The organism is Spiroplasma endosymbiont of Cantharis lateralis (genome assembly GCF_964030855.1).
In the GTDB taxonomy this organism is placed as follows: domain Bacteria; phylum Bacillota_I; class Bacilli_A; order Mycoplasmatales; family Mycoplasmataceae; genus Spiroplasma_A.
Genome location: NZ_CAXIQF010000008.1, coordinates 288,356 through 346,026, shown reverse-complemented (window position 1 = coordinate 346,026; position 57,671 = coordinate 288,356). Strand labels below are relative to the sequence as shown.

Here is a 57,671-nt window from a genome sequence, read left to right as displayed (position 1 = left end):
CCACCTTCAACTAAAATAACTTTCTTATCTTTAATTAAATTAAAGACATCCTTATTTGATACTAAAATAATCTCTTCAATTTCTTTAATATTATAAAAACTACTTATTGTTTTATTTATCAATAACTCATTTCCAATTTTGACTAAAATTTTATTTTGTCCAAATCTTTCACTTGAACCATTTGCAACAATAATTAAAGATATCATTTTTTATCACCAATCTAATTATAAATAAAATCACAACAATGTTGTGATTAAAAAATATTAATATTATTTATTTTACAATATTCCATAAATTCCTTACCTCATATTGAAGAATGAACTTCTCCAATATGTTGCTTCTCAAGAATTGTCATAACAACTCTATTTATTAAAATACCTGCAGATAAAGTTAATGGTAACTCATTTGATTTAATTAAGTGATTATAATCATTATTAATTTTACTATTTTCTTTCAGTATTAAATTTTGCTCTTTTAAGGTTTTTCTATCAACTTGAAATCCTGCATAAGAAACTGAGATAGATTTTTCACATTCCCCATTATAAATATAAAGTTTAGAATAGGTTTTTAAATTAAAAACATCTTCAGAAAACTGACCAATATTTTTTTGATTAAAAATTTTATCTGCATAATTTTGAATTACAAAGCTACCATTATCTTTACCAAACTTATTTAATCTCTCAGTAAAAGTTAATAAAGGATATAATTCTCTAAGTTTTTCATAAGTTATAAATGTTAAAGTTTTTGAGTAGTGAAAACTATTTAAATTTTGAAACTTCTCACTTATCTTTAAATCAATAAAACATAAAATTTTATAAATATCTATCAATTTATTATTTAATAATTCCATGTCAACTTCATCAACAAGAATTTCTAAACCAACTTCTTCATATATTAAAGAGCTTGTATTATCTAAATTAACATCTCTGTTAACTGTAGTAAAATTAGTTATTATTCCTCTTATAGTTTTATCATCATTTTCTAGATTTCTTAAAAAATATCTTCTTCATTTATTATTTGCTTGTATTACTTCCCCATATTCATTTTGACTTACAATATCAAAATCAATTGGTCTCTTTGTTTGTTGAAAATCATCATTTAGTCATACAGATTTATTTGTAATTAGAGCACTAGACATATTTAATAAATTAAATTTATTTTTTAAAGAAGAGAATATATTTTCTTTAATAAATTCTATTCCCTCTATAGTATCTTTAAAATTTAATTTAGATACATAACCTAAAGCAATACCATATTTCATTAGATACCCCTTGGTTTCATTTGAGGGAAAAGTAGAACATCTTTTATTGAATCAGAATTTGTTAATAACATAACTAACCTATCTATTCCAATTCCAATTCCAGCTGTTGGAGGCATTCCATATTCTAAAGCTTCTATGAAATCAATATCCATATCATTTGCTTCATCATTTCCTGCATCAGCTTCTTTTATTTGATCAATAAATCTCTCATATTGATCAATTGGATTATTTAACTCAGCAAATGCATTTGCATATTCTCTATTAATAATAAATAATTCAAATCTATCAGTAAACCTAGGGTCTTTTGCATTTAATTTTGAAAGAGGAGATATTTCTTTTGGATGTCCTCAAATGAAAGTAGGCTCAATTATTTTTTCTTCTACAAATTCTTCAAAAAATAAATTAATAATATGACCTACTGAAAAATGATGTTTATCTACTTTGATATTATGTTTTTTTGCAATTGTACATGCTTCTTTAAAAGTCATTTTTTTTCAAAAATCTACACCACATACATCTTTAATTGCATCAACCATATGTCATCTTTTAAAAGGTTTTTCTAAGTTTAAATCATGTCCAGAATAATTAATTTTTGCAGTTCCTCTAACTGCAATTGAACATTCTTTAAATAGTTCCTCACATAATGTCATTAGAAAATCCATATTTTTGTAAGCAACATAAAGTTCAACAGAAGTAAATTCAGGATTATGTCTTGTACTTATACCTTCATTTCTAAAAATTCTTCCTATTTCATATACTCCATCAAATCCACCAACAATGCATCTCTTTAAGTGCAATTCAGTTGCAATTCTTAAAAAGAATTCATTATCTAATGCATTATAATGAGTCACAAAAGGTTTTGCACTTGCTCCACCTTTTACAGATTGTAAAATTGGAGTTTCAACTTCCATATAACCTTTAGAATCTAAAATTGATTGAATGGTTCTTATAATTTTTGTTCTATCGATAAAAACTTGTTTTGATTCAGGGTTAACAATTAAATCAACATATCTTCTTCTATATTTTTCTTCAATATCTGCAATACCTAAATGCTTATCTGGCAAAGGTTTTAAAGCTTTGGATAGTAATTTAGCATTTTTAACTCTTATTGTTAATTCACCATGATCTGTTTTCATCATAATGCCTTCAATTCCAATTATATCACCAAGGTCTAAATCCCTAAAATACTCAAATTCTTTTTCCCCAATTTCATCTTGCCTTACATAAATTTGTATTGCATTATCTTGATCTTGAATATTTCCAAAAATTGCTTTTTTACCAGCTTCTCTAAATAGTCTTATTCTTCCTGCTGTAGATATTTTAATATTTGTTTTTTCTTGTAATTCCTCTTTTGAAAATGAAGAAAATTTTTCTTTTAGTTCATTTATAGAATGACTTTTATTAAACTCATTCTCAATAAATGGATCTCTCTTATCATTAATAAGTTTTTTTAATTTTTCCCTTCTAATATTTTCTTGTTCTGAAAAATTTCTTTCAAAATTATTACTCATTTTCATATTCTCCTAAGTTTCCATCTTCATAAAATTTAAATATTTTTTGTATATCTTCTAATGATTCTATAGTTGTTGCCATTTTTTTCATTTCTTTTATTTTATTATCTGAACCTAACGTTCCCAAATATCAAAGAAGTTGCTTTCTCATTTCTCTAATAGCAAATTCTTCTCCACGCATTTCAATTAAAATATTTGCATGTCTTGTCACTGTTGCTTTTCATTCTTGATAACTTGGTCCCTCTAAAAATTCCCCAGTATCAAGATAATGTTGTATTTCTCCAAAAACTCATGGGTTCCCTTGTGCTGCTCTTGCAATCATAATTCCATCACAACCTGTTTCTTCAATCATTGCTTTTGCTGAAGGACCATCAAAAACATCACCATTCCCAATTACAGGAATTTTAACTGCCTCTTTTACTTTTCTAATCCAACTTCAATCTGCTTTACCATTATAAAATTGATTTCTTGTTCTTCCATGAACAGCTATAGCACTTGCTCCATTTTTTTCAGCTATTTTTGCAAGTTCAACCACATTTCTGTTTTCATCATCTCAACCAATTCTCATTTTTACAGTAACTGGTTTAGAAGTATTTTCAACAACTGCTTTGATAACTTCTCCAACTCTTTCTGGATATTTTAATAAATTTGCTCCTGCTTGACTTCTTAATGCAACTTTTGGTGCAGGACAACCCATATTTATATCTATAACATCACACTCAGAGAATTCTTCAACAATTTTTGCACCTTCAACAAATGACTCAATATCAAATCCAAAAATTTGTAAAGTGATTGGATGTTCCAATTCAGAAACCTCAATCATAGTTTTAGTTTTTTGATTATTATGAACTAAACCTTCTGTACTAACCATCTCAGCATATACTAAAGAAGCTCCTTTTTCTTTACAAATAATTCTGAAAGCTGCATTTGTAGTTCCTGCCATTGGACCCAAAAATACTTTACCTTTTATGTCTATATTCCTAATTTTCATTAATTTTTATTTTCTCCATTTATATATAATAAATTATTTATTTCTTTAAATATAACGTATATATTTTTTGATATTTTTGAAAAGAATTTTTGAATATGATTAACAACCTCAGCTTGTTTTAAAGGTCTTGCAATTCAATCAATATTTATTTGAATTGTATCTTTTTCATAACCATTTCCAATTAAAGTACTTGGGTCATTTCAAAAAACTATTTTTTTAGAATCAGTATTTATAATTAAAGCTAACTCATCAATTTTTTTAAAATATTCTTTAAGGTGAGTTTCATCCACACCTTTAAAACTAAAAATTGGCATAATTTCCCCACCTTTAACAATTATAATTATATACTTTTTTTAAACCCATTTTAAGATTAAAAAACTACAAATTATTCATTTGTAGTTTAGAGTTTTTGAACTATGATCAGTCAATTTGAGCTGGTCTTTTTGGAGATTTATTGTGCTTAATTTCATCAATTAAACCATTTCTTACGTGTATTACAGTATCTCCAATTTCACTAATATTTGGATTATGTGTAACAATGATTACAGTTGTATTATATTTTTCTTTTACATCAACAAGAATATCTAATACTTTTCTACCCATCTCTTCATCTAGTGCACCTGTTGGTTCATCACCAAATAGAATTTCGGGGTTTTTTGCTAATGCTCTAGCAATGGAAACCCTTTGTTGCTGTCCACCAGACATTTGATGTGGGTATTTATTCATTTGTTCTTCCATACCAATAGTTTTAAAGATTTCTTCAATTGACATTTTATTTTCTTTTGATTTACTTAAGTTTTCTCCAACTTCTGCATTTTCTTTTGCAGTTAAGTTTGAAAGCAGATTGTATTGTTGGAATATAAAACCAACATTTTCTCTACGAAATTTTGTTAAATGAGAGTCTTTTAATAAAGACAAATTATTACCTAGAACAAAGACATCACCCTCTGATGCCTTATCCAATCCTGAGATTGTATTTAATAAAGTTGTTTTTCCTGAACCAGATGGTCCAAGTATTACAATAAATTTACCCTTTTCAAGTTTCAAGTCCACACCGCGTAACACAGGAGTTAACATATCTCCAGTCACATATCATCTTTTTACGTTGTATAGCTCAATAACGTTTTTATCTAAATCAGGATTATTCCCTGTTGTAGATACTATTTTACCTTCTAATATTTTTTTTGAATATTTTGAGGTATTTTGTTTTTGGATCTTATTTTTCAATTTCAATCCTTTAACACCTTCTTCAGTTACTAATGGTAACTGAACATGTTCAAACTCTCTTATAAGAGTTTGATCCATGCCAACCGAAGTTTTTTTAGTTAGTTTTTTATTGTCAATCTTTTCAGATTGTTTTAAATCTGCTTCAACCCTTTTTTGTTGTTTTAAATCTTTGTCTTCCATATTAAACTCCTTAATATAGAACTTAAATACACCTATAATAGTATAACATAAAACTTATTTAATCTCATTTGGTTTTACATTATATTGTTTTTTACAAAAATCACAAATAACTTCTACAATTTCTCCATGTTCAATAATTTTTTTAATTTCTTTTTCTCCTAATAATTTAACTGAAGATACTACCCTATCCATATTACAAGTACATTCAAATTTTAACTCACTAATACCTAATATTTTTGCATCACTACAAATATCTTTTATTAAAGATTCATAGTTAGTTGTATTAATTAGAGTTTTAACTAAATGATCTAATGTTCCTATCTTCTCTTCTACAAAATCAATATCTTCATCTTTAAATCCAGGAAGTAATTGAATAATTATTCCACAAGCCTTTTTAATGCTGGCATCTTCATTCAACTCAATTGTTGAAGTAATTAAAGAATTAATTTGATCACTTTGTTGTAAATAATACATAAAATCAAAATTAATCTCACCTGAAATTATTTCGACTCTTGAAGTATAAGGAGTAGTTTCACCATTATCTCTAGATATTTGTAAAAATCCTTGTTTTCCAACTACTTGTGATAATGCACTTCCCTCTTCAAGATTAATTTTATCAATTTCAAAGTTTGGGTTTTGAATATATCCTCTTACTTTTTTATCCTGAAATTCAGCAATTATTGATCCGCCTAGACCCATTCCATTTAAATTAGTAGTCATCTTGCTTCCATCTTTTATAGATAAACTCAAAAGAGCACTATCAATAATTGTTCTACCTAATGCAACTGTGGCAAGAGGATTTGTATTTTGCAATACTGCAATTTCATTAAAACTTTCTGTAATATCAACTATTGATATTTTCACATTATTTTTTTTACTTATAGCTCTAATTTCCATATCCATAATTTTATTCTCCTTGAAATTCACTTTTATTATTATACTTGTTTAAAAAATAAAAAAACACTTTAAGATAAAGTGAATATAATCCTCTATGTATAGAGTTAGAATAAAAAAATTCTAATATAATCTATATAGAAGAGGATTTTTTATATGGCAAATTTTAAAGGAAATAAATCAAATATGGTATCTTTGGAAACTAAAATAGAAGTTGCAAAGGATTGAGCAATTAATCAACAAAGTTGAAAGAAATTAGCAAAAAAACATAATGTTTCATATTCTGCTGCAAGAAAATGAGCTTTAGGATATGAAGAATATGGAATTGAATATCTCAAGAAGATTTCTTCAAGAAAGGGACAAACCGCAGGAATTAAAAAAATTGATATAGAGCTAAAAAATAACCCATTTAGAAAAGAGATTCTGGAACTTAAAAAGAAAAATAAACTTTTAGAAATGGAGAATGAGATACTAAAAAAGTTCAATCAGTTCCTGGAGGATTGAGAAAAAAACAACAATTAAAGTATAACTATATTGAGAAAAATAAATCTGATTGATCAATTATTTTTTTATGTAAAGCACTTAAAACAACACAATCAAGTTATTACAGGTGAGTAAAAAAAGAAAGGCCCTCATTTAATTATAAGTTTGATGAGGTTTTAGCCGATTATATTTTAGAGATATTTAATTATTATAATCATATTTATGGTTATCCTAGAATCAATATAGTTTTAAAGCGCTTTTATAATATCAATGTTTCAAATAAATTAGTTTATAAATATATGAAACTTTTGGGAATAAGATCAAAAATTAGAATAAAGAGAAATATAAAACCAAAAGAGATCAAAGTTAGAAATTCTAAATACCCTAATATTGTTAATAGGCAATGAAATAGTTTTGATAAAGGTGAATTATTTGTAATGGACGTTACATATTTGCCTTATGGTTATAATAAGTTTGCATATTTGAGTATTATGAAAGATGTTAATACTGGCTTTATAGTTGGATATGATATATCTATGAGAAATGATAATAAAATTTATTTTAGAACATTGAAAATGGCTGAAGGCTATATGCTAAAAAATAAGAACTTAATAATTCACTCAGATAATGGCTTTCAATATACATCAATTTTTAGTCAGATGTATTGTAAGATGAATAAAATCTCTATATCTTTAAGTAGACCTGGAAACTCACTAGATAATGCTGCTTGTGAAACTTTTTTTTCTTCTTTAAAAACAGAGTGATATCAAAAGAACTTGAACTCTTTTCAAGAAGTATACAATAATGTTTTGGAGTATATTCAATTTTATAATTTCAAAAGAATAATGGTAAAGCATGAAAAAACACCATGAGAAACATGGTGTTCTAAATAGAATAAAAAAGCTATTCTATACTTGACATAATATGCTTACTTTAAGATAAAGTGTTTTACTTATCATCTTCATCTGGTTCAAATTCTAATATTGCTCCAGTTTCTTTTTTCTTATCTTCAGCATCTTTTCTGTTTTTTTCTTCTACAACTTCTTTTGGTAATTTATTATGTTTATCAATGTAATCAATTTGCTCAGCAGTAATTGTTTCTAATACTCTTAAAGATTCTGCAATTAATTCTAAAACATCTTTATGTTTATTTATAACTTCTAATGCAGTTTTATAACATTTCTCTAAAATAGTGTTTATCTCTGTATCGATTTTAAATGCCACCTCATCTGAATAAACCCCTTTTGTTTGTCCATATGATTCCTCTTGCATTGTTAAATATTTAGTAAGCCCTAAAGTTGACATACCAAATTGTGTAACCATTCTTCTTGCAATATTTGTAGCTTTATCTAAATCATCATGTGCTCCTGTTGTAATTTTATTTTTACCAAACATAATTTCTTCAGCAGCTCTACCCCCAAGATAACCAGCAATTGATGCAAATAAATCTTCTTTTGATGAAAAATTTGATTCATCCTTTGGAGTCATAATTGTATAACCACCTGCATTACCTCTAGGAATTATAGTAACTTTTTGAACCTTTGATGCAGACTCTAATCTTAATCCCATCAATGCATGTCCTGCTTCGTGATATGAAACAATTTGTTTATCTTGAATTGTCATAGCTCTTGATTTTTTAGCAGGTCCACCAACTACTCTATCAATAGCTTCATCTATATCTAAAATATTAATCATTTTTCTTTTATCTCTAACAACAAGAATTGCTGCTTCATTAAGAACGTTTTCTAATTGTGCTCCTGAAAAACCTGGAGTTCTTTCAGCAATACGCTTTCAATCAATTTCAGGTGATACAGATTTATTTCTTGAGTGAAGTTTTAATATTGCTTCTCTCTCACGAATATCTGGTAATGATATCTGAATAGTTCTATCAAATCTTCCTGGTCTTAATAAGGCACTATCTAAAACATCAACTCTGTTAGTTGCTGCCATAACAATAACCCCAGTATTTGATGCAAAACCATCCATTTCAACAAGTAATTGATTTAATGTTTGCTCATTTGTTGAAGCTCCCATTCCACCACTACGTTTTCTACCAACAGCATCAATTTCATCAATAAAAATTATACATGGTGCTGCTTTTTTAGCGTCACTAAAAAGATCTCTTACTCTACTTGCTCCTAAACCAACAAACATTTCTTCAAACTCAGAACCAGCCATTGAGAAAAATGCAACACCAGCTTCTCCAGCAACTGCTTTTGCTAATAAAGTCTTACCTGTACCAGGAGGTCCCTCCATAAGAACACCTTTTGGTACTCTAGCTCCCATTAATGCATATTTATTAGGATTTTTTAGATAATCAACAAGTTCAACAAGTTCAATTTTTTCTTCATTAATACCTGCAACGTCTGAAAATTTAACATCTGATTTAATTTCTCTTGGTCTTGTGTTTTTACCTGGGCCAAACATTCCTCCACCCATTCCACCTTTTGACATAGATGAAAATATTCAAATATAAAAACCAATTAAAATTACCATTGGTAATAAATTAATTATTAAAGTCATAAACGGTGAGTTTCCTTGTGATAATGTTATTATGTTTTGAGTAAAATCCTTAAAAGCATTATTATCATCACGAAGTGAAGTATAAGATGAATTAGTTAAAGTTAAAACAAACTTCCTTACTACTCCAGAGCTATTAGTATATGATCCAGATATAATGTGTAAACCACTGTATACCTGTTCTGTTGAATTTTTACTTATTTTATTATTCATTAATAGTTCAAGGAATTCTGATTCTGTTAGTTTATCTGATGTACCTGCAATAAACTGTCAAATAACAATTCCTATTACTATTAACATAACTATAAATAAAACCCATAATCATATAGATTTTTTCTTTTTCATTTTTCTTCACCGTTTTCTAATTTCTTTATAATTTTATCATTATATGTTTATTTTATTTAAAAGTATTTTGTTTGTTTTATCAAAAATTAAAATATTTTCATATCTTTTAAGATAATTTACCTTTTTATCTTTATATATTTTTGATAACAACTTAGCATTGAAAAAAATCTTAGATTGATATTTTTTTCAGTTATTTGTAATTATAATATTTTCATTATTCACTATATTATTTTTAATTAATTGCTCTTTAAAGTATTTATTTTGACTATCTTCAATTTCAAAAATATTTAAATCCTTAGATTTTAATACTCTAATGGTTTCATAATCTTTCATTAAAACTTGATTACCTTTTTTAATTTCAATTAACTTTTTTTTAGACAATAGTTGCTTTAGGAATTCTTTAACAATTGCCTTTTTTGTTTTATATAAAAACTGTGCAAAGTCATTTTTCTCTAAAAAATTAAATAAAAGATATTCATTTCAATCATTGTTATTAGAAAAGTAATTTAATTCTAACTGATTAGAGAAAGACAAGTTTTTTATTTTTAATTGATAGTCTGACAATTGATTATTTTTATTATTAATTTCTTTAATTAATTCACTAAAATCACTTTCTCTAAGAGTCGATCTTATTTTATTTCTTTCATATATTAAATTAGAATTTGTATAGTCAGTGATATAAGAAATTTTCATATCATCTAAATATTCTAAAATTTCAGATTTTTTAATAGATAATATTGGTCTTAATATTTTCTTATTTTTATAAAAAGATTGATTATTTATGCCAAAATAAGAGACCTTTTTATTACTTTGTTTTTGCATCAAATATGTTTCAATATGATCATTTAAATTGTGAGCAATCAATATTGCATCAGCTCCTTGATTCTCCAATTTTTTACAAAAAAAATCATATCTTATATCTCTTGCTCATGATTCAAAATTTTCTTTTAATTCATTATAATTTTGTTTAATAGTTTTAATAAAAAAATTAATATTATTCTCTTTACAAAGTTTTTTAATAAGCTCTACATCTTTGTTTGAATCTTTTCTAAAATTATAATTTACATGACAAACTACAAAATTTTTAAATTCATTTTCCAAAAGGTAATTAAAAAGAAAAACACTATCAGGTCCGCCTGATAATCCTAAAATATATTTCTCTTCTTTTTTTAGCAATTTAATCACCGAACATTTCTAATATTTCTTTTTTATAAGTTCCATCATCATTGTGAATATATAAAGGTTCCAAAATTTTCATTCCATCATTACCATCATTAATTGCTTCAATAAGAACTCTTTTTGATTCTTGTTTTTCTTTAGAATAAACTATTTGTATTTTCTTTACTGAGAAATTATTTTGCTTCAATAAAATAATAATTTCATCCAACCTATTGCTTAAGTGAACCATAAGAAATTTACCACCATTTTTTAATGCTATTTTTGCACTTTTTATTATTTCTTCTAAAGTTATTAATACCTCATGTCTTGCTGGAATTAAAAATTTACTTTTCTTATTAAGATTTGACTCTTTATCTACTTTAAAAAATGGAGGGTTACAAAATATTAAATCATATTGATTATTTTTATCCAAAACAAATTTTTTAATATCCATATTAACTATTTCAATTTGTTTTTCTAAATTATTTAATAATATATTTTTTTTTGCAATTTTACATGACTCTTCTTGAATCTCAACAGCTGTAATTTTTGATTTAGTATATCTCGAAATTATTAATGGAATAATTGCATTATTTGTTCCAAAATCCAAAATGCTTTTATACTTATTTGAAGGTTTCCAAAATCTAGCCAATAAAATTGAGTCAATACAAAAGTTAAACATTTTATTATCTTGAATTATTTTAAGTTTCTTATAATTTAAAATGTCATTTTTCACTTCCATTAAATCACCTCATACATTTTTATAAATAGATTTTCTAAAATCAAATTAATATAATTTGTTTCCTTTATTTCATTTATCGTATCTAATAAAAGTTCTTGTAAAAATTTTATATTTAAATTTATTGAATTCTCAAAAGCTATACTTAGGATTGCTATAATTTCCGATCTTTCCATCTTTTTGAAATTTATTAAATATTTTAATAACTTCTTCTTGTCCTTATTTAAAAATAAATTAATAATTTCTGAGTCTATTTGTTCTTTTTCATTTTCATTTTCGATTGAGAAAAGTTTACATCTAGATTTAATAGTACTCAAAATTTTATTTCTATCTTTTGTTAATATAACTGCATATGTATTTTGAGGTGGTTCTTCTAGAAATTTTAGTAGAGCATTTGATGCATTATCACTTAAATTTTCACCATTTGATAAAATGTAAACCTTATTTTTGTTATTCTCAATTCCTGAAGATGAAAATTTTATAATTAATTGTTTAATATCTTCTTTTGATATTTTTGATGTTGAATCTCCAATATAAGAAATATTTAAATTATTTTTATTAACGGTTTTTAAACATCAATCACAATTATCATTTTCAATCGAGTTATTTAAACAATATATCTGTCTTAAAACTTCATTTGAGATATTATCAAGATCAGTTTGATTTTCATTTGAAATTATTATTGAATGATAAAGTCTTCTCTCCTTTATTAGTTCATTAATAATGTTAAATACCTCCATTTTTTTCATTATTTTTTTGTTCTTTCATTAAGAGCATTATCAATTAAAAAATCTACTTGTTGTAAAACCTCGTTAATTTGTTTTCTAGAATCAACAACTTTAATTCTATCTGAATTTTCAGAAATCAAAATTTGATATCCTTCGTAAACTGCCTCATGAAACTTTTGGTTTTCTTGTTCCATTCTATCAGCACTTCTTTTTCTATTCATTAATCTTATTTGAGATTCCTTTGGAGTTATATCAAAAAATATTGTTAAGTCCGGTTTTGTTGAACCTAAAACAATGCTTTGTAATTCGTTTACATCAGCCATACCAATATTTCTTGCATATCCTTGATAAGCAGATGTTGAGTCCATAAATCTATCACAAACAACAATTGTTCCTTCTTTTAAAGCAGGAAGTATAATTGAATCTAAATGTTGTTTTCTTGCTGCTACATATAAAAGAGTTTCAGCTCATGGATTAATTGAATTTTTTTCATCTAGAATAATTCTTCTTAATTCTTCTGCCAATGGTTCTCCACCAGGTTCTCTTGTTAATAGAACTTTGTATCCCTTTTGAATTAAATTATCTTTAATCATTTTTGAAATTGTTGTTTTCCCTGAACCATCAATACCCTCTAATGAAATAAATAACATATTACAATTCCTCTAAACTAATCATCTAGTTTCTTTCTATTTAAAATTGCATCATTTAACGTCTCTTGGTCAATATAATCTAAAACTCCACCCAACGGAATTCCTCTTGCAATTCTAGAAATTTTTTCGCTTATTCCTTTTGTCTTATTAGCTATATAGTTTGAAGTAACTTCTCCTTCAAATGTTAAATTTAAAGCTAGCAATAATTCTATACCTTTATTAATTCTAACAAATAATTCACTTATTTTTATTTTTTCGGGACCTATATTTTTATTTAAATTTATTTCACCATTTAATACATGAATTATTCCATTGTAATTACTTTTGGCAATTTTTATAGCATCAAGCTTTGTAGAAACAACACAGATAATATTTTGATTTCTATTTTTATTATCACAAAAAGTACATTCTCCATTTTCTCTAAAGTAAAAACATATATCGCATTCACTATATGAGTCCTTTATTTGAGATATTATAGATTCCAATGAACTAATTTTATTTTTGTTAATTATTAAATCAAAAATAATTTTTTCAGCCGCCTTTTTACCAATTCCATCAATAGTTTTTAACTCTTCAATTATTTTATCCATTAATTCACAACCTTAATATTTTGATCTCCTAAAATTTCTTTAGCTCTTTTTAAATATTCATTTTCTTCATTATCATCTTTTGTTTTTAACATTTCATAGAAAGACTCAGTATTAATGCTTTCAAAGTTAGTCAATTTATTATTATCTTTTCTATCCATAAATTCAATTCTGATTTCAGATCATCTTTTTTTATCTAAGGAAATTATTTTTACTTCCTTACCAAAGTATTTATATATTAACTTTCTTATCTCTGAATTTTGAAGTCTATTATTAATTCATTTTGATATAGTTCTTTCCTCAGATACTAAGATAATAGAATCTTGACTAGATGCTGTTATTTTTGAACCATAAAACATAATAAAATTTTCTATAAATTTAGAACTATTATTAATTACATCTTCATCAAAAATACACTCAAATTTTTCTTCAAAATATTTTCTTGCTTCTTTATTGGCACCTACTAAAACATTTATAATCTGATCATTTGTAAAATCTATAAAATTTTTATAAATATTTGATTCTGAAATTAATAATTTCATTTGTAACTTTAAGAATTTAGATTCTCCATTTTCTTTAAAAAAGTCTGCTATATTATTTTTAATTTCAAAGCTATTATCTTCTATATTTTCCTTTTGAATATTTTGAGATTTAACTTCCTCTATATTTTCTATTGGTGTTTCAATACTCTTATCAAATAAAATATCTTTAGAATTATTTGAATTTTCTGCCTTTGGTTCATCTCAATTTATTTTAGAGCTGTAGATAGGAGTAATATCTTCTTCTATATTTTTAACACTTATAAGTTTATTAGTAGAAACAGTTTTTAATATATTTATTAATATATATTGAAAACTTATATTTGAGTTTTTAGACTTTGTATAAGAGTTAGATATGTTATCTGCTAAATCAAAGAATATTTTTATATTAGTTTCATTAAAACTATTAAATTCATCAATTGTTAAATTTTTTAAAAAAGCATAATCCTGTGTAAGTTTAACTTCAATTATCTCTTTAATAATATCTAATAGACTCAAAGTCATTGTTTGAAAATCAATTCCTTGATTATTTGAAACTTCAAAATACGATATTATTTCTTTTGTATTACCTTGAATTACATTTCTAATAATATTAATTTTTTCCATTTTTGTAGCAATATAAAATATTTTCTTAAGAATTTCAACGCTAACCTCTTGACTAGAAATTGTTAAAGCTTGCTCTAAGTAATTAAGAGCATCTCTTAAAGATCCATCTGACATGTAATAAATCTCGCTTAAAGCTTCCTTAGTTATTTCTTTTCCTTCTAAATTACATATTTCTTCAACTTTTTGTTCCAAATTTACTTGAGCAATTTTTTTAAAATTAAACAGCTGACATCTTGAAATTATTGTTGCTGGAATTTTTGAAAATTCTGTAGTTGCCAAAATAAAGATTACATGTTTAGGAGGTTCTTCTAAGGTTTTAAGTAACGCATTAAAAGCAGAGTTTGATAACATATGTACTTCATCAATTATATAAACTTTATACTTAGAAAAACTTGGTAATAAAGATATATTAGATTTTATATGTCTAATTTCTTCAACTCCATTGTTTGAAGCTGCATCTATTTCAAATATATCAGAGTGTGAATTATTATTAAATTCTTTACAACTAGTGCAATTATCACATGGGTTATATCCATTTAAATTTTGACAATCAACTATCTTTGCAAATATTTTAGCAATTGATGTCTTTCCTGTTCCTCTTTGACCAGAAAATAATAAAGCATGACCAAATGAATTTGAATTAATCTGAGATATTAATATCTCTTTAATTCCAGAATGCCCTGCAACTTGGTCAAAATTCTTTGGTCTATATTCTCTATAAAGTGACTTCTTATTCTCCATTATTTTTACTCCCCTTGCATAAATATTTTACCTAGTTATTTCCTCAAATTTAAAAAGAATTCTTTTAATTCGCTTTCAAAAACTTTATATTCCTTATGATCTCCCATTTTTTCAAATTTTATATAAGTTGATATTCTATTATAATTGCACTTTATATTATCTAAATAATATAGAACATTCTTAATATTAGCCTCTTCAATAACTGTAATACACATCAAACAAGGCTTTAATGTAGTTACTAACTTATATTCTCCCAAATTTTTAGTTCTCATTCTTTTATACATTTTATTTAAAACTCTAATTTCAGCATGATTTGAGAAATTATACTTCTTTTGCCTACTGTTAAAGGATTTTGCAACAATTTTATTATTAGTATCAATTAATAAGGCTGATACTGGAACATCCTTATTCTTCTTACATTTCTTTAATTCTTTAACTAGTATATTAAAAATTAATTCCATAAAAAAGTTCTCCTAAAAATAAAAAAAGTCACTGTACAAGGCACTAGATTCTTATGGCTGCTACCTTCCGGTCCTGACCAACTTCGAACGTCACCCTTACAATGACATTTATATAATAACATTTTTTGGACAAAATTATAGTCTTTTTATTTTTTCTAAATTGTTTCACGTGAAACAATTTAAAAAAAATAAAAAAAATAATGTTTCACGTGAAACACTATTCTAAAAAGTTAATATTACCTAAATAAGGTTTTAATACGTCAGGAATTAATAGTTTGTTACCATCATAATAATTTTCTAAAATAGCTGCGAATAATCTATCAATTGCTAATCCTGAACCATTTAATGTGTGTACATTTTCATTCTTACCATTTTCATTCTTATATCTTGCCATTATTCTTTTTGCTTGAAAATCTAAGCAATTTGAACATGAAGATATTTCCCTATATTTATTTTGATGTGGGAATCAAACCTCTAAATCGTAAGTTTTTGCTGATGAAAACCCTATATCTCCTCCACATAATTCAACAACTCTATATGGTAGATTAAATAACTTTAGACATTCTTCTGCATCTACAAGCATTTTTTCTAATTCTAAGTAAGATGACTCACTATCAGTAATTTTAACCATTTCAACTTTATTGAATTGATGTAGTCTTATTAAACCTTTTGTATCTCTACCAGCACTACCAGCTTCTTTTCTAAAACATTGAGTAAAAGCAGTTAAATACATAGGTAATTGAGATTTTTCCAATATTTTATCTCTAACAATGTTTGTCAAAGGAACCTCAGAAGTTGGTATTAAGTATTGATCACCAATTTTATATGCATCTTCTTCAAATTTTGGAAGTTGACCAGTTCCAAACATATTTTCCTTGTTTACTATTAAAGGAAGAAACATTTCCTTGTAACCATTGTTTGTATGTCTATTAATTAGTATATCTGCAAGAGCTCTAATTATTTTTGCCCCCAAATTAGTATAGACAACAAATCTTGAACCAGACAATTTTGAACCTAGTTCAAAATCTACTAACCCTAGTTTTGATGCAATATCTCAGTGTGCTTCACCATTATTCTTTATTTTTCCTACTTTTCATGTCTTAATTTCAACATTATCATCTTCGCTTTTACCTAAAGGAATGTTTTCATTTGGTATATTTGGTATATAACTCAATTTATGATTGATTTCGTTGCTAATTGTTTTTAGATCATTATCTAACTTTTCAATCTTTTGATTTATTTTTGAAACCTCATTTTTTAATTTTTCAATTTCATCTTTTTTATTATTTTTACTTAAAATTCCAATATCTTTTGAGATTTTATTTTTTTTAGCTTTTAATTCTTCTACTTTAAAAGTTACTTCTTTTCTTTGTGAATTTAGTTTAATAATTTCTTTTAAATCTGAATTAAAATCCTTATTTCTCTTTTTTAAACTTGAACTGACCTTATCAAAGTCACTTTCAATTTTATTTATATCTAGCATTTTTATTCACCTTTATTTCATTCTAATGTAGTTGATGTAATAGTTTCATCCTCTTCTAAGTTAAATCCAATTACCCCAGCAGAGTTTCTTGATTGCAAGTTGATATCTTGAGCCCCAATTTTTATTATTTTACCTTTTGAAGAAATCATTAAAATTTCATCTGTTTCTCTAATTGCTAAAAGAGATTTAAATTTTCCTGTCTTATCACTAAGTTTCATTCCTAAAACACCCTTAGCACCTCTACCAAAAATATTATACTCACTTATAAGTGTTTTTTTAACAATTCCTTTTTCCGATATTGTTGCCACACTTTCGTTTTTGTAACTTGAGCATGAAGAAACAACAAAATCATTTTTGTCTAATCCCATACCTTTTACTCCTCTAGATGATCTAGACATTGGTCTGAAATTATCTTCATTTACTTTAATTATTTTTCCATTCAATGAGGCTATTAAAATTTCAGTACCTCCAATTGTTGGTATTACTGAAACTAGTTTATCTCCTTCGTCTAAATTAATTGCAATTTTTCCAAAGTTATTAATTCTGTTAAATTCTTCTATTTCAACTTTTTTAACAACTCCTTTTTGAGTTACAAAAAGTAAATATTTAAAGATATTTTTTTTATTTTTTAAAGGTAGAATCGATGTTACTCTTTCAGATGAGTTTATTCCAATAAAGTTAATTACTGGAACACCTCTAGCATTTCTAGAAAATTGTGTTATATTATAGGCTTTGATTCTATAAACTTTTCCTTCATCTGTAAAAAATAATACATCATCTTTTGTTTTACCAAATTTTGCAATAGAGATATTATCTTCATGATTATTATTTATAATGACACCTTTACCACCACGTTTTTGAGTTTTAAATTCCTCATTAGAAAGTCTTCTAATATATCCATCTTCTGATAAAGTTATTAACATTTGACTATCTTGAATTAACTCTTCATCATCAATTTGAGTTTCATCCTCTTCAATAATTTTTGTTCTTCTTTCATCACCAAATTTATTTACTATTTCTTCAAGTTGACTAATAAGTAAATCATTTTGTTTCTCTTTTGAAACTAAAATTTCTTCAAGTTCAGATATTCTTATTTCTATATTTTTAATATCTAATTCTACTTTTTCTCTTTCCAATCCTACTAATCTTTGTAATCTCATATCTAAAATTGCTTTGGATTGTTTTTCATCAAATCCAAAAGCTTTAAATAATTTTTGATGTGCAATTTCAGTAGTTTTTGATTCCTTTATAATTTTTATAATTTCGTCAATATGATCTAATGTGATTCTAATTGCATTTAGAATGTGTAGTTTAGAATTTAACTTATTTTTTTCAAAAATACTTCTTTTAACAATTATTTCAATTTGATGCTTTACATAAAATTTAATTATATCTTTAATGTTTAAAACAACAGGAATCCCATTATTTAGAGAAAGCATATTTATTGCAAAACTAGATTGTAGATTTGTATATTTATAAAGTTTTTTAATTATAAGTTGAGGGTTAGAGTTTTTAGATAATTCTATAACAATTCTAATTCCTTCATAGTTAGATTCATCTCTAATGTCTGAGATACCCATTATAATTTTGTTTTTATAAAGTTCTACAATTTTTTCAACAACCTTTAATTTATTAGTTTGATATGGGATTTCACTAACAACAATTCTTTGATTTTTGCTAGTTTCTTCAATATCAATTTTTGACCTTATTATTAAATTACCTTTACCGGTTCTGTAACCTTCAATCATACTTTTTCCATTTGTCATTAAAGCTCCTGTTGGAAAATCTGGACCTTTAATAAACTTTAAAATATCATCAATTGTCATTTGATCATCTTTTATATATGCAATAGTTGCCCCTACAACTTCTCTTAGATTATGAGGTGGAATATTAGTGGCCATACCAACAGCAATACCAGTTGCTCCATTAACTAAAAGATTTGGAAAATAACCAGTTAAATACTTTGGCTCTCTTTCAGAAGCGTCATAGTTATCAACAAATGGCACTGTTTCCATATCAATATCTTTTAATAATAAAGATGTAATTTTTGAAAGTCTTGCTTCAGTATAACGCATTGCAGCTGCACCATCACCATCAATTGAACCAAAATTCCCATGTCCCTCAACCAATGGATATCTGTAAGAAAAATCTTGTGACATTCTAACCATAGCTTCATAAACTGATGAATCTCCATGTGGATGATATTTACCAATAACTTCACCAACAATACGAGCAGACTTTTTATGAGGAGTATCTGATGTAATTTTTAAATCATTCATAGCATAAATAATTCGTCTATGTACAGGTTTTAATCCATCTTTTAAATCAGGAAGAGCTCTACTAACAATAACACTCATTGAGTATTCTAAAAAATCTTTTTCAACTTCACTTTTAATGTCCATTTCCAAAATACGACCGTGTTTTATTTCACTCATTTAGTTATACCTACCTATTTTTAAATATCTATATTTTCTACAAACTGTGCATTCTCAGTAATAAACTGTTTTCTTAAATCTGCATTTTCTCCCATTAAACTAGAGAAAACTTCATTTGCAAGAAATGCATCTTCAACTTTAATTTGAATCATAGTTCTTCTTTCAGGATCCATTGTTGTTTCTCATAACTGAATAGGATCCATTTCACCAAGCCCTTTATATCTTTGAATTGTATATTTTAATTCTTTATACTTTTCATCTTTTAATTGATCAAGTTCCAAATCATTATATGCATAGTCAAAAATGTTTTTTCCATTATCAATTTTATATAACGGTGGTTGAGCAATATAAACATTTCCATTTAAAATTAATTCCTTCATATATCTATAAAAGAAAGTCAACAGTAATACTCTTATATGCGCACCATCAACATCAGCATCGGTCATAATAATTATTTTTCCATATCTTAATTTTTTAAGATCAATATCATTTTTAACACCAATTCCAACTGCTGCAATAATAGATTGAATTTCATTATTATCAAAAACTTTAGACTGTTTTACTTTTTCAACATTTAAAACTTTTCCTCTTAAGGAAAGAATTGCTTGTGTTTTTCTATTTCTACCAGTTTTTGCACTACCTCCAGCAGAATCACCCTCGACAAGATATAATTCACATTCTTGAATATCTTTTGACTCACAATCTGCTAATTTTCCAGGTAATGAAAAATTATCAATTGCTGATTTTCTTCTTGTATCTTCTCTTGCTCTTTGAGCTGCTTTTCTTGCTTTTTGAGAAACTAAAATTTTCTCAATAATCTTTTTAGCATCATTTGGATTTTTCAATAAGAATTCTTTAAATGCTTCATTTGTTATTTCTAAAACTGCTTCCTTAGCATCTGTATTAGATAATTTTGCTTTTGTTTGTCCCTCATATAAAGGATCTCTATGTCTAATTGAAACAACAGCTACAATTCCTTCTTTTAAATCATCTCAAGTAAATTTATTACCTTTAAAGTTTTTTAGATCATTAGTATAAGAATTAACTGCTTTTAATAATGCGCTTCTAAATCCCTCTTCATGTGAACCACCTTCAGATGTAAAAATATTATTACAGAATGAAAATAAATTTTCATCATATGTTTCGTTATACTGAATTGAAATTTCAACTTCAATATCATTAAAACTATTTGACATATAAAAAATTTCATCATGTACTTTTTCTTTTCCACTATTTATTTCTTTTATATAATCCTTTATTCCATCTTCAAAAATATAGCTAAGATATTTATCATTTCTTTGGTCATATAAATTTAGTTTTAATTTTTTATTTAAAAAAGCCAATTGTCTAATTTTATTTTGAATTACCTTAAAATCAAAATCTATAACCTCTTTAAAAATTCCTGGATCAGGTTTAAATTTTATAATTGATCCATTTGAATCAGAATTTCCAATTTCTTTAAGAGCAGTTGCATTTCTACCACCTTCAGAAAATCTTTGATGATAAATTTTTCCATCCCTTGAAATCATTGCTTCAACATATAATGATAATGCATTTACAACCGAAGCACCAACACCATGTAAACCACCTGAGACTTTATAAGTGGCTTCATCAAATTTACCCCCAGCATGTAAAATAGTAAAAATTGTTTCTAAAGTTGTTTTTTTTGTTTTTGGGTGAATATCAACTGGTATTCCTCTCCCATTATCTTTAATTATTATTTCATTTTGATCAGTTATAAAAATAGATATTTCATTACAAAAACCTGCTAATGCCTCATCCACAGAGTTATCCAATATTTCTCAAATCATATGATGAAGACCAGTTTTATTTGTATTTCCAATATACATTCCAGGTCTTTTTCTAACAGCTTCTAATCCTTCAAGTACTTGAATTTGATTAGCTCCATACTTATTATTTTCCATAATAAAAATACCTCTCACTTACTTTAATTATATCATTTAAGTAAGTGAAAGGTATGTACATATAAGTTATTAATTTGAAAACATAGGTAAAATAATTTGACTCAAATCCATATCCTCAGAAGAAGATATAACAATTGGTTTTTTAGAATCAATTAAATTAATTTCCACATTTTTAGTTTCAAAAGTTTTTAATGAATCAATTAAATATTTTGAGTTAAAACAAATATTTTGTTCATCTAATCCTTTTAATTCAAATTCCTTAAAAATTTCTTCAAAACTACCAATTTGATGAATATTAGATTTAATAAAAATACTATCATTATTTAAAATAAGATTTACAACTGTTGACGTATTTTCTTCACTTGGAATATCTGCTCTTGATATTAGTTTAAAAAACTTTTTATTGTCCATATATAATGTTGTATTAAAATCTGTTGGAAATACTGCATTAACATCAGGAAATTGTCCCTCTAAGATTGTTGTTTGAAATAATGTATTATTAATTATAAAAGTTACATGACTATCAACAGAGACAATTTTACATTCTCCTTTTTCTGGTAATAATTTTATTAATTCTAAAACGCTTTTATGAGGTATATTAGTTTCAAACTTAGTTGGAATTTCATCAAACAACTGTATTCTTTTTCTTGATACTCTAAAACCATCAGTTCCTGTAATATAAAACATTGAATTGTCTATAGAAAAATTTAAACCAGCTAATACTATTTTTTGATTTCATTCATTTACAGAAATTATTGTTTGATTCAAACTTTTTTTAAGATCTATATTTTTTACTGTAACAATGTTTCCTTTTTCTCTAAAACCAATAGTTGGATAATCATTGTAATTTAAAATGTTTAATGAGAATTCAGATTTTTCTCCTGATAAGGAAACTAAATTTTCTTCTATACTAGAAACATTAACAATGTCATCATCCATACGTCTAAGTATTTCAAGGAAATATTTACTTCTTATTAAGATAGAACCAGTTTCTTTTATTAATAAACCATTAGTTCCCATGTCAATAATTGTTTTTATTGACATTGATGTATTTGAAGAAATTAAAGAAACTTTATCTGCTTCAATTTCTAATAAAATTCCACTAATACTTGGTGTAGGTGATTTTGAATCAATAATTCTATTACATTTATTTATCTCTTCAATAAAAGATAGCCTATTTATACTAAAGAACATTTAAAATACCTCCATATTTATTATCTATTATTTATATTATTATTATGCTCTTAAAATGTGGATAACTTTTAAAATACCAATAAAATAAGAACTTTATGAAAATATTTTACCACTTTATACTATTTTTTTATAATTAAGAAGTTATGTCCTTTTTAATCTTCTTTAATGTATTCTTAAAAATTTTATCTTCAGCAATAGCCTTTTTAATTTTATTACATGCATTTATAACAGTTGTATGATCTTTTCCACCAAACAATATACCAACTTCTGAATAATTTTTTTTCATTAGTTCATTTGTTAAATACATTGAAACGTGTCTTGCAATAACAACACTAGATACTTTATTTTTTGCATCAATTGATTTTACATTAACTCCATAATTTTGAGCAACAACACTTTTTATTTTTTGAACAGTTATTTCTCCACCAGGAGCATATGAATAGTCCTCTAATAATTTTTGTATAGTATCAAGTTCTATTATTTCTCCTATTGAATCTTGTTCTTGTATTAGTTTAAATTCAATTTTATTAATTATTCCTTCAATTTTTCTTACATCAGATCCAAAATGAGATGCAATATATTTTTTTGATTCATTTGTTAAATTTAAATTTGCAATTTGAGTTTTATAATCAATTATTTTTAAAGCTGTTTCAACATCTGGTGGTTCAATTTTTATACTTAAACCTTGATTAAATCTTGAAACTAATCTTTTATCAAAACCATTTAATAATTCAGGAAATTTATCTGAAGTTATTACAATTTGTTTACCTTCCTCAATAAAAGCATTAAAAATATTGAAAAATATTTCATTAGTCTTTCCACTATTTGCAAGAAATTGAATATCGTCTATTAATAGAACATCAATTTCATTCATTTCAGTTTTTGTTTGTTCTATTTCTTTGAAACCACCTAGTAGTGAATCTAAAATTTCTTTTCTAAAGTCATTTGATGCATAGTATTTGATATTTAAATCATCCTTTTGCAAATTTAGTTCATTATTTATAGCTTTAAGTAAATGAGTTTTACCTAAACCAGAATCTCCATAGATAAATAATGGATTTCATTTATTACCTAAATTATTTATTAAAGCTTTTGAAGCATTATATGCTTCACTATTACTTTTACCTGAAATAAAACTATCAAAATTAAAATCTTTTCCAATATTTTTTTTCTTACTTATTATTATTTCACTTATCTTTTTTTCTTTTTTAAATTCTTCTTTTGATAAAAAACTTATTGAAATATCCTTTTCCAATATTTTACTTATTTTATCCTTAAGTTCTTTTACAATGTTTTCCAAATAGTACTTAGACAAGTCTTTATTAACAACAATAACCTTCTGATTTTCTGAAAGATCTTCAATTGAAGCACTCTTTACATACTCTTCATATACGTTTGGTTCGATTAAATCAGAAGATATTAATCACTTTTTAATTTCTTTTCATAATGCTATGTTACTCATTTTTTTACCCACCTTGAATACAACATTTAAATTATAAGTTATCCACATAGTTTTGATGTGCATAACTTTAAAAATATACCAAAAATACTTAAATTGGGGATAAAAAAAGTTAAAATATGCCTTAAATAAAGGTTATTTCAATAGTTATCCACATACAAATGTTATTAATAAGTTGTTAGAAGTTACACAAAATACAATAATTAGTATGTAGATAATAAGCGATTATGTCTCAAAATACAAGATTTATCTAATAAATAGATCTTGTATTTTTTCTTTTTCTATCAAAAAAATATCAGTTAGTTGCTTTTCAAGGAGATTCAATTTTGGGTATTTTGGTAGTTTCAAATTCTTTATCAGATAGTGTTTTCATACTTCCATGTAAACGTTCATCTTCAACTTGAATAAGATTGTAAATGTCATTTCCAATTAATGCATAATACTTTTTATTTACAGTTTCCATAACCATTACTTTTAACTTTGGCTTAAAGTAAATTGGAGTAAAGCCCTTACATATAAATCACTTATTTTTTTTAAAACTAATACTATGACCATTATCAATAATTCTTTCACTTCGATAAGAGAAAACAATATCTTCATCTTGATCAAATTCTCTAGTTACTGATTCTAATTGGTCTAAAGGGATTGAAAAATCTTGATTGTATTCTTGAATAAGATGAGGTAAATAATTATTTAACTGATCAATATTTTTTAAATTTAAGAGTCTAATTATTTGAGGTCATCTTCTTTGCAATGTTCCAAAAGTTCTTTCAACTAATGCTTTTTCTTGGGGGATTGAAGTTGTTTTTGTATTTACTCCAAGAGAGTGAAAAATAAATTGTAATTGTGTATTTGAAACGCTATCACCAAAGTGATCACGATTATTTTTACTACTAAAAACATTTCTATTATCACTAACATTTAATTTTGGTAAACCGTAATGTTTAAAGGTTTTTTTATAGATATTGTAATAGCTTTCAGTAGTTTCTTGTTCACTGAAATAGCCTGCCAAAATCCTTTTACTAGCTTTATCAATTACAATATGCAAATGACATTTTAAGTTTTTAATCCATTGATGATTTGAAGCATCAGTTTCATAGATTTCTCCAAACTTTACAATTTTCTTTTGAGTAGGATGGGGTTTGCTTGTTATAATTGATTTTGAAAGATACTCGCTTGTTAAATTTTCTTGGTTTGCTGCCTTTAAATTTTTACGAATATCTTTTTTTGTTTTTCTGTTAAGAGTATCAATTAAAATATTTTCTTCTATTAATATGTGTCTAATTGCAGAATAGCTTATTTTGCTTTTTCAATTTCTTTCTCAATAATGTTTAATACTAAAGTCATAATATTTAGTTTGAAATAATTCAATTATTTCATCTTTAAATAACTGTGAAATTTTATTTATAGGTATTTTATTGGTATTTTTATGAATAAAAGATTTTGCTCCAATCTCTTGATATTCTTTAAGTTTTCTTCTTGTGTGTCTAACACTATAACCTAATTTATAGGCTGTATTTTTAATAGATTCTTTTCTTAAAGATAAGTCTTTAATTAATCTTAGTTGTTCTTGTTTCATGGTATTTAATATTAGTCCTTTCATAAAACCTCCATTTATTGATTATAAAGGAGGACAAAGTCGCTTGTTAATATGTAGGGACATAATCGCTTATTACTCATAAGAAGTTACACAAAATACAATAATTAGTATCAAAATATCTGTGTTTTAAGTTATAATATTTAATGAAGTTTTGTTTTAAAAAAAGGAGGTATTTTATGAAAAGAACTTGACAGCCAAGTAAAATCAAGCATGCTAGAACTCATGGTTTTAGAGCTAGAATGGCAACTAAAAATGGTAGAAAAGTTATTAAAGCAAGAAGAGCTAAAGGTAGAACTAAACTTACTGCATAATAATAAATATGAAAAACAAAAATATAATTAAAAAGAATCATGAATTTCAAAGTATTATAGGTTCTAAAAGATTTATTAAATCAAAGGAATTTGTGATTTATTTTAAAAAAAATACTTTAAATAGATTTAGATACGGAATATCTGTTGGAAAAAAAATGGGTAATGCAGTATTTAGAAATAAAATTAAAAGACAACTAAGGTCAATGATTTATGAATTATTAGATGATCACAAAGATAAGAACTTTGATATTATTTTAATAGCTAGAAATTTATTCTTAAATAAAGACTATAGCTTTAATTTAGAAGTTCTGAGAAAGTCTTTATTACAAATAAAATAAAAGAGAGGTGAACATCTTGTACAAACAGGATTATTCTAAATATCTAAATAATAATAATAATAAAAAAACTACAAAAGATAAGTTAAAAATCTTTTGAGTTTGAACTAAGTTGATATTATTTGTATTTATTATTGTCTCAATGCTTTGAGGTTGTGTACAAATGTATCAACCAAAGTATACAGTTAGTACTATTACTGATATGTCTGGAAATAAAATATTTTCTCCAGGTGTCTCTTTTGAAATAATTATTAATTCATTAGGTGATTGAAGTTCAAAGAATCATTGATTCCAAGTAGACAATAATGGTAATATGGTTGAATATGCCTTTAATCCAATATCCTCTTGAGGTCAAGCATTTACAGTCACTTCATCTCCTTTTTATGGGTTCTTTGTTTACCCAATCTCTTGGGTATTAGTTGGGTTTATAAGTCTATTCTCTACTCATAATGAGAAAGGATTAGATCCTAATTCAGCATCATATGGAGTTTCAGCAATATTTGCAATATTCTTCACTTCTTTAATAATTAGAGGAATTACATTAGCATTTACTTGAAAAACACAAATAAATCAAGAAAAAATGCAGGGTCTACAGTCAAAACAAGCTGAAATTCAAGAAAAGTATAAGCATTCATCGGATCCAAGTGCAAAACAAAAACAACAAATTGAATTAATGGGATTATATAAAAAGGAAGGTATAAGCCCAATGAGTTCGCTTGCAACGTCATTCTTATCTATGCCTTTCTTATTTGCGATGTTTTCTGTTGTTAGAGCAACACATGCACTAAAAGTTGCAACTGTTGGTAAAATAACTTTGGTAGAAGTACCATTTGAACAAATAAAACAAGGGAACTGAATATATTTAACTTTAATTGTTATTTATTTACCCCTACAAATTACTTCAATGTTACTTCCAATGATACTGCAGATGTTTAAAAAGAAACCAAAATTAGAATCAGAGCAACAAAAAAAAGCTAGAAAAAAACAATTAATTATGCAAATAGTATTTATGGTTGTATTCCTATTCGTTGTATTTAATATTGCTTCTGGTGTTGCTATCTATTGAATTTTCTCTTCGACATTCCAAATAATGCAAACTTTAGGTTTCCATTACTTAAAAGAAACTAGAGTTTCAAGATTAAAGAAAAAAAGAGAAAAACAAAATAATAAAAATAAGACATTAGCTGCAAAAGTCTCAAATGAATCTAAAAATAAAAAATAATAAAATAAATCACTTCCTAATAAGTAAAAAGTCAAAAACAACACTGGTTTTTTACGAAAAAATAAATGAAGTGATTTTATTTATTTCTAGTCAAAAAAGAATTGAAATAATGAAGTTTTTAAATGAGCAGCTATTAAAAATTTCTAAAATTAAAATAATATCAATTTTTAGAATTGAGTCAAAGAGTAAAAATGTAATTGCATATGATTCAATTTTAGAACTTAATAAAGAAACAAAATTGAATTTATGAAGGGTTATTAAAAGCTTAATAAAAATGAAGTTTAATATCTTTCTGGATTTTGAGATTATTAATTTTAATATTTCAAATAAAAATAAGAAGGATTTCAATAGATTAAAATTGAATAAGATTATAAATAATGTTCTACTTTCAAAGCAAGAAGAGATATTACCATCATATCCTAAGCCTTTGAGAAAAGAGATCAATATGATAATTTCCAAGTATAATAACCTTAAAACAAAGACATCAGGTCAAATTGGCGAAAGAAAAATTAGAATAATATACAAGTCAGAACATTAATATTCTGATTTTCTTTTTGTTATAATCAAGATTGGGAAGTTGGTAAAATGAAATTAAATATAAATGATACTATAGTTGCTTGTGCTACTAAAATAGCAAAGCAAGCAATATCTATTATTAGAATATCTGGAGAAAATGCTTTTAAAATTACAAATAGGCTATTAAAAAATAAATTAACAAAGAGTAGCAAAATTCAAATTAGAAAATTATTTGATAAGAAAGATCTTATTGATGAAGCTTTAATTTTGACATTTGCAAATGGTAATTCATTTACAGGTGAGGATGTTGTAGAAATACAATGTCATGGAGGAATTCTACTTACAAATCATATTGTATCTCTATTAATATCATATGGAGCAAGACCAGCCCTACCAGGTGAATTTTCTCAAAGAGCTTACTTAAATGGAAAAATAAACCTTATACAAGCTGAAAGCATTAATAATTTAATTGATTCTAAAAATGAACTGTCCTTAAAAATTAGTGCTCTAAATTTAGAAGGAAAAAATCATAAGTCACTAATAGATATGAAAAATGATTTAATAGATTTAATTTCAAAAATTCAAACATCGATTGATTACCCAGACTATGATGACGTTGAGGGTTCAAGCCCTGAAGAAATTATTGAACAACTAGATTTTTTAAAACAAGAGACCTTAAAAATATTGGATATAAGTAAAAGATTTAATTTTTTAAAAACTGGAATAAATACCCTAATACTCGGAGAAACAAATGTTGGAAAATCCTCACTTTTAAATACTTTAATTTCAGAAGAAAAAGCTATAGTAACAGAAATTGAAGGTACTACTAGAGATATTGTTGAAGGAGAATTAAATTTTACAAACTTTACACTAAATTTAATAGATAGTGCAGGTATAAGAAAAACTGATAATAAGGTTGAAAAAATTGGAATTGAAAAAAGTATTTCTTTAATCAATACATCAAATCTTATTTTATTTGTTATAAATAAAGGTAAAATTAATTATGAGATATATGAAAAAATAAGAAATAAAAAACATCTCGTTGTACTAAATAAATCTGAATTGCTTAAAAAAAGTGATATTGAAGAGATTAGAAAAGAGTTTAAAGATTTAGTTGTTGTTTCTGCTCTTAAGGGAGATATAAAGGACCTTATTAGCAAAATTGAATTAGAATTTAATAATGAAGATATTTTAGAAAGTGATATTCCAGTTTTATCAAATTTATTTCACATAGAAATGTTTAAGAATATATTAACATTATTAGAAAATAGTTTAAAAAATATTAAAGAAGGTTTTACAACTGATTTAATAAATGTAGATCTTTATGAAATTTTAAAAATTCTAAATAATCTTTTAGGAATTTATGACGCGGATGAAGAAGTTATTGACAATATTTTTAGAAAGTATTGTCTAGGAAAGTAGGTTTTAATTATGGCAGGTATATTTGATACACACACACACTTTAATGATGTTGTATATAAGGAACAAGAGATTGAAGTCTCTGAAATGATAAAAGATGCAAAAATAAATGGAGTATCTCATTTTTGTTGTGTAGGGTTTGATATTAATTCTTCTAAGGAGGCATGTAAGTATGCTTTAAAATACCCTAATGTTTATGCAGCAATTGGTATTCACCCTAATGATGTTTATAAATTTAAAAAAGAAGATCTACTAGAAATTGATGAAATGGCTCATAGTGATAATGTAGTTGCAATTGGAGAAGTAGGACTTGATTATTTTTATACAGATGAACATAAGGAAATTCAAAAAGAGTTTTTTAAAGAACAAATAAAAATTGCAAAGAAAAATGAACTAGTAGTTATGATGCATATTAGAGATAAGGATGACTCAGAACTAGCTTACTTAGATGCACTAGAAATTTTGGATAAACTTCAAGTTAAAAGAGCCATAGTCCATTGTTATACAAGAGGAATTGAGCTTGCAAAAAAATTTACTAAAAGAGGTTATCTAATATCAATACCAGGTGTTGTAACATTTAAAAATGCAACTAAACTTCATGAAACTGTGGAGAAGTTATCTTTAAATGAAATGATTGTAGAAACTGATGCACCATATTTAACTCCAGAACCCAAAAGAGGAAAATTAAATATGTCTAAAAATATAGCTTATACTATTGAAAAAATTGCAAATATTAAAAAGCTTAATAAAGCTGATATTATTGAGGCAACAACAAGTAATGCAATGAAGATATTTAAAATAGCATAAAAAAAATTGGTTTTATAAAACCAATTTTTTTTATGATAAATAAGATGTTTGACTACCTTTTTTAACATTTTTTGCGTTTTTACCGTAGTAATCGTTGTCAATTCTTTGATTAATAGTTTTTTCAAATACTTTTGAACCTTCAATAACTCCAGTTAGTGGATTTGGTGTTAAGTGACAAGGTACTGAGAAAATCCCATTAAAGTACTCTTTAATACCTCTAATTTTTGATCCACCACCACATATTGTAAATCCATTAGTAATTATATCTCCAGCTAATTCAGGTGGTGTATTTTCCATTAATTCAATTAGTAAGTCTGTAATTCTACTAAAAGCGTTAACTAAAACGTTTCTTATTTCTTCAGAACTAATAATAGCTTCTTTTGGTAATCCTGAAATAATATCTCTACCAAAAACAGACATAGTTCTTTCACCTTTATATTTTGCTAATGAACCTAATTCTTTTTTTACTTCTTCGGCAGTTTTATCACCAATTGTTACATTATATTCTGATCTGATGTATTTTTTTACTTCTTCGTTAAATGCATTTCCTGCAATTTTAATTGATCTAGAGATAATTATATCTCCAGCTGAAATAATTGCTATATCAGTAGTTCCTCCACCAATATCAATTACTATATTTCCTTTTGGAATTTCAATATTAATTCCTGCTCCTAAAGCTGCCATTTTTACTTCTTCTTCAACAATAACAATTTCAGCTCCCATATCGTAAGCAACTTGTTTTAAAGCTTCTCTTTCAAGTTCAGTTACTTCACTTGGACAAGCTAATAAAATAATTGAATTTTTTCATTCATTTAACATTTTTAACTTACTAAATACATGTTTTAACATATCTCTTGCAGCATCTAAATCTGTAATTACACCATCTCTAATTGGTATTTCCATTCTGATATTATCATTAGTTTTTCCAATTAAATTATATGCATCTTGACCTAATGCAACTAGTGTATTAGTTATATTGTCATATGCCATAATTGAAGGTTCGTCGTAAACTATACCTTGTCTTCCTACATAAGCCAATATGTTACTTGTTCCTAAATCCAATGCAATAAATGTACGTTCCTCTATTTTCATAAATACCTCCTATGTCATAAAGTTTGTAATATAATTATACCTTTTTTAATTACATAAAACAATATAGCTTTTACTTAATTGTAAATAACATATGATAATGTCTCAATGTATAACAAATAGAAATGTCCCAATATTTATATAAATATTGATATCCTCCAATTACAATTAAGTATTAGAGGTAACAAATTATGAAATTAAAAAGGAAATTAAGTTATATGGAGAATTTAAAATATAAAACAATTAAAAAAGTTATTTCTGGGGAAATAACAAAAATGAGAGCAGAGCAAATTCTTAACTGCACACGAAGAACAATTAATAGAAATATTAAAAGATTATCAAATGAAGGTATATCTGCATTTATACATAAAAACTGAGGTAAATTATCAAATAGATCTACACCCTATGAAATTGAACAAAAAATATTAAATTTGAGAAATGAAAAATATCATGACTATAATCTAGTTCATTTCAAAGAATCCTTAGAAGAATATGAAGATTTAAAAGTTAGTTACACTTACTTAAGAGATTTATTATTTAAAAATGAGGTTTACTCCCCTTATATGCACAGATCAACTAGAAAAGAATTAATTAGACAATTAAGACAAAAGTCCTTAGAAAATAAATTAACAAATAAGGAACAAGAGTTTTTTAAAGATAAGATTATTAGTTTAGAAGAATGTAGACCCATGCAAAATAGAAAGGAATATTTTGGAGAAAGAATTCAAACAGACGCATGTAGCCATAATTGAGTAACCAATGAAAAATGATCGCTACATGCTTTCATTGATGACTCAACAGGAAAAGTATTAGCAGGTTATTTTGATTATCAAGAAACATTATTTGGATATTATACAGCTACAAAACAAATGTTTCTAAATTATGGAACTCCTGAGGAAATACTTACAGATAAAAGAACAGTATTTTATTATAAGACAAAAGAAAAAGAGTCTACTGAAACAGACTCTAATATACAGTATGCCTTTACGTGTCAACAACTTGGAATTAAGCTAACAAGTACTAGTTGCGCGCAAACCAAAGGCAAGATTGAACGTCTTTGAGGTTCTTTTCAAAAACGACTTCCCCAAGAACTAAGACAATTCAATATCAAAACTATTGAGCAGGCCAATGATTACTTAATTAATGTTTTCATACCTAATTTTAATCACAAGTTCTCTACTCAAATTGATAATAACAAAAATAAAATGAAAATTTGAAATAAAAATACGGATATTAATTTTGTTTTAGCTAGAAGAGAAGAAAGACAAGTTCATAAAGGTGGAATAATTAAATATAAAACAAAAACATATTTAACATATGATGGATACGATATAACAACTTTTGCAAGTAAAACAAAATTACTAATAACTGAAACATATGATAATGAGCTCTATGCAAATTATACAGATAAGTTCTATAGATTAGTGGAAGTCAAAACTAAAAATACACCAGTTGGTCAGGTTAATGAAGTTAAAAAAACTGAGTCTAAAATTAAAAAACCTAGTGTTCCATCTAATCACTTTAGATATACAAATTATATTTACTTTTCTAAAACATGAAAGGAACAATATAAAAATCGTAGATTTACAGTTTAATAAATCTACGATTTTGAGACATTTTCATTTGTTATTGACATATAGCTTTTACTTAATTTTTAATATAATTGTAAATAACATATGATAATGTCTCAATGTATAACAAATAGAAATGTCCCAATATTTATATAAATATTGATATCCTCCAATTACAATTAAGTATTAGAGGTAACAAATTATGAAATTAAAAAGGAAATTAAGTTATATGGAGAATTTAAAATATAAAACAATTAAAAAAGTTATTTCTGGGGAAATAACAAAAATGAGAGCAGAGCAAATTCTTAACTGCACACGAAGAACAATTAATAGAAATATTAAAAGATTATCAAATGAAGGTATATCTGCATTTATACATAAAAACTGAGGTAAATTATCAAATAGATCTACACCCTATGAAATTGAACAAAAAATATTAAATTTGAGAAATGAAAAATATCATGACTATAATCTAGTTCATTTCAAAGAATCCTTAGAAGAATATGAAGATTTAAAAGTTAGTTACACTTACTTAAGAGATTTATTATTTAAAAATGAGGTTTACTCCCCTTATATGCACAGATCAACTAGAAAAGAATTAATTAGACAATTAAGACAAAAGTCCTTAGAAAATAAATTAACAAATAAGGAACAAGAGTTTTTTAAAGATAAGATTATTAGTTTAGAAGAATGTAGACCCATGCAAAATAGAAAGGAATATTTTGGAGAAAGAATTCAAACAGACGCATGTAGCCATAATTGAGTAACCAATGAAAAATGATCGCTACATGCTTTCATTGATGACTCAACAGGAAAAGTATTAGCAGGTTATTTTGATTATCAAGAAACATTATTTGGATATTATACAGCTACAAAACAAATGTTTCTAAATTATGGAACTCCTGAGGAAATACTTACAGATAAAAGAACAGTATTTTATTATAAGACAAAAGAAAAAGAGTCTACTGAAACAGACTCTAATATACAGTATGCCTTTACGTGTCAACAACTTGGAATTAAGCTAACAAGTACTAGTTGCGCGCAAACCAAAGGCAAGATTGAACGTCTTTGAGGTTCTTTTCAAAAACGACTTCCCCAAGAACTAAGACAATTCAATATCAAAACTATTGAGCAGGCCAATGATTACTTAATTAATGTTTTCATACCTAATTTTAATCACAAGTTCTCTACTCAAATTGATAATAACAAAAATAAAATGAAAATTTGAAATAAAAATACGGATATTAATTTTGTTTTAGCTAGAAGAGAAGAAAGACAAGTTCATAAAGGTGGAATAATTAAATATAAAACAAAAACATATTTAACATATGATGGATACGATATAACAACTTTTGCAAGTAAAACAAAATTACTAATAACTGAAACATATGATAATGAGCTCTATGCAAATTATACAGATAAGTTCTATAGATTAGTGGAAGTCAAAACTAAAAATACACCAGTTGGTCAGGTTAATGAAGTTAAAAAAACTGAGTCTAAAATTAAAAAACCTAGTGTTCCATCTAATCACTTTAGATATACAAATTATATTTACTTTTCTAAAACATGAAAGGAACAATATAAAAATCGTAGATTTACAGTTTAATAAATCTACGATTTTGAGACATTTTCATTTGTTATTGACATATAGCTTTTACTTAATTTTTAATATAATTGAATTTTGAGTTTTAATAAATAGTTGATAAGACTTCTCATTTTTTGGTAATTCTTTAAATTTAAATATACCTAAAAATTTATATCCTTTATAAATAAGATTGTCTTTAAATTTTGCAAATACTATTATATCGTCATTCTCTTTTTTCAATTTTTCATATCTTTTTATTTTCAATTCCTCTGATCCAGTATTATTGTACAAAGTTATTTCTTCTAGATTTTCTGAAGGAAATATTGCATATTTTTCTAATTTCATTACTTCTTCCTTCTTTTTTGTTTCAACAAAATTAATAAATCAAACACGACAATTATCATTGATTCTATTGTTGTTACCCTTAAGAATACTTTTATTGTTTATTGTAAAAAACTTAAATATAATTTCAGAAATTAATTCATAATACTCATTATTCTCTTCTATTTTTATAATGTGATTATCCATACTGTTTACCTCGTTCAAGATAAATTATGACATAATCTAAAATAAAAAAATTTTAATAATATGTATAAAAGTTATTAATCTTTTTCTATTTTAAAAATAAAAAATTTCCCTATTATATAACTTTGTGGAGAGTCATATAAGGGAAATGTTATTTTTATTATTTTAAATACTTAATAATTATCTACCAAGTATATCTTCATGTCATTTTTCGGCTTTAATAATTTCTCAGATTTCACTTTCGAATTTTTTAGTTCCGTTAATAACTGCTAATAATGGTTGTTCACCAATTTTTGTTGGTAATTGTAATGTATCTGCGAAGTATTTGTCGATTCCTTTAATTAGGGCTCCACCTCCACAAATTGTAATACCATTTCTAAAGATATCTCCTGCTAATTCAGGTGGTGTATCTTCTAAAACTTGTACTGTTAAGTCAATAATTCTTGATACTGGTACTTTTAGTACTTCACGTACTTCTTCTGGAGTAATTTCAATTTCTCTTGGTAATCCAGAAACAACATCACGTCCATAAACTTTCATACGTCTTTCATCTGGGAATTTTGCTAATGAACCAACGTTAACTTTAATTGATTCTGCTGTTTTTGATCCCACTTCTAATCCATATTGTGAACGAATAAATTTTTGACATTCATCATTTAAATAGTTTCCTGCAACTTTAACTGATTTTGAAAGAACTATATCTCCTGAAGCTAAAACAGCTATATCAGTAGTTCCTCCACCCATATCAACTATTAAGTTTCCTGTAGGAGCATAAATATTTACTCCTCCACCTAAAGCTGCCATTTTTACTTCTTCTTCAACAAATACTTGAGATGCTCCAAGGTTAACAGCAATTTTTTTAAGAGCTGTTTTTTCCAATTCAGTAATAACTGAAGGACATGCTAACAACATTATTGAATGTTTTAATTGTTTTGTAATTCTAAGTTTTGAAAATATATATCTTAACTGAGCTTCAGTAGCTCTAATATCAGTAATAACTCCGTCAACCATTGGTCTTACAACACGAATAGTTTTGTTTCCTTTACCTATCATTTTGTATGCTTCTTCACCTACAGCGATTATTTTGTTTTCTTTAATTCTGTAAGCTACTATTGATGGTTCGTTATAAACGATTCCTTGTCCAGCAATGTATACTAATGTATTAGCTGTTCCAAGGTCCATAGAAACGAATGTTGGTTTTTTATTTGCCATACCGTTTTCTCCTTTAATATTTCTAAATAAATGAATTATATATTTCTATTCAAAACTAGAATATATAATCTTTAACAATTCTACCATAAAAAAAGCAAAGTTGCAAACAAGACTTATTAGTACAATGCATATAAACTATTATTTAATTTATTATAAACTTTTTTTTCAAATTTTTAAAACTTTATATAAGGTAACCATAGATATTTTTTATATTTATACCTATTCAAATTATTTCAAATTATTTCAAACTATACCAATGGTGATACAATTAATTTGTGGAGGTTATATGCACAAATTAGAAAGAAAAGATATTTTGTTAAATAGAATTATAGAAAAAAATTTTATGTCTTCAAAGGATTTCTTTGATTATGCAGCGAGTGTAAATATTAATAAATCAACTGCTAGAAGAGATCTTAATGAATTGGAACAAGAAGAAAAAATAAGTTTAACTTTTGGGGGAATTATTTCAAGAGTTGAAAACATATACGAACCAGATAGAATGGGGAAGGTTCAAAAAGATCATTTTGAAAAAAATGTTATTGCAAAAGAGGCTGCAAAGTTTATTAAGAGTGATGAAATTATTTTTTGTTCTCCTGGAACAACTATTGAGAGATTTGTAAGAGAGATTAAAACAAAGGTTAAATTATTAGTTACAAACTCTTTTCCAGTTTTTTTAGAAGCATGGAAAAATAATAAAGTAATGGATGTGCTGTTACTTGGAGGAGTTTTTAAAGAAAAGTCTCAGGTATTTTATAGTCGTAGTACTAAAAAATACCTTGAAGGAATTAAGTTTTCTAAAATATTTTTTAGTTGCTTATCTTTAGATTTGGAAGGAAATATTTATGATGATTTTCTACCAGAAGTAGAGACAATAAGAGATGTTTTAAGAATAGCCAAAGGGAAAATTCTGCTTGTAGATTCATCAAAAATAAAGGATGAAGGAGTGGAAAAGGTTACTAATATAAAAGATATAGATTTTGTAATTACAGATGAAAAGAGTAAAGAAAAAATTGGAGATTCATTTCAAAATTTAAATATAATTTACTCTAATGGAGAAGAAAATGAGTAAAAATTTTAGAGAAGAAAAATTTAATACTGTTAAAGAGATTTTACAACAATCTCTTATATGAAAAAAAATAAATAAGGAAGTTGTTAAACAAATAGAGGTTTTTAAAGAGTATTTTGAAAAGTATAGGGACTACAAAATAGTATTTACTGGAGCTGGAACTAGTGAGTTTATAGGGCAAGCATTAAGTCCTTATTTCTATAAAAAAGGACTTAATGTATCATCAATAGCAACAACAGATATTGTTTCAAATCCCCTAAACTTTTTAAAAAAAGAGGAGAAAACTATTTTGATCTCTTTTGCAAGAAGTGGTAATTCACCAGAATCGATAGCTACTTTTAATATTGCTAATAAGTTAATAGATGAAATTCATCATTTAATTATAACTTGTAATGAAAAGGGAGAATTGGCAAAAATAGGAAAAGAAAGTAAAAATGCAAAAGTATTTTTACTACCAAGAGAATCAAATGATAAAGGTTTTGCTATGACATCAAGTTATTCTGGAATGCTTTTGGCAGCTTTTTTAATATTAGAAATTATATTAAAAACAAGTAATGAAATTAATATTAAAAAATTATGTAATGATTTTGAGAAAAACTTAAGTCTTATTGATTCAAGTATTCAAAATATTAAACTAGATGAAAATGATAGAGTTGTTTATTTAGGAAGTTCAGAATTTAAGGGTTTTTCAAAGGAAGCTCATTTGAAACTATTAGAATTAACGCAAGGAAAAATACCATGTTTTTATGATGGAATATTAGCATTTAGACATGGTCCAAAATCAATAATAAATAATAATACAACAGTTATTATTCTTATGAGTAAAAATAAATATGCAAGAAAGTATGAAATTGATTTATTAAAAGAGATTGCTTTAGAAAAAGTTGTTAAAAATCTAATAGTTCTTGATAATACAAATTCTGATGAGATAAAAAAATATTCTGATAATGTATTGAATTTTGAAAATGAAGATTTGAATGAAATTTTTATTGGCTTAAATTATATATTGTTTGCTCAAATTTTATCTTTAAGTACATCTATCAAATTAAATATTAATCCAGATAATCCATGTCCATCAGGTGAAGTTAATCGTGTTGTTAAGGGAGTATTAATTCATGAGCTATTCTAATTAGTGAACTTAACTAAAATAGCTTTGCTAATAGGAATGATTTTATCTTTAATTTTAATTATTGCCGTAATAGTATATTTAATTATTCACTATAAAAATAGAAATCCTCAATTGACAGTGAAACCTAGGGGGGAAATGTTTCAATTATTTAAAGGGTGAATGATTGTATTTTGTATTTTTTTTATTACTCTTGTTTTTATTTTTTGTTTCTCAATGTTTATAGTTGAAATGACTAAATAATGAAACTTTATCTCAAATTATTCCAAAAAAAGTGAAAATTTCTCATTTAAAAAGTTTTTCTTATAATTTTATATAGAGAATATAAGTGAGAAAGGAAAAAGAAAAAATGAATACAGTTTCAAAAGAAACAAAAATGAAGAAAGAAAAAAATTTTGATAAGACTAAAAAAAATAACTTTTTTAGTAACTTATTGATAAAACTACAAGGTCTTGGTAAATCCTTGATGTATCCAATTGCATTATTGCCATTTGCAGCTCTACTTAATAGATTTGGCTCTTTAGCTATGGAATTAAATAGTGATGCTCAATATAATGTTGGTTGGTGAATTGGATTTATTATACAAAAACCTGGTGCAACAATTTTTGATCAATTACCATTATTATTTGCAATAGGAACCGCTTTTGGTCTATCAAAGGACCAGCGTGGTGAAGCAGCTTTAGTGGGAGCGGCATTTTATCTTATACTAGTAGCATTTCTTGCTGAAGGTGGATTGCCAAAGTTATTTTATGATAAAGTAGTAACATTTGATTTCTATAAGGAATCAGAGGGAAATAAGGAATTAGCAGGTGCTCTTTCAGGGCTATTCTATGTACCAAAATATGGAATGATTAATCAGAAGCTAGAAATTATTGGTGGAACATATATTTTGAATATTGGTGTATTAGGCGGAATAGTAGCAGGATGCTTATCAGCTTGATCTTACAATAAATTTAAAGGAATTAAATTACCCCAAGCTCTTTCATTCTTTGGAGGAAGAAGATTTGTACCTATGGTTATAATGGTAGCATCTCTACCAGTAGCATTCTTATTTGCAATACTTTGACCATGATTTCAATATGGTTTAGTATCATTTGGTAAATTAGTATCCTCTGGTGATTCTTGAGCAGTTCCAGGAGCATTCTTATATGCTCTATTAAATAGGATTGTTCAACCCACAGGATTACATCATATTGTAAATACATTCTTGTGATTCCAAATGCCAATTGAAGGTCAAATTGTTGACTTTTCAGGAAGTATTGTTTTATTTAACAATATGAATGAATCCCCATTAATTGGTGAAAATGGTATATTGGATTCAAAGGCTATTGAGACAATTTTACAACCAATATCAAATTACTTTTTAGGGGGAGTTACCATTACTAATGATAACTTCAAAGAGTTTTTTAACATTAAAATGTCTGGATTACCTGATGGTGTATTAATGAATAATGTTGATGGAATAACAAGTTTTACAATTTTTGGAGATATTAATGCTTTCCAAAAATCTATGGTCTCAGGGAATTTTCAGACAGGATTTTTCCCAATGTTTTGAGGAGGACTACCAGGGGCAGCATTAGCTATGATAATGTGTTCTAAAAAAGAAAAAAGAAAAGAGGTAACAACTTTCTTAGCAGGGGTTGCATTTGTAGCAGCTTTAACAGGAATTGATGAACCTTTAGTTTTCTCATTTATTTTTGTGGGACCCATTCTTTGAATGGTAAATGCACTATATACCTCAATTTTTGCAGCTATTGCTATTGCAATGCATATGCATATTGGTTTTGGATTTAGTGGTGGTCTTATTGATTATATAATCTCATTCCCTAATGCTTGAGGAATGAGTAAATATGAAGGAATGGTAAATGGTAAAATGTATGGAGTAACATCAAATCCACTTTGAATGTTTGTTTTGGCTGGATTGGCTTTCCCTGCATATTACTTTACATTTAGTATTTTAATTAAAAAACTTGATATTAAAACTCCTGGTCGTGAAGAAGAAGGAGATGCAGTACCTTTACTTCAAAAAGGTAAAAATAATAAGACAAATCAAAAATATGAAATGATGGCTAAAGGTATTATTGATATTGTAAAAGTAGAAAATATTGTAAAAGTAGAAAATTGCAGTACTAGACTAAGGTTAACCGTTAAGGATAATAAATCTGGAATTGATGATAAAGATTTAAAGGCCTTAGGAATATATGGTATTAAAAGACTTGGTAATCAAGGCCTTCAACTTATAATTGGTACTGATGTCGAACACGTTGCAGATATTGTTCAAGAAATGATAAAAACTTAAAAAATAAAAACATCCAGCTATTTTTAAATAACTGGATGTTTTTTACATGCTATTTTTAACATCAATTCCTATTAAATTAAATGCATTTGATAATACTTGATAAACTGATTTTATTAATAAAACTCTTTGATTTGTTAAACTAATATTTTCATCATCCAATATTTTTGTTTCTGCATAATAAGAATGAAAATATTTTGATAGTGATTGTATAAAGTCACAAATTATATTAGGAAGTCTAGAGCTTGCTGAGTATTCAAGTATTGAGTTAAAGCTATCTAATAAGATTATAATTTCTTTTTCTTTTTGATTTTCAAATTCAATAGACTTATTTATTTCTAGTTTTAAGTTTTTAAAACTAGAAATAATTTTATTACATCTTGCTGTGGCATATTGTGCATAATAGACTGGATTAGTTGAATTTTTCTCTAGAGCTAAGTCTAAATCAAAATCCATATGACTAGAAGGGGTTTTAGAAACCAATGTGTATCTAATACAATCCTTTCCAACCATTTCCAAAAGATCTATTAATCAAACAGCAGTGCCTTTTCTTTTTGACATTTTATATTCTTGTCCATCTTTCATTAAACGAACCATTTGAATCATATCAATATCAATAAGGTTAAAGTCATATCCCAATAAAGCAAGACCTGCTTTTAATCTTGTTATATAACCATGATGATCTCCACCTCAAAAATTAATATACTTATTAGCTTTTGTTCTATCAATTCTATCACTGTGTGATGCTATATCTGGAGTTATATATGTAAAACTTCCGTCACCTTTTTTAAGAACTCTATCTTTATCGTCACCAAATTCAGTTGTTTTAAGTCATAAAGCATTGTCTTTTTCATATGTTGCGCCAAGTTCATTGTATTTTTTTATTATTTTATTAATTGAGTTATTTTCATACATCTTTGCCTCACTTGAGAAGTGATTGATTGTAACTCCTAAACTGTTCATTTGATTTTTAATTTCTTTCATAAAAAAGACAATTGATTTTTGCTTGAATAAATTATTAACTTCTTCATTATCAATTTTATTATTTACTATTGAGATATCTTTAAATTTATCCTTATATTCATTTATAAAAATCTGAGCAATCTCTTTATACATTTCCCCACCATAAATCTCTTCGGGTTTATCAACACTAAGTCCTTGCATTTCCTTATAATGATAAAAAAGGGTTGCTGCAGATATATTAATTTGATTACCTGCGTCATTAACATAATATTCTGTTTCAACATCATAACCTGCAAATCTCAAAATTCTTGCAACAGAGTCTCCAATAGAACCATTTCTTGCATGGCCAACATGCAAATATCCAGTTGGATTAGCAGAAACAATTTCTAGATTATATTTTTTTCCCTTAGATTTTGATTTACCAAAATTATGACCTTCTTTTATTACCATTTTAATTACTTCATTTAAAAGAGAATTATTTATTCTAAAATTTATAAAACCGGGTTTTATAAATTCAACGTTTTCAAAAATTTCATTATCTTTAACTTCTTCAACAATTAATTGTGCTAGTTCTATTGGATTTAGCTTATTTAATTTAGAGTTAATTAATGCAAAATTTGTTGCAAAATCAGCATTTTGAATTAACTTAGGTCTTTCAATTAAAATATCTCCCTTTAAATTGAGTTTTTTTATTGCTTTTTCCATAACATCTCTAATTTTATTTATTAATATATTCATAATTTCCTCTAAGTTCTATAGTCTTATTTTATAAAAAAAAATAAGACTTTGTCTTATTAATAAAAAATATTATTACTAACCCATTGCTTCTATAATATCAAATGTTTTTTCTTTATGCATTATAGCGCCTTCAATAGTTGCTGTTGCAGCATTTTTTGCAACAATTACTGGAATTTCGAAAAAGTTTTCGAAGAATAATTTTACACCAGGTATTCTTGAAAGACCTCCAGTAATAATTAAACCATTCTTTATTATATCTCCAGCTATTTCACTTTGAGTTTCTTCAAGAAGTGAAGTGATTGTATTAGTTATATTTCCAAATACTGACAAAATAAGTTTAGATATATCTTTATCTTGAACTTCAATTTCTCTTGGTCTTGCTGAGTTTAAGTCGTAACCATATGCTTTTGTTTTTAAAGGTTCCTTATTTTTTAGAACTGAACCTACAGCAATTTTAATTGCCTCAGCAGTAACATCTCCAATTAAAATACCTTCTTTTGTTTTTAGAGTTTTTATAATTTCTTGATCAATTGCTTCTCCACAAGCCTTTGTTCATTTATAATTTATTGTTTCTCCATTATTAACTAAACCTATTGTTGCTTTTCCTGCTCCAAGCTCTAAACACATATATGAATCTGAACCATAGATGTTGTATCCTGCTCCAAGTAATGCCAATTTAATATCATCTTCAATAATTACATGAGAAACCCCAAGAGATTTAATTGATTCAATAAGAGCTCTTCTTTCGATATCACTCATACTAATAGGACAAGCTACAGTAACAACTGAGTTTTTTACTTCTTCTTCATATTTTAAAAGAATATTTGATAAAAATTGTTTTAATAAATTCATATCAGTTAAAATCCCGCGTTTTAAAAGACTTTTAATTTGCATTGCTCCACTTAATTTACCTACAAACTTTTTTGTAGCATCCCCAATTGAGATTACTTTTTTAGTTTTATAGTCAATAGCTATTAAACTAGCTTCATTAAAAACCATTCCTAATTTTTCAATAAAGATTCTAGTTTTGCTTGTTCCAATGTCTATTGCAATATGTCTTTTTGTTCTTAAACTTGCTCTCCCCACAATGGTTACCTCACTTTTTTACTATATATTTAGTTTAAACATTTTTCTTTAAATAATCTAGTGTTTATTAAATAAAATAAACAAATAAAAAAGGAAGATTCATTCTCTTCCTTATTTATTATTTTATGTTATATTCTCTTGAATCACGTATTTCAATAATTTCTAATCATTTTTCTGCTTGTTTTTCGTATTCTTTAGTACCTTCAATAACTGTTAGTAATGGATCTTGAGCTTTAGTTACTTTTAATTGGAAAATTGATTCAAAGTAAGTATCAATTCCTCTAATTAAAGCTCCTCCTCCACATATAGTAATACCATTTCTAATGATATCTCCAGCTAATTCAGCTGGTGTGTTTTCCATAACTTCAACAATTAGGTCTGTTATTTTTGAAAATGGTGCTAATAAAGCATTTTTTACTTCATCTGGTGAGATAACAACTTCTCTTGGTAATCCAGAGATAACGTCACGTCCGAATGCACGGAATGTACGTCCATTATCTATTTTTGTTAATGCTCCAATTTCAACTTTGATTTTTTCAGCAGTTTTAATTCCGATTAAAACGTTATATTCAGCACGAATATATTTTCTAATTTCTTCATCTAAATGATTTCCAGCAACTTTAATTGATCTTGAAATAATAATATCTCCTGCTGAAATAATTGCTATATCAGTAGTTCCTCCACCAATGTCAACAACTAAGTGACCACTAGCGATAGAAATATTAATTCCAGCTCCGATTGCTGATAATTTAACTTCTTCTTCAACAAGAACATGTCTTGCTCCCATATCTGAGACAACTTGTTTTAATGCACTTCTCTCTAATTCAGTAACTCCTGAAGGGCAGGCAAGAACTACTAATGCATGTTTTAAGATGTCTGATAATTTAATACGTGAAAAGATTATTTTAATTAAATCTTTAGCTGCGTCAAGGTCTGCTATAACTCCATCAACTAATGGAACTACCATTCTAATATCATCGTTTGTTTTTCCGATCATTTCGTATGCTGCTTCACCTGAAGCAATAACAGTGTTTGTGTGAACGTCGTATGCCATTGTTGAAGGCTCATTATAAATGATACCTTGTCCACCTAGATAAGCAACAACGTTAGCTGTTCCTAAATCTAAAGCAACGAATTCTCTTTTACGATCTCATGATGCCATATTTATTTCCTCCTTTATAAGAAAAAAACCCTTCGTGTATAATTATACTATAAATGTATTTTGAATACTAGTAATATACACGAGAAAGGTAATGTTAAGTCTATGAAGATAAAGCAAGTTATAATTGTTGAAGGTGTTACAGACACTGCCAAACTTAAGAAAATATTTGGAAATGATAATGTTGATACCATAGAAACAAATGGTCTTGCTTTATCTAAAAATACTTTAAATTTTATTTCTGATGTTAATAGCACACGTGGTGTAATTATATTAACAGACCCTGATGGATCTGGTTTAAAAATTCGCGAGACTATTAATATCTTTCTTAATTTTAAATGTTTTAATGCATTTATCAATAAGAAACGCATAAATAATTCAAAAAAAATTGGTTTAGCAGAAGCTGAGGATAACGATATAAAAGAGGCCTTATCTAATTTAATTTCATTTGATTCATTAAACTTAAGTATAAGCTGAGAAGAGTTTTTAAAAAATGAGTTCTATAAACCACAAGCAAGAAAAAAAATAGCTCAAAAGTATAATTGAAGTGAAAAAATAAACTCTAAGACCTTATTTAAATGGGTTAATTATATTAATCTAAATGTTGAAGAACTTAAAAAAATAGTAGGAGAATAAGAATGCAATATGCAAAGAAAAAGTTTGGACAAAACTTTATAACAGATAAAAATTTAATTAATAAAATTATTGATATTTTAGATCAAGATGAAGATCATTTAATAATTGAAATTGGGCCAGGAAAAGGAGCTTTAACAAAAGAGTTAGTTAAGAGATTTAATAAAATTATAGCCATAGAAATTGACAGAGATATGGAGAGTATTTTAAAATCAGAGATCAATTCTGAAAGACTTGAATTAGTAATTAATGATTGTCTAGAAGTTGATTTTAAGGAACTAATAGAGAAATATCAGTATAAAAAAGTTTCAATTATTTCAAATACTCCATATTACATCACAAGCGAAATAATTTTTAAAGCATTAAATATTTCTAAAAAATTAAATAAAGCAATATTTATGGTTCAAAAAGAGGTTGCTCAAAGAATTTGTGCAAAAGTTAATGAAAATAATTACAATAGTTTATCAGTAGCTGCTCAGCTTTACTCGGATATAAAATATGAATTTACTGTTAATAAGAATATGTTTAAACCAATTCCAAAAGTTGATTCTGCAATTATATCTTTTAAATTTAATAATACTAATTTAAATAAATTAAATGATAATGATTTAAAGTTTGTATCATTTGTAAGAAAGTTATTTAATAATAAGAGAAAAACAATATTAAATAATTTATCAGTTATTACAAATAATAAAGAGGAAGCTTTTAATATTCTTAATAAGGTTGAAATAAGAGAAAATCTTAGACCAGAGAATATTAGTTTAGATCAGTACATAAATATTTATAATGAGGTAAAGAAATGCTATTAAAAAGTTATGCAAAAGTAAATTTAAGTTTAAAGGTAAGTAAAAGCAAAAAAAAGCTTCACAAGATTAATTCTGTCTTTACAAAAGTAAATGATTTGTATGATGAGATAGACATTAAAAAATCTAATCAAAAAAAAGATTTAATAACTTGTAACTTTAAGCAACTAGAAAAAGATAATTTTGTTTATAAAGTTTTAAATTTCTTAAGAGATAAAAAAATTATTAATTCTTATTATCATATTGATATTTTTAAAAATATTCCTATTGGTTCTGGATTAGGTGGAGGTAGTAGTAACGCAATTACTGTAGCAAAGTATTTTACAAAAAATATTAGAATATTAAAAAAAATCTCAAAAATTATAGGTTCAGATTGCTATTTTTTTATATGAAATTTCAATACTGCAAGAGTAAAAGGCTATGGAAATAATGTTAAAAAGATTTCAGATGTTACTCAAATAAAAAAACGGGATTTAATTTTTACAAAAGTTAAATGTAATACAAAAGAGGTTTATGACAAGTTTGATGAAATTGAAGCTTGAAAAAATGTTTTAGAAAAAAACATGTTGGAGATTCCTGCTTTGCAACTGTATCCTAATTTAAAGAAATATAAAGAAATAGGTCAGATGAGTGGTTCAGGATCAACTTTTATTAAAAAAACTAGTTTATTAAAATAAACTAGTTTTTATTTTTTAAGCATGTCTTGAACAAACTTTAATGTTATCTAAATCTTGGTTAGCAACATTTTGTTGCATTTTCATAGCCAATACACTTGCAGCAGCTCCACCTTGATTTGTTTTTCTCATTTCCTCAACACATTTAAAACATGATGAATCAAATTCTTTTTTCATTATGTAAACCTCCCAGTTATAAAGTTATTCTACACTAAATCTGAAAAATCTAGTGTTCTATTTGCTCAGTTTGTAGAGAAGTTAATATCATGAGTTGTAAGAATTACTGTTCCCTTAAAGCTTTCTATTGCTTCCAATAAAGCTTCTTTTGCTAAAACATCAATATGATTAGTTGGTTCGTCAAGAACTAACAAACTACATGGAATCATACTTAAAGCTGCTAATCTAACTCTTGTTTGCTCTCCCCCAGATAATTTTTCCATGGGTTGCATCATTAATCCACTTTTAACACCAAATTGAGCAATTTTAGCTCTTGCTTCTGATTCAGTAATATCATTGAATTTATTAATTAAATATTGAACAGGACTAATTCCTCTTACGTCTTCAATTTGTTTAAAGTAAGCGTATTCAACAGCGTTTCCAAGTTCTACTTCACCTTTAAATGCAGGTATTTCTGTAGACATAGTTTTTAGAAATGTTGTTTTTCCAATACCATTTCTACCACTAATAATACATTTTTCTCCTTCTCTTAATTCAAAGTTAAGCTCGTGTAAAAGAGGTGAGTCATAGCCAATAATTAAATTATGAGCTTTTACAATAACATTAGTACTTGGTCTTTTATAAGAAAAAGAAAATTTAGGCTTTGTTAAATCTCTTCTCTCTTGTATTACATCAATTTTTTCTAATTGTTTTTGTCTTGATTGCGCTGATTTTGCAGTAGAAGCTCTTGCTTTATTTTTTGCAACATAAGTTTCTAGTTTTTTAATTTCTCTTTGTTGAGCTACAAAAGCTTTGTCATATTGTTCCTTTTGAATTTCTGCTTCTTCAATATATTTATCATAATTTCCAACATATCTTGTAAGTTTTAAATTATCAAGTGCGTAGATTATTCCACAAGTTTTATTAATAAAATCATTATCATGTGAAACCATTATGAAAGCCTTTTCAAAGGATTGTAGGAATTTTGCCAGTCATTTAACTTGTTCTAAATCTAAAAAGTTTGTAGGCTCATCAAGTAATAAAAAGTCATCTCCACTTAATAATAATTTTGCAAGTATTACTTTACCTCTTTGACCTCCACTTAGTTCACCCATTGTTGCTTGAAGTTTTTCTAAGCCTATTCCTAATCCAGTAACTAAATTTCCAATTTTTTTATCAATAGAATCAAAGTCATTTAAATTTAAAGTATCTTGATAACTTAAAGCTTTTACTAAATCATCTTCTTTATATTCAACAGCCATATCTTCATAAATTTTATTCATTCGTGCTTCTAATTCAAAAAGTTCTATAAAGGCTCCTTTTAAATATGCATCAACAGTTTCATTTAGATCAACATCTTGATGTTGATCTAAATATCCAATTTTTGTTTTTGAATGTATTTTTAATTCACCTTTATCACATAACATTTTTCCAGCTATTATGTTTAATAAAGTTGTTTTCCCAGCTCCATTTGGACCAATCAAAGCAATATGTTCACCTCTATTTAGTCTAAAGCTTGTATTATCATACAATTTTTTCCCACCATTGGCATGTATTAAATTATCTAAAAAAACTAATCCCATTTTAACCTCCATGATTATTGCAATAAAAAAAGTCCTTAAGACTTATAAATAAACAAGTATAGGAATTTTTATTAACTCCTATTAGATTATATATTAATTTCCTTTATTTAACTTTTTTCAAGTAATATTTATCTTTTTTATGAATTTAATTTTTTCAAATATGGCGTGTTTTATTTAATTTTAAGGTTTATTTAAATTAAATAATAAGTGTTATATTTAGGGTTTTTAAATTTAGCAAATCATAAAAGGTAGTTAAAAATTTGATATTATATTTAAGGAGACTTATATTTATGAACAAACAAGATATTAAAATTTTTGGTTTATCATCAAACAAGAATTTAACAAAAAAAATATGTGAGATATTAGGGGTTGAAGAATCACAAGCCAATACATCAAAATTTTTAGATGGAGAAATGATTGTTCAATCATTGGATTCTGTTAGAGGACAAGAGATATATATTGTTCAATCAACAAATCAACCAGTAAATGATAATTTAATGGAATTATTGATTGCAGTAGATGCTTTTAAAAGAGCAAATGCAGCTAAAATAAATGTTGTAATTCCATATTTTGGTTATGCTCGACAAGATAGAAAAGCAAAAGGTAGACAACCAATTACTTCAAGATTAGTTGCTAATCTTATTGAAACAGCTGGTGCACATAGAGTAATAACTGTTGATTTGCACTCTGCTCAAATTATGGGATTTTTCAATATTCCAACAGATAATTTTTCAACTGCTCAAATAGTAGCTTCAGAAATTATAGATACAATATCAAAAAATAAATTAGATCCATCACAGTGTATACTTGTATCTCCAGACCATGGAGGTTTATCAAGAGTACATGGTGTTGCAAAATATACAGGTAATATAACTAATGGTATTGCTGTTATTGCAAAAAGAAGACCAGAACCAAATAAAGCAGAAGTAGAATTTATTTTGGGAGATGTTAAGGATAAAACTTGTTTTATTATTGATGACATGATCGACACTGGGGGAACAATTATAAAAGGAGCTCAGGCTTTAAGAGAACAAGGCGCAAAAGATATACATATAATTGCTTGTCACGGTTTATTTAATGGTGAAGCTGTTTCAAAAATGCAAGCAGTGATTGATAATAAAACTGTTAATAGTGTTGTTGTAACAGATACAATTCAAATCCCAGAAGATCGTAAATTTAAAGGATTAAAAATTATCTCTGTTGCAAAACTTCTTGCTCGAATGATAAAAAGCTCATATGAAAAATCTTCATTAACAGGAGTTTATAATGAAGAGCAAGATAAAATAGTAAAAAGAGTTAATGGATATATTAAAGGATATAAAAAATAGAATGCCTAAATTAATTGTTGGTTTAGGTAATCCTGGAAAAAACTATTTTAAGACAAGACATAATGCAGGTTTTATTGCTATTGATGTTTTATTAGAGAAATATGGTTTTCAAAAAAGTGCAGAAAATTTTAATGCTGAAATTTTCTTCTCAAATATAAAAGGAGAAAAAGTACTTTTTGTAAAGCCACAAACCTTTATGAATTTATCTGGAGAAGCAGTTATATCAATATTGCAATATTATAAAATAGAAATTAAAGACTTTATAGTTTTGTATGATGATAAAGATTTGGAATTATCTAAAACTAGATTTAGAAATACTGGTAGTTCAGGTGGTCATAATGGAATTAAAAATATTATAAGTCATTTAAAAACTGAAAATTTTAATAGATTAAAAATAGGAATAGGCAATCCAGGAAATTATAAAATTGTGGATTGAGTATTATCAAAAATGTCAGAAGATGAAATTAATTTAATTAAAAATCAAATTTTAAATATTTCATCTTTTGTAGAAGAATTTATTTTTGAAGAAGATTTAAAAAATATTATGAATAAGTTCAATTAAGGAGAAAAATGAAAAAATATAATTCATTAGTTGTAGTTGGAGCCCAATGGGGTGATGAAGGTAAAGGTAAAATGACTGATTATTTTGCTCAAAAAGCAAATCTAGTTGTTAGATTTGCTGGTGGAGATAATGCAGGTCATGTTATTAATTTTAATGGTCAAAAGCATAAAGTTACAATAATACCTTCAGGAATTTTTAATAGGAGAGTAACAAATATAATTGCCAATGGTTGTGTTGTAAATTTATTAAACTTAGTTAAAGAATTTGAAATTATTAAACAAAGTGGAGTTGATTATGGTAATCTTTTAATTTCAGATAGAGTTCAATTAATTTTACCTTATCATGTGATGATTGATGAAGCTCAGGAAAATGAACGTGGAGAAAATAAAATAGGAACTACAAAAAGAGGAATAGGACCTGCTTATCAAGATAAAGTTTCTAGATTAGGAATAAGACTTGGTGAATTAGGTGAAGAAAACTTCAAAGAGCGATTTAAATTAGTTTTTGATTATCAAATGAAATTTCTAAAGAATATGTTTAATATCAAAGCTTTGGATTTTGAAAATACATATAAAGATTTAATTGAAGCATACAATAAAATTAAAGAGAGAGTAATTGATACTGACTCATTTATTGAATCAGCAATTAAAGAAGGCAAAAAAGTTTTATTTGAAGGAGCTCAGGGAGCTCTATTGGATATAGATCATGGAACTTATCCTTATGTAACTAGTTCTAATACATCTGCAAATAATGCTTCAACAGGTAGTGGAATAAGTCATAAATTAATTGATTCAACTATGGGTGTTGTTAAGGCATATTCAACTAGAGTTGGTGCAGGTGCATTTCCTACGGAATTAAATGATAAAATTGGTGATGGAATAAGAGAACGCGGTAATGAGTATGGTTCAAATACAAAAAGACCTAGAAGAATTGGATGATTAGATGCTGTTGCATTAAAACACGCAATTAGAACATCTGGGATAGACTCAATATTTATTACATTACTTGATGTTTTATCGGGAGTTGATGAAATTAATATTTGTATAAAATATGAATTAGATGGAAAAGAAATTAATAATTTACCTAGTGTAAATCAAAAATATGAAAGATGTAAACCAATATATTTATCAAATCCTGGCTGAAAAGAAGATATAACTAAAGTAACTTCATTTGATCAATTACCACATGCTGCTAGAAATTATTTAATGATGATTGAAAAAATATGTGAAATAAAAGTATCAGGATTTTCAGTAGGACCAGATAGAGAACAAACAATAATATTAGAAAACATTTTTTAAGTGAGGTAAATTAAAATGATAGAACGTTATGCTATAAAAGAAGTTGAAAAAATTTGAGCTGATAATAATAAACTTAATATCTGATTACAAGTAGAAATTAATGTTGTAAAGGCTTGAGCACAATTAGGCTATGTCCCGCTTGAGGAAGCAAAAAAAATTGAAAAAAGTGCAAAAGTTGATATTAAAAGAATGCTTGAAATTGAGCAAAAAACAAAACATGACGTTGTAGCATTTACAAGGATGATTTCAGAACAACTTGGATCAGAAAAAAAATGAGTTCATTTTGGATTAACATCTACAGATGTTGTCGATACTGCTCAAAATAAAATGATTCAACAATCAAATATTTTATTGGAAGAAGCTTTAATTAATTTAAGCGTTATTTTAAAACAAAAAGCAGAACAAACCAAAAAAATAATTATAATGGGAAGAACTCATGGTATGTATGGAGAACCAACATCTCTTGGTCTAAAATTTCTTTTATGATTTGATGAAATTCAAAGACAAATCATAAGATTAAAATTAGCAAGGCATCAAATAGAGGTTGCTAAAATATCTGGTTCTATGGGAAACTATGCAAATTTAGAACTTGAAGTTGAGGAATATGTTGCAAATTCAATGAATTTAAATTTAGATAATATATCTACTCAAGTTACTCAAAGAGATAGACATGCATTTTTAATATCTGTAATTGCTAATATAGCATCAACTTTTGAAAAAATAGCTACTGAAATAAGACATTTTCAAAGAAGTGAAGTTCAAGAAATATGTGAAGGTTTTGGTAAAGAGCAAAAGGGGTCTAGTTCAATGCCTCATAAAAAAAATCCAATAAGTTCGGAAAATATATGTGGTCTTTCAAGATATGCAAGGTCTTTTGTTAATACAGCCTTTGAAAATAACGTTTTATGACATGAAAGAGATATTTCACATAGTTCAAACGAAAGATTAGTTTTTCCAGATATTTATAATATAATCATTTATGTATCAAAAAGAATGACAAATACAATTAATGATTTGGTGATTAATGAAGATTTAATTGCCTTACATATTAATGACCAAAAAGGAATATTTTTTAGTCAAAGAATATTAACCTACATTTTAATGAAATATGAATTTTCAAGAGAAGAGATTTATGACTTTATACAAAAGTGTACTTTGGAATGTCAAACCTCAAAAAAAAGCTTTAAAGAAATTTTACTTAAAAATGGAATTATGAAATATATTTCATCAAAGAATGAATTAAATGAGCTTTTTGATATTAATTTTTTCATTAGAAATGTTGAAAAAATATTTAGAAGGGTGATGAATAATCATGGATAATCAAAAGTTAGTAACTTTAATAACAGAAGAAGAAATTAAAGCAGCAATTGCAAAGGTAGGAACAGATTTAGGTAAAACTTATGAAAATCAGCAATTAGTTATTGTGGCTGATTTATCTAGCTCATTTATTTTTATAGCTGATTTAATTAGAGAGTTGCCAATTGATGTGACAATTCAGTTTGTAACAACACCAAAAGAAAATGAAGATTTATTAATAGACCTAGGTTTAAAACATACTTTGACAGATAAAAATGTATTAATTGTAAATGATGTTTTAAATAAAGGTAATAGGCTAGAAAAATTACATAATCTTGTTGAAAAAGAAAAGCCTGCGAATATTCAAATTTTAAACTTAATTGAAAAAAACATTAAGGATAGAAAAATGGAATTAGAAAGTGCATCACTATTTAAATTAGAAGATGTATTTGTTGTTGGTTATGGATTAACTTATAAAGAAAGTTATAGAGGACTAAAGGGAATATATAGTCTTTCAATAGAAAAATAGTTATGAAAAAATATTTTTTTGTAACAACTCCTATATATTATCCAAGTGGAAACTTGCATATTGGTCATGCTTATACAACAACCTTAGCAGATGTTATTTCAAGATATAAGAAGGAAAATGGATTTGAAGTTTTCTTTTTAACTGGTTCTGATGAACATGGTCAAAAAATTGAAGAAAAAGCAAAGGAAAATAATTTAAAGCCAAAGCAATATGTTGATAAAATAGTTCAAGGTTTTTTAAATTTATGAAAGTTATTAAATATTGATTATAATCGCTTTATCAGAACTACTGATGAAGATCATGTGGCAGCCGTTAAAGAAATTTTTAGTGAACTATTAGAAAAAAAATTAATATATCCATCAACTTACAAGGGAAAATATTGTATTAGTTGTGAAGAATTTTTAACAAAAGAACAAATGGATGAGTCATATAATCATTTTATTTGTGGTAAAAAAGCTGAAGATTTTGAAGAAGAAACATATATGTTAAAAGTCTCAAGTTTTAAGAAGTATTTGCAAGAGTTATTTACTACAGATTTCTTAGAGCCAGAATCAAGAAAAAAAGAGATGCTAAATAATTTTATTAATAACGATTTAGAAGATTTATCAGTTACAAGAGTAAGCTTTAATTGGGGAATTCAAATAAAAGAAAATCCAAAACACGTAATATATGTATGATTGGATGCACTTTCAAATTATATTACTGCGTTAGGTTATAAATCAAAAAATGATGAACTATTAAAAAAATTCTGATCAAAGGATACTGAAATTTTACAAATTATTGGAAAAGAAATTACAAGATTTCATTCAATTTATTGACCAGTAATATTAAACTCACTTGGTTTAAAAACTCCTGATAAATTATTATCTCATGGTTGAATATTAAGTGGTGATAAGAAAATGTCAAAATCAATTGGTAATGTTTTAGACCCAATTGAAATAATTAATAAATACTCAAGTGATGCATTACGATTCTATATAATAAATAATTTACCTACAGATAAAGACGGAAGTTTTACAAATGAATTATTTATAGAATCATTTAATAATAACCTTGCAAATAATATTGGAAATTTAATTTCAAGAGTATCTAATATGATAATTAAATATTTTGACGGTTTACTTCCAAATAAAAATGTTTTAAATCATTGATTGGTTAAAAATGCTTTTGAAACAATCGAAAATTATAAAGAACAAATGGATAAATATAATATGTCACAAGCAACTCAGATTATTTTAATGTTAGCACAAGAATGTAATAAATTTATTGAAGATGCAAAACCTTGAACTTTAGAAAAAGAAAATAAGACTGAAGAGTTACTAGAGGTATTATCTGTTTTACAAAAAAATATAGTTATAATTTCTTATTTATTGAAACCAATTTTAGTTAATTCATATCCTGATATGATAAATCAGATGGGATTAGATCCAAAACAAATTAATTTTAATAATTTAAAAGAGGATTTTAAATTTAAAAAAATAGTTGATAAATTAGTATTATTTGAAAGAATAAAATAAAAGAGAAGGAGGCGTGCACATGCAAGCTGAAATAGTTGTAGTTGGTGCAGGCCATGCTGGTGTAGAAGCAGCATTAGCTTCTGCAAGAATGGGAAAAAAAACAATTTTAGTTAACTTGTATAAAGATAAAATTGCAACAATGCCATGTAATCCATCAATTGGTGGTCCAGCTAAAGGAATTGTTGTAAGAGAAATTGATTCACTTGGTGGAGAAATGGGTAAAGCTGCGGATGCTACTGCAATGCAAGTTAAACTATTAAATTCTTCTAGAGGACCTGGTATTTGGGCATTACGTGCTCAATCAGACAAAATTGAATATTCAAAGTATATGGAAAATGTTGTTAATAATCAAAAAAATTTAGAATTAGTCGTTGGAGTAGTTAAAGATATATCTTTGGATTCAAATAATAATATTAAGTCAGTTATACTTGAAGACAAAACTGAAATTCATTGTAGTGCAGTTATATTAACTACTGGAACTTATCTCTCTTCTTTAATATATCGAGGTGAAGAAAAATATGAAGGTGGTCCAAATGATGAAATTACAACGAAATCATTAAGTGAAACATTAGTTAAACTCGGACTTAGAACTTTTAGATTTAAAACCGGAACACCTCCAAGAGTTAAAATGAACTCTATAAATTTAGAAGAAGCATTAATTGAACCCGGTACAAATGAAGAGTTAGCTTTTTCTTTTTCTACAAAGAAATTTTTATCATTTGAAAAACAAGAAGTTTGTTATTTAATTCATTCAACTTCAAAAACTAAAAAAATTATTGAAGATAATTTACATAGGTCAGCAATGTATTCTGGAGAAATTGAGTCTGTAGGACCAAGATATTGCCCAAGTTTTGAAGATAAAATTGTAAGATTTAGTTCAAAAGAAACTCATCAAATTTTTTTAGAGCCAGAATCAAAATCTTTGGATACTTTTTATGTTCAAGGATTCTCAACTTCTATGCCTATTGAGATACAAGATAAGATGCTTAGAAGTTTACCAGGTTTTGAAAACGTTGTAGTAGATAAATGAGCTTATGCAATTGAGTACGATTGCATTGATCCTCAACAACTAAAATTATCTTTAGAATTAAAATTGATAGGTAATTTATTTTTGGCAGGTCAGATTAATGGAACTAGTGGCTATGAAGAAGCTGCAGGTCAAGGTTTAATTGCTGGAATAAATGCAGTAAGAAAAATTGATAATTTAAAACCTCTAATTTTAAAAAGAAATGAATCTTATATAGGAGTTATGATTGATGACTTAATTAATAAGGGAGTAATTGAACCTTATAGATTACTTACAAGTAGAGCAGAAAATAGATTAACTTTGAGAAATGATAATTCTGAAATACGACTAAAAAAATATGGCTATGAAGTGGGTTTAGTTTCAGAAAAAGAATGAAAACTACATCAAAAATTTGAAAGAGAAATTTTTGAAAAAATGGATTTATTAAAAGAAGTAAGATTTAGTCCTAAAACAGATTTAGCAATAGAATTAAAAGAAACTGGTCAAGCTGTTTTAACTCAGGGATTTAGTGCTTATGAAATTTTAAAACAGCCTAAAGTAGATATAAATATTTTTAAAAAATATATTAAAGAATTAAATGAACTTTCAAAACAGCAGCTTCAAACTTTATTAATATTAATAAGATTTGAAGGTTATATCAAAAAGGAAAATGAAACAATTGAAAAATTCGTAAAACTGGAGAATAAAAAAATACCTAAGGATGTTGATTATTCAAAAGTTGAGAATATTGCTTTAGAGGCAAGACAAAAGTTGGAAAAGGTTAAACCTACTTCAATTGGTCAAGCTTCAAGAATAACAGGAGTAAATCCTGCAGATATTCAAATGTTACTATTTCACTTAAAAAGGAAATATAATGAGGTATAATTCATGATTAATGTTAATAAGAAAAATAAAACTAAGAACAAGATTTTTGAATTTTTATCTGTTTTCTCAATGACTTTTGGAATAGTTGTTGGTAGTGGAATTTATTTAAAAAATGCTGGAGATAATGGTGTACTTGCAAAAGCTGGGAATAATCCCTATTTAGCAATAGCTGTTTGAACACTTATGGCATTTTTTTGTTGTTCAATGATGTTATCTTTTATAGAGTTATCAAGTTCAACCAAAAAAGGTGAACATAATACCTTAACTGCTTGAGCTGGAAGATTTCTTGGGAGAAGATATGGCTCATTAGTAACAATACTATATGCCATTATTTATCTTCCAGTTTTAATAATAATTGGAGCATTATTTACAACCAGTAGTTTTTTTCAATCTATTAATATTATTTATGAATTCTCTACAGGTAAGGAAAGTTGATTAACAGGAGATACAAAAATTATTGTTGAAATATTTGTAGCTTCATTAGTATTAATTTTATTTCAAATTGTTAATACTTATACAACCAAGCCAGGTAAAATTCTGCAAACTACTCTTTCTTTTTTAAAGTTTATTCCTTTAATTACTGTCTTAATAGCAGGAATTACTTTTTTCTCGCTTGGTAAAGAAAGTTCATTTGATCCAGAAAAAGTAGGAGGTTTTC

Annotated in this window: 53 protein-coding genes and 1 other RNA gene (2 of these 54 running past the window's edge); 24 read left to right on the top strand and 30 right to left on the bottom strand. The window is 26.1% G+C overall.

The features are described 5' to 3' along the window. The 7 genes from AAHM99_RS03895 to AAHM99_RS03865 all read right to left on the bottom strand — a co-directional run. Positions 1–206 carry the start of an IspD/TarI family cytidylyltransferase gene (locus tag AAHM99_RS03895; protein ID WP_342275403.1) on the bottom strand. 406 nt of this gene lie to the left of the window's left edge, so 206 of the gene's 612 nt are visible here — the first part of the coding sequence; the start codon lies at positions 204–206; its stop codon lies off the left edge, out of view. Between the two features lie 47 nt (positions 207–253). Then, positions 254–1,261 (bottom strand): hypothetical protein, encoded by a 1,008-nt coding sequence (locus tag AAHM99_RS03890; protein WP_342275402.1) that lies wholly within the window; start codon positions 1,259–1,261, stop codon positions 254–256. Next, the gene (lysS, locus tag AAHM99_RS03885; RefSeq protein ID WP_342275401.1) at positions 1,261–2,772 is read right to left on the bottom strand and encodes a lysine--tRNA ligase; all 1,512 of its coding nucleotides are present in this window, start codon (positions 2,770–2,772) and stop codon (positions 1,261–1,263) included. The genes AAHM99_RS03890 and lysS overlap by 1 nt, the downstream gene beginning before the upstream one ends. Next, complete coding sequence (dusB, locus tag AAHM99_RS03880) at positions 2,765–3,763, bottom strand: tRNA dihydrouridine synthase DusB (protein ID WP_342275400.1); 999 nt, start codon at positions 3,761–3,763, stop codon at positions 2,765–2,767. Before dusB ends, lysS begins: the two co-directional genes overlap by 8 nt. Then, a complete protein-coding gene (locus AAHM99_RS03875; RefSeq protein WP_342275399.1) occupies positions 3,763–4,077 on the bottom strand; it encodes a DUF1904 family protein in 315 nt (104 codons plus the stop codon). The genes dusB and AAHM99_RS03875 overlap by 1 nt, the downstream gene beginning before the upstream one ends. Before the next feature lie 100 nt (positions 4,078–4,177). Beyond that, a complete protein-coding gene (locus tag AAHM99_RS03870; RefSeq protein ID WP_339029945.1) occupies positions 4,178–5,170 on the bottom strand; it encodes an ABC transporter ATP-binding protein in 993 nt (330 codons plus the stop codon). A 54-nt stretch (positions 5,171–5,224) separates the two neighbouring features. Continuing rightward, positions 5,225–6,073: an Hsp33 family molecular chaperone HslO gene (locus tag AAHM99_RS03865; RefSeq protein WP_342275398.1), complete on the bottom strand. Its 849-nt coding sequence runs from the start codon at positions 6,071–6,073 to the stop codon at positions 5,225–5,227. 147 nt (positions 6,074–6,220) lie between these two features. Between AAHM99_RS03865 and AAHM99_RS03860 the strand changes: the two genes are divergently transcribed. Together AAHM99_RS03860 and AAHM99_RS03855 are read left to right on the top strand one after the other, a co-directional pair. Then, a complete protein-coding gene (locus AAHM99_RS03860; RefSeq protein ID WP_342274828.1) occupies positions 6,221–6,586 on the top strand; it encodes a helix-turn-helix domain-containing protein in 366 nt (121 codons plus the stop codon). Then, on the top strand, positions 6,565–7,440 hold the full coding sequence (locus AAHM99_RS03855; RefSeq protein WP_342275397.1) for an IS3 family transposase: 876 nt from the start codon (positions 6,565–6,567) through the stop codon (positions 7,438–7,440). The genes AAHM99_RS03860 and AAHM99_RS03855 overlap by 22 nt, the downstream gene beginning before the upstream one ends. 55 nt (positions 7,441–7,495) lie before the next feature. Here the strand turns inward: AAHM99_RS03855 and ftsH are convergent, their stop codons facing one another. From ftsH to AAHM99_RS03780, 15 genes are all read right to left on the bottom strand, one after another. After that, a complete protein-coding gene (gene ftsH, locus AAHM99_RS03850) occupies positions 7,496–9,412 on the bottom strand; it encodes an ATP-dependent zinc metalloprotease FtsH (RefSeq protein WP_342275396.1) in 1,917 nt (638 codons plus the stop codon). Between the two features lie 39 nt (positions 9,413–9,451). Continuing rightward, positions 9,452–10,597 carry a tRNA lysidine(34) synthetase TilS gene (tilS, locus tag AAHM99_RS03845; RefSeq protein ID WP_342275395.1) on the bottom strand — a complete coding sequence of 382 codons (1,146 nt, stop codon included), beginning with the start codon at positions 10,595–10,597 and terminating at the stop codon, positions 9,452–9,454. Beyond that, on the bottom strand, positions 10,590–11,312 hold the full coding sequence (locus AAHM99_RS03840; protein ID WP_342275394.1) for a tRNA1(Val) (adenine(37)-N6)-methyltransferase: 723 nt from the start codon (positions 11,310–11,312) through the stop codon (positions 10,590–10,592). Before AAHM99_RS03840 ends, tilS begins: the two co-directional genes overlap by 8 nt. Continuing rightward, a complete protein-coding gene (locus AAHM99_RS03835) occupies positions 11,312–12,058 on the bottom strand; it encodes a hypothetical protein (protein ID WP_342275393.1) in 747 nt (248 codons plus the stop codon). Before AAHM99_RS03835 ends, AAHM99_RS03840 begins: the two co-directional genes overlap by 1 nt. Further along, complete coding sequence (tmk, locus tag AAHM99_RS03830) at positions 12,058–12,687, bottom strand: dTMP kinase (RefSeq protein ID WP_339029956.1); 630 nt, start codon at positions 12,685–12,687, stop codon at positions 12,058–12,060. The genes AAHM99_RS03835 and tmk overlap by 1 nt, the downstream gene beginning before the upstream one ends. A 17-nt stretch (positions 12,688–12,704) precedes the next feature. Then, a complete protein-coding gene (locus tag AAHM99_RS03825; protein WP_342275392.1) occupies positions 12,705–13,277 on the bottom strand; it encodes a toprim domain-containing protein in 573 nt (190 codons plus the stop codon). Further along, positions 13,277–15,160, bottom strand: a complete 1,884-nt coding sequence (gene dnaX / locus AAHM99_RS03820; protein WP_342275391.1) for a DNA polymerase III subunit gamma/tau — start codon at positions 15,158–15,160, stop codon at positions 13,277–13,279. The genes AAHM99_RS03825 and dnaX overlap by 1 nt, the downstream gene beginning before the upstream one ends. Positions 15,161–15,195: 35 nt before the next feature. Further along, positions 15,196–15,621: a deaminase gene (locus tag AAHM99_RS03815; protein ID WP_342275390.1), complete on the bottom strand. Its 426-nt coding sequence runs from the start codon at positions 15,619–15,621 to the stop codon at positions 15,196–15,198. Positions 15,622–15,636: 15 nt separating this feature from the next. Beyond that, positions 15,637–15,734: signal recognition particle sRNA small type (gene ffs, locus AAHM99_RS03810), an RNA gene on the bottom strand. Between the two features lie 104 nt (positions 15,735–15,838). After that, positions 15,839–17,104, bottom strand: coding sequence for a serine--tRNA ligase (gene serS, locus AAHM99_RS03805; protein WP_342275389.1), 1,266 nt, complete (start codon positions 17,102–17,104; stop codon positions 15,839–15,841). 2 nt (positions 17,105–17,106) lie between these two features. Next, positions 17,107–19,539: a DNA topoisomerase (ATP-hydrolyzing) subunit A gene (gene gyrA / locus AAHM99_RS03800; RefSeq protein WP_342275388.1), complete on the bottom strand. Its 2,433-nt coding sequence runs from the start codon at positions 19,537–19,539 to the stop codon at positions 17,107–17,109. 20 nt (positions 19,540–19,559) lie between these two features. Further along, on the bottom strand, positions 19,560–21,464 hold the full coding sequence (gene gyrB / locus AAHM99_RS03795; RefSeq protein WP_342275387.1) for a DNA topoisomerase (ATP-hydrolyzing) subunit B: 1,905 nt from the start codon (positions 21,462–21,464) through the stop codon (positions 19,560–19,562). 69 nt (positions 21,465–21,533) lie between these two features. Next, positions 21,534–22,658: a DNA polymerase III subunit beta gene (dnaN, locus tag AAHM99_RS03790; RefSeq protein ID WP_342275386.1), complete on the bottom strand. Its 1,125-nt coding sequence runs from the start codon at positions 22,656–22,658 to the stop codon at positions 21,534–21,536. Positions 22,659–22,791: 133 nt separating this feature from the next. After that, a complete protein-coding gene (gene dnaA, locus AAHM99_RS03785; protein ID WP_342275385.1) occupies positions 22,792–24,120 on the bottom strand; it encodes a chromosomal replication initiator protein DnaA in 1,329 nt (442 codons plus the stop codon). A gap of 247 nt (positions 24,121–24,367) precedes the next feature. Next, positions 24,368–25,720 carry a hypothetical protein gene (locus AAHM99_RS03780; RefSeq protein WP_342275384.1) on the bottom strand — a complete coding sequence of 451 codons (1,353 nt, stop codon included), beginning with the start codon at positions 25,718–25,720 and terminating at the stop codon, positions 24,368–24,370. A gap of 173 nt (positions 25,721–25,893) precedes the next feature. Here AAHM99_RS03780 and rpmH point away from each other — a divergent pair, with 173 nt between their 5' ends. From rpmH to AAHM99_RS03750, 6 genes are all read left to right on the top strand, one after another. Further along, positions 25,894–26,028 carry a 50S ribosomal protein L34 gene (rpmH, locus tag AAHM99_RS03775; RefSeq protein ID WP_342275383.1) on the top strand — a complete coding sequence of 45 codons (135 nt, stop codon included), beginning with the start codon at positions 25,894–25,896 and terminating at the stop codon, positions 26,026–26,028. Between the two features lie 8 nt (positions 26,029–26,036). Continuing rightward, entirely contained in the window at positions 26,037–26,366 is a 330-nt protein-coding gene (gene rnpA / locus AAHM99_RS03770; RefSeq protein WP_342275382.1) for a ribonuclease P protein component, read from the top strand. Positions 26,367–26,382: 16 nt separating this feature from the next. Beyond that, positions 26,383–27,585 carry a membrane protein insertase YidC gene (yidC, locus tag AAHM99_RS03765; protein WP_342275381.1) on the top strand — a complete coding sequence of 401 codons (1,203 nt, stop codon included), beginning with the start codon at positions 26,383–26,385 and terminating at the stop codon, positions 27,583–27,585. A gap of 109 nt (positions 27,586–27,694) precedes the next feature. After that, the gene (locus AAHM99_RS03760; protein ID WP_342275380.1) at positions 27,695–28,123 is read left to right on the top strand and encodes a hypothetical protein; all 429 of its coding nucleotides are present in this window, start codon (positions 27,695–27,697) and stop codon (positions 28,121–28,123) included. A 53-nt stretch (positions 28,124–28,176) separates the two neighbouring features. After that, positions 28,177–29,523, top strand: coding sequence for a tRNA uridine-5-carboxymethylaminomethyl(34) synthesis GTPase MnmE (gene mnmE, locus AAHM99_RS03755; protein ID WP_425288805.1), 1,347 nt, complete (start codon positions 28,177–28,179; stop codon positions 29,521–29,523). A 9-nt stretch (positions 29,524–29,532) separates the two neighbouring features. Continuing rightward, positions 29,533–30,327, top strand: a complete 795-nt coding sequence (locus tag AAHM99_RS03750; RefSeq protein ID WP_342275378.1) for a TatD family hydrolase — start codon at positions 29,533–29,535, stop codon at positions 30,325–30,327. Between the two features lie 30 nt (positions 30,328–30,357). Here the strand turns inward: AAHM99_RS03750 and mreB (AAHM99_RS03745) are convergent, their stop codons facing one another. After that, on the bottom strand, positions 30,358–31,419 hold the full coding sequence (gene mreB, locus AAHM99_RS03745) for a rod shape-determining protein (protein WP_342275377.1): 1,062 nt from the start codon (positions 31,417–31,419) through the stop codon (positions 30,358–30,360). Positions 31,420–31,607: 188 nt separating this feature from the next. Here mreB (AAHM99_RS03745) and AAHM99_RS03740 point away from each other — a divergent pair, with 188 nt between their 5' ends. Further along, positions 31,608–33,011 (top strand): ISNCY family transposase, encoded by a 1,404-nt coding sequence (locus tag AAHM99_RS03740; protein WP_342275037.1) that lies wholly within the window; start codon positions 31,608–31,610, stop codon positions 33,009–33,011. A 178-nt stretch (positions 33,012–33,189) separates the two neighbouring features. Then, a complete protein-coding gene (locus AAHM99_RS03735) occupies positions 33,190–34,593 on the top strand; it encodes an ISNCY family transposase (RefSeq protein ID WP_342275037.1) in 1,404 nt (467 codons plus the stop codon). A gap of 48 nt (positions 34,594–34,641) precedes the next feature. On the opposite strand, the gene AAHM99_RS03730 is transcribed toward AAHM99_RS03735, so the two are convergent. Both AAHM99_RS03730 and mreB (AAHM99_RS03725) read right to left on the bottom strand, forming a co-directional pair. Beyond that, positions 34,642–35,100: a hypothetical protein gene (locus tag AAHM99_RS03730; RefSeq protein WP_342275376.1), complete on the bottom strand. Its 459-nt coding sequence runs from the start codon at positions 35,098–35,100 to the stop codon at positions 34,642–34,644. 177 nt (positions 35,101–35,277) lie between these two features. Further along, entirely contained in the window at positions 35,278–36,309 is a 1,032-nt protein-coding gene (mreB, locus tag AAHM99_RS03725) for a rod shape-determining protein (RefSeq protein ID WP_339029982.1), read from the bottom strand. Between the two features lie 286 nt (positions 36,310–36,595). Between mreB (AAHM99_RS03725) and AAHM99_RS03720 the strand changes: the two genes are divergently transcribed. The 3 genes from AAHM99_RS03720 to AAHM99_RS03710 all read left to right on the top strand — a co-directional run bounded on the left by AAHM99_RS03720 (position 36,596) and on the right by AAHM99_RS03710 (position 40,800). Next, a complete protein-coding gene (locus AAHM99_RS03720) occupies positions 36,596–37,378 on the top strand; it encodes a DeoR/GlpR family DNA-binding transcription regulator (protein WP_342275375.1) in 783 nt (260 codons plus the stop codon). Next, the gene (locus tag AAHM99_RS03715; RefSeq protein ID WP_342275374.1) at positions 37,371–38,504 is read left to right on the top strand and encodes an SIS domain-containing protein; all 1,134 of its coding nucleotides are present in this window, start codon (positions 37,371–37,373) and stop codon (positions 38,502–38,504) included. Before AAHM99_RS03720 ends, AAHM99_RS03715 begins: the two co-directional genes overlap by 8 nt. Positions 38,505–38,829: 325 nt before the next feature. Then, a complete protein-coding gene (locus tag AAHM99_RS03710; protein ID WP_342275373.1) occupies positions 38,830–40,800 on the top strand; it encodes a PTS transporter subunit EIIC in 1,971 nt (656 codons plus the stop codon). A gap of 42 nt (positions 40,801–40,842) precedes the next feature. Here AAHM99_RS03710 and argS read toward each other — a convergent pair whose 3' ends face one another. From argS to mreB (AAHM99_RS03695), 3 genes are all read right to left on the bottom strand, one after another. Continuing rightward, a complete protein-coding gene (gene argS, locus AAHM99_RS03705; RefSeq protein ID WP_342275372.1) occupies positions 40,843–42,498 on the bottom strand; it encodes an arginine--tRNA ligase in 1,656 nt (551 codons plus the stop codon). Between the two features lie 75 nt (positions 42,499–42,573). Beyond that, positions 42,574–43,584: a rod shape-determining protein gene (locus AAHM99_RS03700; protein WP_342275371.1), complete on the bottom strand. Its 1,011-nt coding sequence runs from the start codon at positions 43,582–43,584 to the stop codon at positions 42,574–42,576. 118 nt (positions 43,585–43,702) lie between these two features. Then, positions 43,703–44,746 (bottom strand): rod shape-determining protein, encoded by a 1,044-nt coding sequence (gene mreB, locus AAHM99_RS03695; protein ID WP_339029992.1) that lies wholly within the window; start codon positions 44,744–44,746, stop codon positions 43,703–43,705. A 102-nt stretch (positions 44,747–44,848) separates the two neighbouring features. Here mreB (AAHM99_RS03695) and rnmV point away from each other — a divergent pair, with 102 nt between their 5' ends. The 3 genes from rnmV to AAHM99_RS03680 are packed head-to-tail and all read left to right on the top strand — an operon-like array spanning position 44,849 to position 46,856. After that, positions 44,849–45,379: a ribonuclease M5 gene (gene rnmV / locus AAHM99_RS03690; protein WP_342275370.1), complete on the top strand. Its 531-nt coding sequence runs from the start codon at positions 44,849–44,851 to the stop codon at positions 45,377–45,379. Positions 45,380–45,381: 2 nt separating this feature from the next. Continuing rightward, positions 45,382–46,185: a 16S rRNA (adenine(1518)-N(6)/adenine(1519)-N(6))-dimethyltransferase RsmA gene (gene rsmA / locus AAHM99_RS03685; RefSeq protein ID WP_342275369.1), complete on the top strand. Its 804-nt coding sequence runs from the start codon at positions 45,382–45,384 to the stop codon at positions 46,183–46,185. Beyond that, the gene (locus tag AAHM99_RS03680) at positions 46,176–46,856 is read left to right on the top strand and encodes a GHMP family kinase ATP-binding protein (RefSeq protein WP_342275368.1); all 681 of its coding nucleotides are present in this window, start codon (positions 46,176–46,178) and stop codon (positions 46,854–46,856) included. The genes rsmA and AAHM99_RS03680 overlap by 10 nt, the downstream gene beginning before the upstream one ends. Positions 46,857–46,871: 15 nt before the next feature. Here the strand turns inward: AAHM99_RS03680 and AAHM99_RS03675 are convergent, their stop codons facing one another. After that, positions 46,872–47,030: a hypothetical protein gene (locus AAHM99_RS03675; protein ID WP_339029997.1), complete on the bottom strand. Its 159-nt coding sequence runs from the start codon at positions 47,028–47,030 to the stop codon at positions 46,872–46,874. Between the two features lie 29 nt (positions 47,031–47,059). Continuing rightward, positions 47,060–48,592, bottom strand: a complete 1,533-nt coding sequence (locus tag AAHM99_RS03670) for an ABC-F family ATP-binding cassette domain-containing protein (RefSeq protein WP_342275367.1) — start codon at positions 48,590–48,592, stop codon at positions 47,060–47,062. 290 nt (positions 48,593–48,882) lie between these two features. Here AAHM99_RS03670 and AAHM99_RS03665 point away from each other — a divergent pair, with 290 nt between their 5' ends. The 8 genes in view from AAHM99_RS03665 to AAHM99_RS03630 are tightly spaced (at most 15 nt apart) and all read left to right on the top strand, a layout consistent with a single transcriptional unit that may run on beyond the window. Beyond that, the gene (locus AAHM99_RS03665; RefSeq protein ID WP_342275366.1) at positions 48,883–49,920 is read left to right on the top strand and encodes a ribose-phosphate diphosphokinase; all 1,038 of its coding nucleotides are present in this window, start codon (positions 48,883–48,885) and stop codon (positions 49,918–49,920) included. Continuing rightward, positions 49,892–50,482 (top strand): aminoacyl-tRNA hydrolase, encoded by a 591-nt coding sequence (pth, locus tag AAHM99_RS03660; protein ID WP_342275365.1) that lies wholly within the window; start codon positions 49,892–49,894, stop codon positions 50,480–50,482. The genes AAHM99_RS03665 and pth overlap by 29 nt, the downstream gene beginning before the upstream one ends. A gap of 8 nt (positions 50,483–50,490) precedes the next feature. Beyond that, positions 50,491–51,780, top strand: coding sequence for an adenylosuccinate synthase (locus AAHM99_RS03655; RefSeq protein ID WP_342258757.1), 1,290 nt, complete (start codon positions 50,491–50,493; stop codon positions 51,778–51,780). Positions 51,781–51,795: 15 nt separating this feature from the next. Beyond that, entirely contained in the window at positions 51,796–53,100 is a 1,305-nt protein-coding gene (gene purB, locus AAHM99_RS03650) for an adenylosuccinate lyase (RefSeq protein WP_342275364.1), read from the top strand. Further along, positions 53,093–53,605, top strand: coding sequence for a phosphoribosyltransferase (locus AAHM99_RS03645; protein ID WP_342275363.1), 513 nt, complete (start codon positions 53,093–53,095; stop codon positions 53,603–53,605). Before purB ends, AAHM99_RS03645 begins: the two co-directional genes overlap by 8 nt. A gap of 2 nt (positions 53,606–53,607) precedes the next feature. Further along, the gene (gene metG / locus AAHM99_RS03640) at positions 53,608–55,122 is read left to right on the top strand and encodes a methionine--tRNA ligase (RefSeq protein ID WP_342275362.1); all 1,515 of its coding nucleotides are present in this window, start codon (positions 53,608–53,610) and stop codon (positions 55,120–55,122) included. 13 nt (positions 55,123–55,135) lie between these two features. After that, positions 55,136–57,013: a tRNA uridine-5-carboxymethylaminomethyl(34) synthesis enzyme MnmG gene (gene mnmG, locus AAHM99_RS03635; protein WP_425288800.1), complete on the top strand. Its 1,878-nt coding sequence runs from the start codon at positions 55,136–55,138 to the stop codon at positions 57,011–57,013. A gap of 3 nt (positions 57,014–57,016) precedes the next feature. After that, a protein-coding gene (locus AAHM99_RS03630; RefSeq protein WP_342275360.1) for an amino acid permease crosses the window boundary here: on the top strand, positions 57,017–57,671 show its 5' portion. Its footprint extends 932 nt past the window's final position; only the first 655 of its 1,587 coding nucleotides appear in the window; the start codon lies at positions 57,017–57,019; the stop codon falls past the right edge of the window.